A 57,351-nucleotide genomic window follows, 5' to 3' on the forward strand; every position below is an offset into this window, starting at 1 on the left:
AATCAGCATGTTTCGCGCTTCTGGCGCGATGGATTTTATGATTGGCGCCGTTCGTCCGTTGTTCGATTGGCTCAGCATACCGAGCGAGGTATTGCCGCTAGCGGTACTCAGGCCGTTGACGGGTGCAGGGTCGCTTGCTTTTACCGCAGACCTGATTCAAACCTATGGACCGGATTCGATGATTGGCCGGATTGCGTCTACCATTCAAGGAAGCACGGATACGACGCTTTATGTGCTGACCGTTTATTTTGGCGCTATCGGCATTCGAAAAACGAAATATGCGCTTAAAGTGGGCTTGTTTTCCGATCTAATCGGTTTTTTGGCGGCAATTTTCATTTGCATGTACATATTCGGTTAACAGTGCTTGTGCTTTGCGCCTCATATCGTTATGATAAAGTTTGAGGTGAAAGTATTGGAACGTTTACAGAAAATATTAGCGCAAGCGGGCATCGCATCCCGAAGAAAATGCGAGGAAATGATTTTGGCCGGAGTGGTTGAAGTCAATGGCGAGAAAGTGACCGAGCTTGGTGTGAAAGCAGACCCTGCTGTTGATGTCATTCTCGTGAATGGCAAGCCGATCCGAAATGAGAAAAAAGTGTATGTGATGCTGAATAAGCCAAAGGGCGTTATTACGAGTGCGAGCGATCCGCAAGGCCGCAAAATCGTCTCTGACTATTTGCCAGGCATCAGAGAGCGCGTGTATCCGGTAGGCCGCTTGGACTATGATACGGAAGGGCTGCTGCTGCTGACGAATGACGGCGAGTTCGCCAATCTTCTAACGCATCCGAGCCATCATGTACCGAAAACCTATTATGCGACAGTAAAAGGCGTGCCTCACGGAACGCTGCTGGATCAATTGAAGAAGGGCGTTAAGCTTGAAGACGGCATGACCGCTCCTGCTGAGGTTGAGTACCAGGATGTTAATACGGAAGAGAATACATCGACTGTCCGTATTACCATTTATGAAGGCCGCAATCGCCAGGTTAGACGGATGTTCGAAGCGATTAACCATCCTGTCGTTCGCTTGAGAAGGGTGAAGTTCGGCGAGCTGGGCTTGCATAATTTGGCAAGGGGGCAATTCCGCCATCTGACGCCTGTAGAAGTGAAGGAGCTGCGCGAAGCTGCTCGCAAGTCACATAAAGTTCATAAAAAGTAGACGGCGGCAGCGGCAATTGCCGCCAGCTTTTCGTTATAATGGAACTAACTATGTTGACACACTAACCGAAATGCAGGTGATGAAAGCCCTATGAAATCGTCACGCAAAATTATGCAAATCGTCATATTGTCAGCCGTGCTTATTATCGGAGGGTATGCGATTGGAACAACCTTGTTTGCTTCGGGCGAAAGCGGGGGCATTCCGAAGGTGGGCGGCACACCGCCGGAGTTTAAGCTTGTAGATTTGCAGGGCAACGTGCACCAGTTGTCCGATTATAAGGGCAAAGCGATCGTCGTTAATTTCTGGGGAACGTTCTGCCCGCCATGCGTGAAGGAAATGCCGGAATTCGAACGTCAATTTGCCAAATGGCAAAACGATGGCCTCGAAATTCTGGCTATTAATTTGAGTGAGGATACACTCACCGTCAACAATTTCGTCCGCCAGTTTGAGCTGAACTATCCGATATTGCGCGATGTTGACCGGAAGACGGAGCGGAAGTACGGACTAAGGTCGTATCCGACTACTTTTTTCGTTAAGCCGGATGGCACCATTATGGATATTACAGTTGGCGGAATGACAGAGGAATACATCGATGAGCGTATCGAGAAGCTGTTAACGTATTAGGAGGTTTCTTCCGTGTTATCTATACATAACACCAAGTGTGAATGCGGGCATCAGAACGCGGTTGGAACTGTGCTGTGCGAAAGCTGCGGCAAGCCGCTTATGGAGGACCAGCAGCAAAGTGAGCCGCTGGAAATGCGTTATGACGGCATTGCCCGGCGGTCGCAGAAAAAAAACCAAAATCCGATCGACCGGATTTGGAGTTTTTTTTCTTCCGTCAAAATTGCGATTTATTTGATCGTACTGACGTTTCTCGGCGCTTCTCTCGGAACGATTTACCCGCAGGAAAACACGTTTATTAACAATTTTGATATTGCCGCTTATTATGAAAGTACATACGGCACCCCAGGGAAAATTTATCATATGCTGGGGTTGTCGCACACGTATGAGTCCTGGTGGTTCATTACGCTGCTTGTAATGATCGGAACGTCGCTCGTCATTTGCAGCCTGGACCGGATATTGCCGCTATATCGGGCACTGAGCAAGCAGCAAATTCGCAAGCATCTCCAGTTCATCAATCGGCAGAAGACGGTTTATTCCGCAAAAGTGGACGAGCCTGCCGAAGCATGGGTGGAGCAGTTTGCAGCTCAGCTAAAGCGGAAGCGCTACCGCGTTCATATGGACGGTTCAGCGCTGCTGGCGGAGAAAAACCGATTTAGTAGATGGGGGCCTTATATTAATCATATCGGCCTTATTTTGTTTCTGCTCTCGATACTCGCCCGCAGCTTGCCAGGCTGGCAAATGGACAGTTATATTTCCGTTGCTGACGGCGCGACCGTACCGATTGAAGGCACCAACTATTTTGTCAAAAATGAAAAGTTTACCGTTGATTTTTATACGGATGACGAGCTTCCGCCAGAGCTGAAGGGACAAGCTAGGGCGAAGCTCTATGAAACGGCGGCTGTCCTTTATACGTGTACAAGCGGCTGCGAGGCTGGCGAGACGCCGGTGCTGGAGGAAGTAGCCAAACATGATATTATCGTCAACAGCCCGCTGAAGTATAAGGGCTTGAAGCTTTATCAGTTTGACTTCGACCTGACGCCCAAGCTGATCAGCGTCAAGCCGATGCTGATCAACAAAGAGACCGGCGAGAAATACGGGCCGTTTGAGCTGATGATGAAGGATGCGGAGCTAAATTATGAGCTGGGTCCTTACAAGATGCGGCTGATCGCCAATTACATGGATTTTGCAGTTGGCGAGAACGGCGAACCGACGACGCTTGGACGTGAGCCGAATGCGCCAGCATTCGTCTTTCTGATTACCGGGCCGGGACTGCCTGAAGCGGGGCAGCCTTACATGTATTTCCCGATGCAGAAGGACAAGGAGAAGTTTGGGCAAGATCAAATTAATGGCGCTTTAGCAAGCAAGTTTGAGATTAAGGTCGACGGAATGCAAAATGTCAACTTCTCAGAAGCTTCTACTTCGCTTAACGTTCGTGTGGACAAGGCGTTGAACTTCGTCTGGGTCGGCGCAGCTATTTCAATGATTGGCCTATTGATGGGCTCCTATTGGCAGCATCGCAGAATTTGGCTGCGCATTGACGATGGCCAGCTGTCGCTTGGCGCACACACGAATAAAAACTGGTACGGCATGCGGGCGGATGTGGCGGGCGCGCTTCAAAAAATTGGCGTGGCCGTAGATCCAAAGTCGCTAGATAACGGAGGGAATAACGCGTGAGTTTAGTTGATTTGAGCAGTGATGCTTTTATAGCCGCTTTTTTTCTGTATTGCTTTGCCTTTTTATTTTATGTCATTGCGATTGCGGGGAAAAAGTGGAGCAACCGCGATCCGTTTCAGCATGAGAAGCGCTGGGGACGCATCGCGTTTATAACCTCAAGCTTGGGGCTTGCCGCCCATCTGACCTTCTTCTTCACACGATGGGCAGGAAGCGGTCAAATTCCAACGAGTAATATGTACGAATTTATGACCTTCCTCGGCATGGCGATTATGATTGCTTTTACGATCATATATGCGATTTATCGTAAGGCGCTGCTGGGCATGTTCTCCCTGCCGCTAACGGTTATTATTGTGGCCTATGCTTCGGTTTTTCCACAAGAGGTTCAGCCGCTTATTCCAGCGCTTAACTCGATTTGGCTTAAAGTGCATGTCACGACAGCTGCGCTCGGCGAAGCCTTTTTTGCCGTCGGTTTTGCTGCAGGGCTTATGTATTTGCTGCGGGTTGTTGATTTTAAAAGCGAGACGAAGGAAGCGCGGAGATCGCGTTTTTGGGTCGAATTTTCGCTATATACGATTATTATTATTATTGGTTTTCTCGTTGCGGTATTTGGTTTCCGCTCCGCTGGTTATGAAGCACAGTTCTCGCAAGAGCTGTCGACAATCGACTCTAAAGGGATTGAGTCGTCTAAAGTCGAAACGGTTGATTATACGCTGCCTCCAATTGTGAAGCCTTATAACAGCCAGGTCGTCCATGCTGACAGCTTCCTCGGCATGACGGATACGAAGCTTGAGGCACCATCATGGATGAACGGCGTTAATGCCGGCCGCAAGCTCAATACGGTTATTTGGTCGATTATAGCCGGAACAATTTTGTATGGCTTGCTTCGCCTCGTATTCCGCAAGCCGCTTGGCGCAGTCATTCATCCAGTCATGGAGGGTGTTGACCCGGATGATCTGGATGAAATCAGCTATCGCGCCATTGCGATAGGCTTTCCAATTTTCACGCTCGGTGCGCTCATCTTTGCCATGATATGGGCCAATATTGCATGGGGCCGATTTTGGGGATGGGACCCGAAGGAAGTTTGGGCGCTTATTTCCTGGCTTTACTACAGTGCTTATTTGCATTTCAGATTGTCGCGCGGTTGGCAGGGCCTGCGGTCCTCTTGGCTCGCGGTCATCGGCTTCGTCGTTATTTTGTTTACGCTCATTGGCGTAAATCTGGTAATAGCGGGCCTTCATTCTTACGCGGGAACGAATTAATCGCGATTGGGAAAGGGGTTAATGAATATGTCCAATTTCGCCAGCCGAATTTTGGTTGTTGACGATGAAGAACGGATTCGCCGTTTGCTCAAAATGTATTTGGAAAAGGAAGGCTACGTCATTGATGAAGCGGAAGATGGGGAATCTGCGCTACAGATGGCTACGGCTACGGACTATGCGCTGATTTTGCTCGACGTGATGCTCCCGGGAATTGACGGCGTGGAAATGTGCTCCCGTCTTCGTCAAGTGAAAGCGACGCCTGTCATTATGCTGACGGCGAAAGGCGAGGAAATGAATCGCGTGCAAGGATTTGAAGTAGGTGCTGACGATTATGTGGTTAAGCCATTCAGCCCGCGCGAGGTCATTTATCGGGTGAAGGCGATCTTGCGCCGCTCCTCGGCTACTGCTTTTTTGACGAAGGAAGTCAATTCCAGCAACAATATCGTATTCCCGCATTTGGTCATAGAGCATGATGCCCACCGCGTAACAGCGGCAGGCCAGGAAGTGAGCTTGACGCCAAAGGAATATGAGCTGCTGCATTATTTGGCTGTTTCGCCGGATAAAGTGTTTTCCCGTGAGGAATTGCTTAAGGATGTATGGAATTATGAGTTTTTCGGTGATCTCCGCACCGTTGATACGCATGTCAAGCGTCTGCGCGAGAAGCTGAACAAAGTGTCGGGCGACGCAGCTGCCATGATTACGACGGTATGGGGCGTCGGCTACAAGCTTGAGGTGCCAAAGTAATGAACTGGAGGAAGTACTCTCCTTTTCTGCTGTGGCATAGCGTCGTTGGCAAGCTGTGGGTAACGATTATTTTGCTCGTGGCTGTCGTTCTTCTGACGCTTGGCGTATTTCTCGTGCCCTATATCGGTTATTTGTTTGAAAAAGATGCCAGCCATGAAGTGATGCTGCTGTTCGTCATCGTAGCAGTTATCGGTTTTCTGATGTCGACCTTCTTTGCTTTTTTTCTATCGCGTAAAATCCAGCAGCCGCTGCTTGAGCTGAAGGAAGCCGCGGATTCGATTTCGCAAGGAAATTATCAGATGCGGGTGAAGATCCGCTCCAATGATGAAATTGGCGAACTGGCGAATACGTTCAACAATATGACTGAGCAGGTCGACAAGCTGATTCATGATCTTAATCATGAGAAGGAACATTTGTCGAGCATATTGCGCAGCATGGGGGATGGCGTTATTACGTTTGATGCTGAGGGCGAAATTATTTTGACCAATCCGCCAGGGCATCTGCTAATAAACCGCTGGGCTGATCTGGATCAGGAGTGGGGAGATGCTTTCTACGATAGTACGAAGCCTTATTGCTCGGTTCCTGGGCCGCTGCTTGATATATTTGAGAAGGTCATGGATGAAGGCCGCGACGTTACAAATAAAGTATACGTGCACAACAGCATGTGGTCGGTCGTTATGGCTCCACTAATGCTGGATGGCGTTGCCCGCGGAGCGGTCGCGGTCATTCGGAACGTGACGGAGGAGCATAAGCTGGAGAAGCTGCGGCGTGACTTTGTAGCAAATGTTTCCCATGAGATTAGAACGCCGCTTTCGATGATGCAAGGCTATAGCGAAGCGCTGCTAGACGATATTGTCGCTTCCCCAGAGGAGCGCAAGGAGCTTGTGCAGGTCATTTATGATGAATCGCTGCGCATGGGCAGGCTGGTCAATGATTTTCTGGATATGGCGCGGATGGAAGCCGGGCATGTGGAGCTGAATTTGCGGCAGTTCGATTTGCAGCAAATAATCAGGCGTGTGCATCGCAAATTCCAGGTATTTGCCAAGGAGCGGGAAGTCATGTTCAAGACCGAGCTGCCTGATTTGCCGCTGCTGCTGCTTGGGGCGGATGAAGACCGGCTGGAACAGGTGCTGACGAATTTGCTCGATAATGCGCTGCGGCATACGCCGCTTGGCAAATCTGTGACGATTGCAGCAAGCCCGATGACGATTAACCATACCGATTATATCCAAATGCAAATTAAAGACGAGGGACAAGGCATTCCTAGCGAGGACTTGCCGTATATCTTTGAGCGCTTTTACAAAGCAGACAAATCGCGCAAGCGCGGCACCTCTGTAGGAACAGGCCTCGGTCTTGCGATCGTCAAAAACATCATCACCCAGCATAATGGACAAATAGAAGTAGACAGCATACTCGGCAAAGGGACAACCTTTACGCTGCTGCTGCCTGTCGAAACAAAGCATTAGCTGTCAAGGCGCTCCGCTAGGAGCGCTATTTTTTGTTGAAAAGAAGCATTAAATCTTGTTGCTCGTGAAACATTTGAATAAATGGAATAGAGTTGTCATTGGGCCTGAGACGCTCAATCTCGTCGATATCGGAGCCTTAGCTATAACTATCACTCCAAGACATCTATGGCTGTAAAAGCCGATTAGAAGGTGTATAGCAGCCTGCTGTCAGGTAAAGAGCATGGAACAGGAGTAGGGGAGAATAGTGCAGAATATAGCAAGCCCAGCGGCAAACAAAAACCCCGAAGTGTCAACAACGACCACTCCGGGGTTTTTCGCAAGGACAGAAGTCCGTATTAGATTTTGATTTCTTTTGCAGTGTTCAGCTCAGTCAAGTTCGTTAGCTGCTCAAGAACCTCTTTAGGCGTTCCTTTGTCAACACGCAATACCATAATCGCGGAGCCGCCCTCTAGCTGACGACCAACCTGCATCGTTGCAATGTTCACGTCATTCGTTCCAAGCAACGTACCTACGCGGCCGATAATACCAGGCTTATCGTTATGCGAGATCAGGATTAGATTGCCTTCTGGCGTAACATCGACAGGGAAATTGTCAATTTGAACGATACGCGGGCCATAACCAGTAAGCAGCGTTCCGGCAACAGTGCGATCTTCCTTCTTCGTGCGCAGCGATACGGTTACGAGATTTGTAAAGTCTTTTGAAATATGCGATTTTTGAACGACGATGTTTACATCGCGCTCTTTAGCAAGGTGCATCGAGTTGACGACATTCACTTGCTCAGTACCAAGGTGGTGGGACAGAATGCCTTTGACAACGTAGCGAGTCAGTGGCTGAGTATCTACTTCTGCAAGATCACCGGAGTAACCGACAACGATTTCTTGTACCGGACCGTCGGTCATTTGGGAAATAAAGCTGCCCAGCTTCTCGCCAAGAATGAAATACGGTTGAAGCTTGCTTTGCAGGCCAGCCGGAATTGGCGGCATATTAACCGCATTGCTGAACGGCTCATCGCGCAAAATGTGCAGCACTTGCTCCGAAACGTCGATCGCAACGTTTTCTTGCGCTTCAACTGTCGATGCGCCAAGGTGAGGCGTTACGATAATTTTCGGATGCTTCAGGAACGGGTGGTCCTCAGCTGGAGGCTCAACTTCAAATACGTCGAACGCTGCTCCAGCAACGATGCCATTATCGATCGCATCAACCAGAGCAATTTCATCAATGATGCCGCCGCGAGCGCAGTTCACGATGCGCATGCCGGGCTTCATAACAGCAAATTGGTCTTTGCCAATCATATGATGAGTCTCAGGTGTAAGCGGAGTATGAACCGTCATGAAATCTGCATTGCGGACAATTTCTTCAACCGATGCAAGCTTGATGCCAAGCTTCTCAGCACGCTCTTCCGTCATAAACGGATCATAGCCAAGAATGTCCATTCCAAAAGCTTTCGCACGTTTGGCCACTTCGCTGCCGATACGGCCCATGCCAAGAACGCCTAGTACTTTGTTGCGAAGCTCTACGCCAAGGAAGGATTTGCGATCCCAAACGCCATTGACCGTTTTCATGTAAGCTTGAGGAATATGGCGGGCTACAGCCATCATCATGGCGAAAGTATGCTCGCAAGTTGTAATCGTATTGCCGTCTGGAGCGTTAATAACGATAATTCCGCGCTGCGTTGCAGCGTCCAGATCGATGTTGTCTACGCCAACGCCTGCGCGTCCAACGACTTTAAGAAGCTTGCCGGCTTCCATAATGCGTGCTGTTACACGCGTTTGGCTGCGAACGAGCAGAGCGTCGTATTCGCCAATAATGGCTACGAGCTCGTCCTCGCTTAAACCTGGTTTTTTATCGACAATGATATCTTCCGCGTCTACAAGCTGTTGGATGCCCAGATCGCTGATGGGATCGGATACTAGCACTTTAAACATAAGTAGATTGCCCCCTAAAATTTTTGCGAATGTTAAAATCATTTCGTAAGCTACATCAGGTGTGATACTAAAATAAAAACCGCCCTTGCACACATGCGCATGCGAGGCGAGAGTTTCATATAGTCAAACGGCTCCTCGATTCATGTCGAATGAAAGAAAGGATAGCCTTTATCATTTTAAAGCATTAACATGGACAATTGCAATCCTCAAACTTGATCAAATGTGAAATTTTTTGATATGATTCATGCATTGCCTGCTTAAATAGATAAAGGGGAGAGACGAGACATGAATAATTGGGAAGAGATCGAAGCGGATGTTTTTTTGCAGCTTTTGGAGAAAGGAAATATAGAGGCAGGGCAAGTCATTGACGTTCGGGAGTCGTTTGAATGGGACTATTATCATCTAGAGCAATCTACGCTTATACCGATGAATACGATTCCTCATCACTTGGGACAATTAGCGGATGACAAGCCGCTTTATATCGTATGCGCACATGGCGTACGCAGCGCTAATGTTTGCGGATATTTAGAAAAGCAGGGCTATGGCAGCCTCCACAATGTAACCGGAGGAATGGCGGCCATAGCCCTGCTTCAAGGGTTTCAATACGACTAGCACAAGCAGTCTTTTAAGATGAGGTATTAGTGAAGAAAGGCAGCAGCGGCAGCACTTCCTTGCTGTACATTTGCTCGAAGCCGCTGCTATAGTCGCCATTGCGTACGGCGGCTGTATTCATCAGCAGCTCAGCAATGGCAGCGATGGAGCGGATTTTCATTTTGCTTGCTTGCCCCGTCTTAATAAATTCATCGATCCGGATAACCAGATCCTGCGGATAGAAGTTCGTTAATTGCTTATGCGACAACAAATGGTCAGCCATCAATTTGTTTTTCACAATAAGGGGCAGCTTGTTCCATTTACTGATTTCCAAAATATTCGGGAACTTGTATTCGTTAGGAATGTCGCTGTTTACGGTAGCCGCCCATTTCATCATCGCGCTGTAATACGATTGCTGCGAGGAAAGGGATTGCTTCACAGCTGCCTGGTAAATGGAATCGTCATTAACGGCTGCGATGAGCTTCGCAGAATTGAGCGTCTTCGCTTTGTTCGCCGCTCTGTTTGACGTTTGCTCAAACAATTCAAGGCTTTTAATAACACTCGTCTGTGCTTCGCCGAGCAGTGGCGATTGCTGCATATTGAAGGAAGCGACCTCGCCTGCTTTTTTCTTGGCTAGCTTGGACAAATCCTTAAATATGGCGTTGCCATCGGCTGAATCATCCTGCTCCAGTTTTTTCAAAGCATTGAACCATTCGTTTTGGAATTCACGGTAGGGCAGAAATACAGTATGATAGTAGGAGACAAGATCTTGCTGCTGATACGGAGTCGGCTTGGATTTAGCCTCACTGTTTAACTGTTTCATTTCGTAGCTGGTTTTAGTTTGCTCACTGCCGTACTGTACTCCATAGAAAAATGCGCCGACTGCGCAAACCAGCATAAAAATAAAACCAATGCTGTAAAACATGGCGGAACGGGTTAGCTGCTTTTCCATAACAAAACTCCCTTTTATGTATGTATTCATTATTGCTCTCTTTTGCTGCCTGTGCGTACAGGTGAATTTACATCAAAAATACGAACCTCCAGGACGGGCGGGAAGTTATGAAAAAATTCGACATCCGTAAAATTCGAGTGCGCAAGGTGACCGTTGACGAGCTTGACGATCGCATGCTGCTCATTAATTTGTACATGACGCAAGCACTTACTTTTATTATCGGCTTGATATGGGTTTTATTTCAGCGTCAGAGCATAATTCATTTATTTCATTTTCCAAAAGAGCTTGCCGTCGTATGGTTTGGACTAGGATTAGCGGCGGTTGTACTCATAGTAGATTTGTCCATTTCCCGCTTTGTGCCTGATGAAGCAGCCGATGATGGCGGCGTAAATGACCGGATTTTCCGTGAACGCCCGATTTGGCATATTATCGTATTGTCGTTCGTTGTCTCGGTATGCGAGGAGCTGCTTTTCAGGGGCGCTTTGCAGCACGCTTTCGGGCCATATTGGACAAGCATCATCTTTGCAGCCATTCATGTCCGGTATTTAAAGCATTGGATTCCAACTGGACTTGTGTTTTCCATCAGCTACGGCTTAGGATGGATTTATATACAAACCGGCAGCTTATGGGCCCCAATTCTTGCACACTTTGCGATAGATATGATTATGGGCTTTATTATCAGATTCAGGAGGGAACCGAAAGGGCAATTATGAGCAGGGTACAAAAATTCGGGAAAGCCACGCGCAAAGGGCCGTCGCCCGAGAAAACGGAAGCTCCCCGAATCGATGAAGAGGGAAGGGAGATCCTTCCCCCAAGACGGAAAAAGTTCCCTTCGGGCGCTAGCAAAGTAACGAGATGGTATTATAATGTATTGTTTTTTCTCTTTTTGAGTTTGGTCGCAGGACTGTTCTGGTACGGATTGAAATATGCGAATTAAGCTAACGGAGCACTTGGCTGTCCCAAGCTTCTAATTCGCGAGGCCCGTATCAATTGCAGCCGGATCGATGAAGCCATAGCCCTTGTCTTCAAGCTGCATCAGCAGCTTGTCAAGCGCTTCAGCGGTCCAGGCCAGCTCATGCATTAAAATGTTGGCGCCCGGGTGCAGCTGTTCCAGCACACTCGCGACAACTTTGTCAGGATCTCCGGGAGATTTCTGTTCCCAATCAAGCGAACCATTGGACCACGTCATGTACAGCATGCCGTGGTTTTTGACGATTTCTTTAACGCTATCGTTGCCGGAGCCATAAGGGGGCCGGAAAAACGTTGGCGCTTCGCCGGTTAGCTTCATGACGCTATCCTGAACATCAGCAACCTGCTGCTCTACTTTGGCGGCGGATTCTTTTTTCAAATTGATGTGGTCCCAGGAGTGGTTGCCGATCGTCTGTCCGCGCTCATGAATGAGCGTCAGCAAATCAGGGTTCGCTTTAACCCGGTAGCCGTTTACGAAAAAGATCGCCTTAGCCTTATGCTTGTCCAGCGTATCAAGCAGGCTGGTCAGCACCTCCTTGTTGTGCGGGCCATCATCAAAGGTCAGCAGCACAACTTTATCCGTCGTTTCTTTATCAAGCGGTTTGAAACGGTATACGCTGTCCATTTTGTACAGCTTGGCAGCCGGTGCCTTGCTTGGCGACGGCGTTGCTTCTTCTGATGGCGTTGGCTCCTCTTGCTGAAGGGCAGGAGAAGCGGCAGTCGGCTGCTCGGCTGCTTGGCTTTCCTGTGCCGAAGCACTTTCCTGCGGCAGATTGCTGCCAGACGGAACGCTTTGCTGGCTGCAAGCGGCAGCAACCAATGCAGCTCCCAAAAGAACAGCAAGCGATGCGGTCATTCGTTTAAACATAATGAACCTCCATTAATGTTGTAGTTGTCAATGGGTATTATTGTAGCATAATCAATCATGCTGTGTTTTGCAGGCCGCAGGATTTCCTTTATTAAGCAGGATAAATAAGAGGAGGCTAGCCACAATAAAGGGTGAAATCGAATATTGTTTGGGGATTTTTTAGGGCCCTAAATCAAGGAGGTTTTGTCCTACTATGAGGCTAAGAGGATTTCTTCTCGGAGGGCTTGCCGGGGCAGCCGCTGCTCTGTATGTTGCCCGCAAGCGTCCAGGTACAGCTGCACTTGCAGCTGGCGTGCTGGCGAGCGCTTGTTCAACGATTGGCCACAAGGCGATGTCCTTGTGGAATGACGATTGGACGAAAAAGGCTGTAAACAAGGGCCCAAAGCGTACAGACGATACCGCCGGAAAATTCGGAGACGGCTGGGTTCAGATTGAAGCAATGATGAACAGTGATCCAGAGCTGAAACAGCAAGCCGAAGAGATCATGGCGGAATCGTCGAACAAGACACATTAACCAACAGTTTCTGGAAGGAATCGTTTGAACGAGGCACTGAAAAAGTGCAGATTCGAACGATTCTTTTTGCCTATTTTAGGTGCAATCCGAGTTTGAACATGATAAAGTAGTTACATAGTTTGATTTGACCATTTTGGTCACATCTTCTTATAAATTTCATACGCTGTTACAACAGATGCTGCAGAGGAGGATCCTGTCATGAAGATCGAACGACTTAGTCAGGACAAGATAAAAATATTTCTGACGTTCGACGACCTGCTGGAACGAGGGATCCAGAAGGACGACATGTGGCGCGAAATTCCAAAGGTGCACGAACTATTCAGTGAAATGATGGATCAAGCATACAGTGAACTTGGATTCGATGCCAGCGGACCGTTAGCGGTCGAAGTGTTTGCCCTGCCGGCCCAAGGTATGGTCGTGATTGTCACTCGCGGCAAAATGAACGGAAGCTCGGAAGAGAGAACGTCCGATGATGATGACGCAGATGACGAAATTTACGAAATGGAAGTGACGCTTGAGCAAAGCGATATCGTCATGTATTCCTTTCGGGATTTCGAGGATGTTATACAGGTTTGCAGACAGCTGCAAGCCGCTGCCCTGACAGAAGATGGGCGCCTGTATGCTTACAATAATAAATATATACTGGCGCTGGAACCGGCTTTGATTGAAACGTCCCGCCACAATGCCGTTATTGCCCTGCTGGCAGAATACGGCGAAGCCACATCGGTCACTTATGCGATGCTGGAGGAATACGGGAAAGTAATCATGCCTTCCGAGGCTGTGAAAGAAATATGCACTCATTTTTTCAACTAGGCAATGCTTAAGCGAAGAGGGCGCAATGAACGGAGCATCTGCAGGAGCTGTTAAGCCTGCTGGTGCTCTTCTTCTTTTTATGTAATCGTACAAGCGCTGGTCGACACCAAAGTTAGGGAAACGGCAATGGCGCGAGGTGTTGCCATTATAATAATTGGTATATCCGATGTGTCTGTAGCGTTGTATAATAAAGAGGAACTTGACATCTCTGATTGGTTGGACAAGCAGGATTAGCTGGGCAGTAGGACACAGAATCTTGGTCTACACTGAACGGATGCATAATAATGAGGGCTATTACAGGGATGATGTAGAAATAGATAGGCTGCCTTCCGCTATCGAGGGTGGTTGCAGCAGGCACGGCATGGGGGGGGTGAAGAACGGCGATGATGTGGATCTCTGTCTTGACAGCAGCTGTGGCACCAGGAATAGCACTGCTGACTTATTTATATTTAAAGGACAAATACGATACGGAGCCTATTCATATGGTCGTCCGGATGTTCTTGCTGGGCGTGCTGATCGTGCTGCCGATTATGGTTGTGCAGCGCGGCTTGCAGCTTTGGTGGGGCGATAATCCAGTCGTTTTTTCTTTTATTCAATCGGCTGGCGTAGAGGAATTTATGAAATGGTTCGTTCTTTATCATTTTATTTACAATCATACGGAGTTTGACGAACCTTACGACGGCATCGTGTACGCCGGTTCCATATCGCTAGGATTTGCGACGCTCGAAAATGTGATGTATGCCTTTCTGGTTCCCGCGTCGTTCGGCTCGCTCGTTATGAGGGCGCTGCTTCCCGTATCGGGACATGCCCTCTTCGGCATTATGATGGGCTATTACGTAGGCAAAGCGAAGTTCGAGAGCAATGGCAAAAAACGCAGAAATTATATTATCGTATCGTTTCTGCTGCCGATTATGCTGCACGGCAGCTATGACTGGATTATGATTACGATGCGTTCCAGCTGGATCTGGTTCATCATTCCGTTCATGGCAGTGTTATGGGTCGTTGGCCTCCGAAAAATGCAGCGGGCCAACTCGCGATCGCCATTTCGTTTTTTGAAGCGGGATGAAGAGGTTAAATTGTAAGGCAGCCGTCCATACTGAAAGCTAGAGAATATTTTTCGATAAGCTGGAGGTAGGGATGGAAGCAGTCAGAGTGAAAGTAACCATTCGCTGCAATGTGTGTGGCGAGAAGTTCGTTTTGCGGGGCAAGCGCGAAGGCAGCGGCGTAGATACTGGTTTTAAGCAGTGCATTTGCAACAACATCGACGATCTTGATATTGAAGAACATAGTTTTTAAACAAATTGAATGCATAAAGCTCCTTTCAGCAAACCAAACTAACACCAGGTTTGCACAAGAAAGGAGCTTTTTGTATGGTTTATAAACGGATAAGCGCGGTGCTGTTCCCAATTGCGGCTATTTTGCTCGTAGGTTCGCTCTATTGGGGCTATCAGGAGCATCAGGAGAAAAACGCTGTATTGATGAAGGCGGAAAATCAGTATCAACGGGCGTTCCATAATTTAACTTACCATGTGGATAAGCTGCATCAGCAGCTTGGCAATACGTTAGCCGTCAATTCCACCTCGCAAGCGTATCACCGAAAAGGGCTCGTTAACGTATGGCGGCTCACAAGCGAGGCGCAGAACGAAATTAGCCAGCTGCCGCTGTCGATGCTTCCATTTGACAAGGCGGAGGAGTTTTTGTCGCGCATTTCCAATTTTGCCTATAAAACGTCCGTTCGCGATTTGACGAAGCAGCCGCTGTCTGAGGATGAATTCAAAACCCTCAAAACGCTGTACGCCAACTCCAAGGATATTTCAAAAGATTTGCAGGGCATGCAGGAAAAAGTGCTCTCGAATCATTTGCGCTGGATGGACGTTGAGCTTTCATTGGCTGCGAAGGAAGCCAAGGGCGACCAGACGATTGTCGATGGCTTCAAAGGTGTCGATAAGAAGGTAAGCAGCTATCCGGAAATTAACTGGGGTCCTTCGGTTTCAAGCATGTACGAGAAGCGCCCAATCAGCATGTTGAGCGGTAAAGCTGTTACGCCAGAGGAAATTAAGCAGCGCGCTGCCAAGTTTGCCGGCAAAAAAGGCGATGGCAAAGAAATTCGCGTTGCTGAAAATGGCAAAGGCACGGAATATGCCTCGTATTCCGCAGTGTTGTCCGAGCATAAGTCGGGCAGTACGATCCATATGGATTTTTCGCAAAAGGGCGGCCAACTGATCGCTTATATGGATCCCCGTGAAATTGGAGAGAAGCAGCTGGATATTGAGCAGGCGCGGTCTGCGGCTGAAAAGTTTTTGAATGAGCATGGCTTTGACGGCATGAAGGCGGTCAGCTATGACGCTTATGATAATGCAGGAACGTTCGGCTTCGTCGGCAACCAGGACGATGTACTGATTTATCCAGACAAGCTGACGGTCAAGGTTGCGCTTGATAATGGAGATATAGCGGCGCTGCAAGCGAATGAATATGTGTTCGAGCATCATAAGCGGACGCTGCCGAAGGCAGGCATCTCCAAAGCAGACGCGCGCAAGGCGCTGAACCCGGATATGAAAGTGTCCAAAGAGCAGATGGCGCTGATCAAAAATGATGACGGCAATGAAGTGCTGTGCTATGAATATACGGGCCGGATCAATGATAGCGATTACCGCATTTACATTAATGCAGACAGCGGTATGGAAGAATCGATTGAAGTGCTGTCTTCGCTTGACAAAGTGGCAAGTTCCGGTAAATAACCATATGGCTCCTCTCTATATGTCGTGTTATAATGACAGCATTATAGGGGGGAGCCAACTTGTTGCCGAAAATTAATCAAATGTTATTTTTCCAAATTGCTTCTTCTGATGAAGCAGAAGCTGCCATCGAGTACAAGGCGCGTATTGCCGAGGTGCTGGATGAAGGTTTTTTGATTGAGAACCCAATAAATAGCCAAAATGGCAGAATGAAAAGAATGTTTTTGGGAGACGAGCTTTCGGTCTATTTTGTATCGGAGGACGGAATCAAGCATTTCTTTAATTCCCACGTTCTTGGTTTCCGGGAAGACGTCGTCAAGCTGGTCAAAATTCGGAAGCCGGACCTTGACCAGATTACAAAGGTGCAGCGGCGCAATTTTCTGCGGGTAGCTGCAGAGCTTGAAATCGCAGTAAAAACGCCGGATCAGGTCCGCTTCGTGGCGCTTACAGATGATGTTGGAGGCGGCGGAATCTCGTTCATTTGCGATGGGAAATGGCCGATTTCCCAAGGTCAGGTGCTGGAGTGCTGGCTGCTTGTTCCTTATAAAAATGGGTCCATAGAGCATGCATCCTTCAATGCGGAAATCGTGCGGGTCGTAAAGCTTGAAACGGGGCGCAATCAGGCGATGATTAAATTTGCCGGCATTAATGATTCAGACCGCCAGCGGATTATTCGCTATTGCTTTGAGCGCCAGCTGGAATTCCGCAACCGCTGAATAGCTGGGCCGCCCTCTAGGCATGCTATCCTTTAACAGGGATAGAAGGGAATGATTGCATGGCTCGCGCGTCTGGGCAAAGCCGGAAACGGCAGGAGGGACAAGCTTCTGGCCAGTCTTTTTCAGTTTCGTTTGATAAAATAGGAAAAGGGCTCGGCATCGTGGCTGCCGCGCTGCTTATCGCATGTTTGCTTGCGCAAACAGCGCTGCAAAGCAGCACGGTCAGACACTTGCTGTCGGGAGCCGAGCGCATGGAAGGAACCCGTCTGCAAGGACAGGTTTCTTCATAATGCGTTCAAATGCCTAAAAGCAAGGTGGAGGGTGTTTTTGCATCCGCTCGTATAGTGTGGTATAATTTTCACGTCCGCAGGCAAAGCCTGCTTTTTTATTGAGAGGTTAGCGTCGCATCTGTCACGGTGTATCAAGCCAGCCATCTCGACATAAGGGGGGTTGACTTTTAGTGATGCAGCAAGACGGTGACGGCGAGCGGATCAACATTGCTATCGATGGACCTGCTGGGGCAGGGAAAAGCACAGTAGCGCGTAAAGTTGCCGAACAATTAGGATATGTATACATTGATACAGGTGCTATGTATCGAGCCGTGACCTATAGTTCGCAGCAGGCGGGCATTAAGCCGCAGGAAGCTGGCAAGCTTGCTGACCATGTGACGCATCTGGACATTAAGCTGCAGGCAGGCGACAATGGACAGACTGTATTTTTGAATGGGGAAAATGTCACCGAACAAATCCGTTCACGCGATGTGACGCTGAATGTGTCTCATTATGCGGCGAATGAAGCGGTCAGACAATTTCTTGGCGCAGCGCAGCGCAGGCTGGCTGAGGAGAAAGGTGTTGTAATGGATGGCAGGGACATCGGTTCCCATGTGCTTCCGAACGCTGAGTTGAAGGTTTTTTTAACAGCATCCGTTGAGGAGCGTGCGCTTCGCAGGTACAAGGAGCTAGCCGGCAAGCAGCCGGTGACGCTGGAACAGCTTGCAGAAGAAATTTCGCAGCGTGACCAACTGGATGAACAGCGGGAAATTTCACCGCTCGTCCGCGCTGAAGACGCAATCCTGCTGGACAGCACGGCGATGTCGATTGAAGAGGTCGCTCAGGCTATTGTCAAATTAAGCAGAACCAAATTGGCGGGGGCGAAGTAAACTATGTTATACCTGTTGTTCCGATTTCTTCTCCGCGTGCTTTATATATGCCTATTCCGTCTTGAAGCCAAAGGGCTTGAGAATATACCTGCTGACGGGCCGGTCATCTTATGCGCCAATCACGTCAGCAATTTTGACCCGCCTACGGTCGGTGTCAAAGTTCCACGGAAAGTCCATTATATGGCGAAAGCGGAATTGTTTAAAATTCCGGTTTTCGGACCGCTCATTCGGGCATTTGGAGCTTTTCCAGTTAAGCGCGGAGGCGTAAGCAAAGAGGCGATCAAATCAGCGATTACCCTGCTGAAGGAAGGCAATGTAATGGGTATTTTCCCGGAAGGCTCTCGCCGCAATCAAGGCGGGGAAGCGAAGAAGGGGGCGGCAATGATTGCGCTTCGCAGCAATGCGGTTGTTATACCTGTGGCAATTGTGGGTAATTATTCCTTGTTTCGCAAAGTAACGGTTTATTATGGCAAGCCGGTTGATCTTACCGCATTTATTGATGATTCTTCACCGGATAAGCTGGACCGTCTGACGGATGCGATAATGAAGGATGTTCGCGCTCTTATTGCAGCGAACAAACAAACATAGCTGTTTTAAATGCTGCTTAATGTTTCACTTTAGAACGTTGGCGGATTTAAATAAATTTGTAAGTTGAAAAGTTGTTGGATGAATTGAGGAGGTTATTTCAATGTCAGAAGAAACCAATGTGCAAGAGTCCGCAGTAGCGGAAAATCAAGAGGCTATGGATAATTTCGTATCCTTGAAAAAAGGGGATACAGTTAAAGGTTCGATCGTCAAAATCGAAGATAACCAAGCTTACGTAAGCCTTGGATATAAATATGACGGTGTTATCCCGATTCGCGAACTGTCCGCAGTTCAATTGGATAATGCAAACGATGCCGTACAAGTAGGCCAAGAAGTTGAGCTTAAAGTTATCAGCATTGATGACGAGAAAGAAAAGCTTGTTCTTTCCAAGAAAAGCGTAGATGGCGAGCGCGCATGGGATTCGCTGCAAGCTCGTTTCGAGAGCGGCGAAGTATTTGAAGTTGTCGTAGCTGACGTTGTAAAAGGCGGCCTTGTCGCTGATGTTGGCGTACGCGGCTTTATCCCGGCTTCGATGGTTGAGCGTCATTTTGTAGAAGATTTCAGCGACTACAAAGGCCGCACACTTCGCGTAAAAGTGAAAGAAATCGACCAAGAGAACGGCAAAGTCATTTTGTCTGCGAAAGAAGTATTGGACGCAGAATTTGAAGGCAACAAACAAAAATTGATCGCGGCTCTTGAGCCAGGCCAGCAGCTTGAAGGTACTGTTCAACGTTTGACGCCATTTGGCGCATTCATTGATATCGGCGGCGTTGATGGTCTCGTTCACGTTTCCGAGCTTTCATGGCAGCACGTTGCTCATCCTAAAGATGTAGTAGCTGAAGGTCAAGCGGTAACGGTTAAAGTTCTTAAAGTTGATCCGGCTGCTGGTAAAATCAGCCTGAGCATGAAAGCTGCTCAACCAGGTCCTTGGGAAACAGCTGGAAGCCAATTCAACATTGGCGATATCGTAACAGGTACAGTTCGTCGCCTCGTTACTTTCGGCGCATTTGTTGAAATTGCTCCAGGCGTTGAAGGTTTGGTACACATTTCCCAAATCGCTCACCGCCATATTGCGACTCCTTTCGAGGTATTGCAAGAAGGGCAAGAAGTTCAAGCGAAAGTTCTTGACTTCAACCCTGCTGAAAAACGCGTTAGCCTGAGCATCAAGGAAACAGAAGAAGCTCCTGAGCAACCGCAAAAGCCAGAAAGACAACAACGCGAGCGCGCTCCTAAACAAGAGGAACTGAACAATCCTAATGTTAGCTTGAACAGCCAAAGCATGAGCTACTCGCTGGCTGAGCGTTTCGGCGACAAACTGAATAAATTGAAATAATACGTTATTGCGTTTTACAGCGGGCATTGACGTATATATGTTCGCGCAAAAGGCCAAGCAGCTGCTTGGCCTTTTGCATTTTAACATTTCAGAATATAGCCTGGCAGCCTTCTCGAAAAGGTGGAATAAAATGACGATACATAATCAATTAGAGCGTATCAAGCGGAAGCTAAAGGACGCGGCAAAGGTGGATGCAAGCTATCAGCTATTTGGAGCTAACAGTCATCAATATCGTTTGCATGAACCGCTTGGATTAGAGGAGCTCCGCGAATTTGAGCAAAAACACGGCATTGCTTTGCCTGCGGAATATGCCGCTTTTTTGACGAATATTGGCAATGGGGGAGCTGGGCCTTATTACGGTCTTCACCCTCTAGGGGAAAAACAGTCCATTGAGCTTGAGCGACTGGATAAGCCGTCTACTATACGTCCTGAATTGACCAAGGAGCAATGGAAAGCTGATTACCCTGCGCTGCATGATGATAGCAATATAAGTGACGAGCAGTATGAAGAAGCGCAGGCGAAAGCTTTTCAAGGCTTGCTGAACATTGGGGAGCAGGGCTGCACGTATGAGACAATGTTAATGATAACAGGCGAGCATCACGGGAAGGTCGTTTATATCGATCTCGACTACCAAAAACCATTCGTTACCTTTGAAGCCAATTTTCTGGACTGGTACGAGCGTTGGCTCGATGAAATCATTGCTGGCTATGAAACCAGCTGGTTCGGTATGCGGCGTGGCGGAGATGAGCGGGAACTCATCGAGCTCTATCAATCTACATTAGATGAGTCTGTAAAGCTTGAGGCATTAAACGGAATGTTCAAGCTGAAAAATATAACGGCTGAGACGATTGTTTTTCTGATCTCGCAATATGAAAGCTCTTCAAACGAAGTACGCCAATTATGTCTGCAAATTTTGGCCAAGAAAAATTTTGCCGAGGCCGAGAGGCTCATTCGTGAAGAATTAACGAGCAGCAGTGCTGAAAATCGGTTGCATGCCATCCAGGCTATTCACTGGTATATGCCCAAAGGGGATCAGCAATTTAATGAAGAGCTCATAAGCATGCTACCAGCGGTGGCAGATGCTGAAACGTTTCAGTTCATCTGCTACATTCTTCATGCGGCGGAAGTTGAAATGCTGCCTATGCTGCTGCCTTTTTTCACTTATCCGGATGTGGAAATTCGAGTTCATGCTGTTTACCAGGCAGGCCAATCTAGCAAAAAAGGGATGTATGCAAGCGAACTTATCCAGAGGCTCGACGATTCAGAAGTACGAGTACAGCATATTGCTCTACAGGCACTGACAGGGATAATAGATCCCGCGCTTTTGCCTATTTATGAGCGTTTGCTGGAGCAGCACCAGACAGATAAAGACTATATCCGCTCCAACGTGCTTCGGAGACTGGAGGAGTTTCAGTTCAAATCCAAAAAGCAAATGGATAAGGTGCTGTCATCTTCTTTGGTACAGGTTAGAGCATTGTTAGGCAAACATTTGTAAGGAGTACGTGAATAAGGTAAAGAAAAGGTTGTTCCTTATGTTTCATAATGAGGAATAGCCTCTTTTTTTTGGCGCATAATAGCTTCACGTGGGGTGATTTGGCTGTGAACGAAGGATATTTGTCGTTCTGGATTATGATTATGGCATTCATATTAATGACGACTGGCTGGGCGGAATATGTCGGAGCAGGGCGCTCAAGGCTAATCGTTGCCGTTTTATGTCTATTTGCCCAGCCGTTTCATTATCTTGTACCTATTTATGGGGCGGCCGTTGAGATTTATGCGAGCATAATAATTGTGGCAGCCGCTGTTTGCTGGTCGTTTCGCAGAGGGGCGGACGGAGAATCGAGGCGCTATCTGCTGTTGTGTGCTTGCTTGACTGGTATTATTTTGGGTGCCATCCAAAAGCTTTACCGGCTTGATCCGGTGTTTTTTTGGCTTGACCCTGCTTGGGATGGAGGGCTGCTAGGCGGATTGCTTGCAGCTGCTTTTTCAGTGAAGCCGGGCCATCAATTTGGTATTTTGCTGCTGGCGGTTGCTATGGCCGAATTGGCGAATGGGCTTTTATCAAGTGGCACTTACATGGCTCGCATTGGCTCCTTAGCTTGGTGGGACAGCTTTTGGCTCGCTTTTGCCTGTGCGAGGCTCATCAGTATAGCTTTCCACTTGCTCCGAGCTTCTTACAGCAAGGTGGCGGGAGAGGAAGCGGCTTGGAGAAATAAAGGAGGGAGCTCCCCAAAATGAGCCATTATTTAATTGCCAATAAGCATTTGCTTGGCGTATTGCTTGGAATGGCATTCGGTATTATTGCGAGGCTGCTAATGCTAAAAACCGATTATCGCCAATATCCGACTTATCCTCATGGCCGAATTATCCATATTTCGTTAGGCGTTATCGCAGCGGCACTCGGTGCAGTAGCCGTTCCTGCTCTATATAGCAAAGACTATACGGCTATTACCTTTTTATCACTAGCAGCACAGCAATTTCGGGATGTCAGAAAAATGGAGCGCGAGACGCTGACGAAAATCGACAGCTTGGAGCTCGTCAGCCGCGGAGCGACTTATATCGAGGGCATCGCTATGGTGTTTGAAGGGCGCAATTACCTCGTCATCATGTCCTCGCTGCTTACCAGCCTTTTTGCGGTAATGGTCAATCTTTGGGTCGGCCTGCTGGCAGGAGGCATATCGCTGCTGATCGTCCATCATTTTCGTTCGGGCAAAACGCTGTCCCATATTATTTCGGCGGAAACAGCGGAAGTGCGTGTGGATGGGCCAGATCTGCTCGTTGGCGACATTTATATTATGAATGTGGGGCTTAAGTCAAATCAGGATATCATTCGCGAGCGCGGAATGGGTTTTATATTGACGCCACTCAACGCGAACAGCAAGGTTACGATGGGCAATTTGGGCCAGCGCCAAGCGATTTTGTACGATTTGGCTACGATGCTGGGCGTTTACCGGGATGATGGCGAACCGGCCTTAATTCCAATGGCGAAGCTCGATATGAAGGACGGCAGGCTTGCCGTATTTATGCTTCCGCAGGACAGGGACAAGAGCAAGGCGCTCAAGGTGATCGGACGCGTTCCGATTCTCGAATCGGCTGTGCGCATGCCTACAGAAGCGAAAGTCAATAAGCAGGAGGGCTGAACATGGCGAATATTGTTGCAGTAGTTTCGAGCAACCGGGATGTCGCAGGAGGCGGTGCACCGATCTTTTTTGCAGACAATGAACAGGAACTGGAGCAGACAGCTTTTTTGCTGGAGAAGATTTTGAATGCCAATGCCCATAATCTAAAAAATGGCGTCATTATCCTCGTTAATCACCTTTAACATGAAAAGTTAGCCAAGGCGGCTGTTTTTTGCTATGATGGTAAGCGTGAGAATTACTGAAGGAGTGAATCGATAACTATGGCAAGACCTGTTATCGCCATCGTCGGGCGCCCGAATGTGGGTAAGTCTACCATATTTAATCGGATAGTCGGCGACAGGCTGGCAATTGTAGAAGATAAGCCGGGGGTTACGAGGGATCGGCTGTACGGCACCGGAGAATGGAATGGCATAGCCTTTAATATTGTAGATACAGGCGGCATTGAAATTGATGGTGAAGATGAAATTATGAAATCGGTTCGGATGCAAGCCGAGCTGGCAATTGAAGAGGCAGATGTCATTATTTTTATGGCAGATGCGAAAGCGGGCCTCACCCATTCGGATGAGGAAGTGGGACAAATGCTGTTTCGCTCCCGCAAGCCTATCGTACTCGCAATTAACAAGGTGGACAATGCGGGACGTATGGACGAGGTATACGAGTTTTATGGCTTAGGCTTTGGCGAACCGATTGCCATTTCCGGCTCCCACGGCATGGGCATTGGCGATTTGCTGGATGCTGCCGTATCGAAGCTGCCAGAAATTGAAGATGTTGAATACGAGGAAGATGTTATTCGCGTTGCATTGATTGGACGTCCTAACGTAGGCAAATCCTCGCTTGTAAATGCGCTGCTTGGCGAAGAACGCGTGATCGTCAGCAATGTAGCAGGTACAACTCGCGATGCGATTGATACGCCTTTCGAGCGCGATGGACAGAAGTACGTGCTGATCGACACGGCTGGTATGCGCAAGCGCGGCAAAGTGTACGAATCCACGGAAAAATACAGCGTTATGCGTGCGATGAAAGCGATTGAACGCGCTGACGTTGCCCTCATCTTAATTAATGGCGAGGAAGGCATTATCGAGCAGGACAAGCATATTGCAGGCTATGCGCACGAAGCGGGCAAAGCGTCTATTTTTGTCGTCAACAAATGGGATGTCGTCGAGAAGGACGAGAAAACGATGCAAGCTTTCTCCCAGACGATTCGCGACCACTTCCTGTTTATGTCGTATGCGCCGATCGTTTATTTATCCGCGCTTACGAAGTCCCGTTTGCATAAGCTGCTGCCTGTCGTGAATCACGTTTCGGAGCAGCATGCTTTGCGCATTCAGACGCATTTGCTGAATGATATTGTTGGAGATGCGGTTGCTTACAACCCGCCGCCGACCGACAAAGGCAAACGTCTCAAAATCAACTATGTGACTCAAGTGGCGACAAAACCGCCGACGATTGTCATTTTCGTCAATGAGCCAGAGATGATGCATTTCTCATATGAGCGTTATTTGGAAAATAAAATACGGGCAGCGTTTAATTTCGAAGGCACGCCGCTACGGTTATTTACACGTCGCAAGTCAGACGAGGATTAGGGGAGAAGAGGCGTGCTGTACTCAGCCATTGCAGTTATTATCAGTTATTTATTAGGTTCCGTTTCATTCAGCATCGTCATCGCGAAATGGCTCAAAGGCATTGACATTCGCGAGCATGGCAGCGGCAATGCCGGGGCGACGAATACGATTCGCGTGCTTGGTAAAGGGCCGGGTATTACGGTCTTTTTGCTGGATATTGCAAAAGGGGTAGCAGCTGTACTGTTGGGAGAGTGGCTCAGCGGAGGCGACGCGGCAAGCTGGACGCCTGCTTTATGCGGCCTTGCAGCCATTATTGGCCATAACTGGCCAATTTGGTTTCGTTTTAAAGGCGGCAAGGGCATCGCGACAACCGTTGGCGTCATTGCAACGCTTGCTTTCTTGCCAGCGCTGCTTGCGGGTATCGTCGCTATACTTGCTATTGCGATTACGCGCTTCGTATCGCTTGGTTCCTTGCTGTTCGCAGCATTGACGCCGATCTTTATCGCTTTGCTTACTTACTCTTTGCCGCTGCTTTGCGCGAGCCTTGTATTATGCGTTTTCGCGTTTGTTCGTCACAAGGCGAATATTGTGAAGCTGCTGAAGGGAACGGAGAACAAGCTTGGCGCAAAGAAAGGAATGTGAGTCCAATATGGCAAAAGCAAAGACCGAACAAGCGCGCCGCGCTGCGGTGCTTGTAGCGGGAAGCTGGGGAACAGCGCTTGCTTCCGTTTTGGCTCGCAACGGCTATGAGGTGCTGTTGTGGACGCGTAATGCGGAGCAGGCTAGCGGCATCAATGAAAGCCGCATGAATGCTAAATATTTGCCGGGCGTAACGCTTCCGGAAGGGCTTAAGGCAACGACCGACTTGAAGGAAGCGCTCAGCGGAGCGGAGCTTGCCCTATTCGTTGCTCCATCCGGCGCCATGCGGGAAGTGGCGAAGCAGGCTGCTCCTTTTCTTGCAGCTAAGACGCTTTGCGTCCATGCGACGAAAGGCTTTGAAGCCGATACGCTGAAGCGGATGACGACGGTGCTTTCCGAAGAGCTAGGCCGTACAACTGAGCAAATTGTGGTGCTGTCTGGCCCGAGCCATGCGGAGGAAGTCATAAAACGCCAGCCTACAACCGTTGTTGTCGCTTCGGCGGACATGAAAGCTGCCGAGCAAGCACAGGATGCTTTCATGAGCTCTGATTTTCGCGTCTATACGAATCCGGATGTCGTGGGCGTCGAAGTAGCTGGCGCGATTAAAAATATTATCGCACTCGGTGCTGGCTTGTCCGACGGGCTCGGCTTCGGCGATAACGCCAAAGCGGCGCTGCTGACGCGAGGCCTTGCAGAGATTGGACGCCTGGGCGCCGCCATGGGCGCCAATCCGCTCACCTTCGCTGGGCTTGCCGGCGTCGGCGATCTGGTCGTTACTTGTACGAGCCAGCACAGCCGCAACTGGCGTGCGGGGCATATGCTGGCGGATGGTACGCCGCTTGGCGAGGTGCTCACCAAGATGGGCATGGTCGTTGAAGGCGTGCGTACGACGCGTGCTGCGTTTGAGCTGGCGAAGCGCTATGAGGTTGAAATGCCGATTACCGCGCAATTGTATAAGGTGCTGTTTGAGGAGTTTTCGCCAAAAGCAGCCGTTGAGCATCTTATGGGCCGGTTAAAAACCCATGAGATTGAAAGCATCGGCTAAGACAGGCGCCTACACCAAACGATTTCCTTGCTCATATGATATCCCATCGGAGCTGAAGCTTAAGAGCAACGAGCTGAAGCGATTGCGATGGGAGGTTAGTGCATGGGAAAAAATATTTCAAAAGACGTGCTCGGCGCAATCAATAAAAAAACGGGCAAAAATATTTCCGAAAACTCGGTCAAGAAGCTGGCCAGCGGTGTAACGGATTCGACAATGCAGAACGAAGCCGAACTACGCAAGCTGATCAAGCAAGTGGCAGAGATGGCGAAGGTGCCTGTTGCGGAATCGACTATAAACGATATTGTCAAAGCCGTTAAGGCGACCGGCATGAATATGGGCAGCATGGAATCGCTTGTCAAAATGATGATCAAGAAGTAACAAATCCTTATATTTGGGCAAAAGCGCAAAGCTTTGCTGCAGCGGAGCGATTCCGCAGCGGCAATTTTGCGCCTTTTGTCCTTTTTTGCAGTCAATGATATAATATGGGTTGCATTTATTACATTGGTGAAGAGTGGGAGAAGAGTCGACTATGGATGCTATGATGAAAATGTGGGTTTCGCTGATCGGCATCGGCTTAATGGCCATTTCGGCGGTTATCATTACATTTGCCCGGATTAAGACGAAGGGGATCGTCAAATTTATTTTATCGCTGATTGCTTTTGTTTTGCTGGTCATTGGTTTTATTTGCGGAGTTATTTCCATTATTTAACGGTTGGAAGAGGGGCATACATACATCCAGATAGAGAAGGGGACGGTTGCGTTTATGATTGAGCTTACGGGGAGAACGAAAACGGCGATTGTAGAAGCGGAGGACGGGCTGTCGCTGCTGGATTTGGCCATGAAGCATAATGTGGACTTTGCTTTCTCTTGCACGCGGGGCACCTGCGCCCGTTGTCGCTGTCAAGTAATCGAAGGGGCTAGCGGGCTTGAGGGGATAACGGATCAGGAATGGGATCGTATGGACCCGGAGGAGTTTGAAGAAGGCTATCGCCTTGCTTGCCAAGCGATTGTAAAGTCGGTTGATGTGACCATTAAAGCGGTTAACAAGCCTTATTTTTAAAATATAAGCATTTATAAGTTTCACCCTTATAATCAGTTTATATTTCACCTGGGCCGTAATACGCCTCGTCATTTGTTGCTTTAACGGGTAGTTGGAGTTGATGGAGTAGAGTGCGCCGCCATTATTTTTGATAAAGGAAGTGCAAGTGATGAGCATTAGAGGACAAATTGAGCAAGCGCTAACCTCCATTGCCCAGCTGACAGCCGAAAGCGGTGCTCCTTGGATCGTTGGGGGCAGCGCAGGGCTTATGCTGAGAGGCGCGGCGCTGAACAGCGAACCTAGAGATTTGGATTTATACACCGATGAGGCTGACGTCGCTCGTCTTCATGCCTTGCTGCAGCCTTTTTCCACAGATATGCCTGTATTGGATGAGACGGGTATTTACCGTTCCAGGCTGAGCCACTATCTCATCGAAGGGGTACCCGTTGAGCTTGTAGGCGGATTTATTGTGCGAGCACACGACAGCTGCTACGAGACGCAGGTGCGTTCGCTGCTGCTGCCTTACGCAGAGCATATAAAGGTTGGCAGAGGCGGCTCTGCACCCGCAGCGACCGTGTCTGTTGTGCCACTGGCCCATGAGCTATGGTTTAATGTGCTTCGTGACCGTCCAGATCGTTATGAGCTGATTATTGAAGCGTATTGCGAGGATGAAGCCCGCCATAAACCAGCGCTGGAGCAATTGGAAAGCTGCAATCAGCTCAGTGCGGCGCTGAAAGCGGAAGTGCGCCGCTGGATTGCGGAGCAGCGGGTAGGGCAGCTGATATGAGCGCCGAGGTGACGTTTCTGCCTGCTGGCAAAACCATTAAGGTGCGCCCTGGCACAACGCTGCTGGACGCTGCAAGACAAGCGGGTATTGCGGTAAGAACGCGCTGCGATGGCAATGCCGCTTGCTTTATGTGCAAAATGGAAGTAAAGCCAGGCAGCGAGCTGATGCCGATCGGTGATGTGGAGCGGCGCAAGCTTGCAGGCATGGAAGACGGCATAAGGCTGTCTTGCCAGGCGCGCGTGAAAGGCAAGGTACAGGCCGAAATTCCGATGGACCCGCTGCGAGCAGCGGTGCTTAGGCAGCTGGCAAAACAGGCCGAGGAAGATGATAAGCTATGGTAAGGCTGGAGAGATAGGGGGAAGCGTAAAAATGTTTAATTTCGTGCTTGCGCATCCAGTTAGCCGCGGGCTATGGGCGCGGAGGGCAGCGCTGCTGGCAACTGCCGCCGTGCTGCTGGCGTTAACCGGATGCATGTATCCGAATGATCGCCTGTCGCAAAATCAAGGCGCTCCGAAAGAGGCGGTCCGCAATGTACAGGCCGCGATTGATGAGTATAAGGCAGATACGGGTGTACTGCCAATTAAGAATAGCACGCCTGAAACGCCGCTATATGAGAAGTTCATCCTTGATTTCGTTCCGCTGCAAGGAAAAGGGTATTTGGGTGACATTCCGTCCGCGGCGTTTGAGAAGGGCGGCAATTATTATTTTTTAATTACGGATGAAGAAACAGATCCTAAAGTTCGATTGATGGATTTGCGCATTTATCAGCAGATTAACGATATTTCGAGCTGGGTGCAGGCCTATTCCACTGCTAATGCGGGCAAGCTGCCGAAGGGCGACGAGGCTTACCCGGGCTTTTATTATGTGGATTACAATTTGCTTGGCAAAAAAGCGCCTGCGATTGTCAGCAGCTACTCAGGCTTGACGATAGCGGCAATGCTGGACGAGAAAGGCCAGATTTACGCGGATTATGGCCCTGATCTCATGCAGGCGATCCAGAAGGAAGGCGAAACGTCCTTCGCAGCCGATTTCGACCTGCGCAGGCTGTTGGTCGAGCGGGATGTATTTGTCCCAGTAAAGGCTCCTGTCTATAATTGGGTGGACGGGCAGCCGCAGGCGGTATCGTAAATCTCATATCATTTGATGTTTATAGGCTATGATTTTGGCATCCTCCATGCTTGATTCCACGAGAATCGGTTTGGAGGATTTTTTGCTGTTTTGGCATACTGCAGCGGCATTTCTCATATAACTCAATCTTGGAAGGGCAAGAACGTGAGATAAGCTTTAAAAGATTTCATAACAATCGTCATAATCGGAGAGCTGGAACAATAGGATATTACTAGTCCTAAAAGCTGTACGAGTTGCGTCGCTGGCCTGCCCTCTTGTCCGGTGGAAGGCGGCGAACCGGGAAATCAATTGGGAGGGGATATTCAGTGGAGAAAGTAGACATTTTCAAGGACATAGCCGAACGTACCGGTGGGGATATTTACCTCGGTGTTGTAGGGGCTGTCCGGACGGGCAAATCAACGTTCATCAAGCGGTTCATGGAAACGGTGGTGCTCCCTAACATTACGAGTGAGGCTGATCGTGTACGAGCCGTAGACGAGCTGCCGCAAAGCGCCGCGGGCAAAACCATCATGACAACCGAGCCGAAATTTGTGCCAAACCAAGCGGTGCAATTGAAAGTAGCCGAAGGGCTGGAAGTAAATATACGGCTGGTCGATTGCGTCGGCTATGCGGTAGAAGGGGCGAAAGGCTATGAGGATGAAAATGGGCCGCGGATGATTACAACGCCGTGGTTCGATGATCCGATTCCTTTCCAGGAAGCAGCGGAAATCGGCACGCGCAAAGTCATCCAGGAGCATTCTACATTAGGCGTAGTCGTAACGACTGATGGTTCTATCGCAGAAATCCCGCGCAGCTCCTATGTAGAGGCCGAGGAGCGGGTCATCAGCGAGCTGAAGGAAGTAGGCAAGCCGTTTGTGCTGATTATTAACTCGACGCGTCCACGCAGCGAGGAAGCGCTGCAGCTGCGCTCCGAGCTTCAAACGAAATATGATATTCCGGTCATTACGCTCAGCGTAGCAACGATGGGGGAAGAGGAAGTTATTTCGGTACTGCGCGAAGTGCTTTACGAGTTCCCTGTTCATGAAGTTAATGTGAATCTGCCAAGCTGGGTAATGGTACTTAATGAAAATCACTGGCTGCGCAGCAACTATGAAAACTCGGTCCGCGATACGGTAAAGGATATTCGCCGTTTGCGGGATGTGGACCGGGTAGTCGCGCAGTTTATGGATTACGACTTTATCGCCCGGGCAGGACTCAGCGGCATGAACATGGGGCAGGGCGTAGCCGAGATCGACCTGTATGCGCCGGATGAGCTGTATGACCGGATTTTGATGGAAGTGGTCGGCGTAGAAATTCGCGGCAAAGATCATTTGCTGCAGCTAATGCAGGAATTTTCCCATGCGAAGCGGGAATATGACCGATTTGCCGAGGCGCTGGAAATGGTCAAGGCGACGGGCTACGGCATTGCAGCTCCGACGCTTGCAGAGATGGCGCTCGAGGAGCCGGAGCTCATTCGCCAAGGCTCAAGATTCGGCGTAAGGCTGAAAGCAACAGCTCCGTCTATCCATATGATCCGCGTCGATGTGGAATCGGAATTTGCGCCGATAATAGGCTCGGAGAAGCAGACCGAAGAGCTCGTACGTTATTTGATGCAGGATTTCGAGAGCGATCCCATCAAAATTTGGGAGTCCGACATTTTTGGTCGCTCGCTGCATTCGCTCGTAAGAGAAGGCATTCAGGGCAAAATTGCGATGATGCCGGACAACGCACGTTACAAGCTTCAGGAAACGCTGGGCCGGATTATTAACGAGGGTTCCGGTGGCCTGATCGCCATAATTTTGTAAAGCATTCGGACATAGTTGAAAACAGCCGCTGCTGAAAAGTCCTGACGGGCTTTCAAGCAGCGGCTTTTCTGCATTTGCGGCGGTTTGTGCTCAGGCAATTGCAGCTATTAAAATGAGGTTGCAATTTTTGAAAAGCGTTACTATAATGACAATTGTTGCGTCAAACGATTTTTTTCGACAATATACTAAATTCCGATTGACATAGTGGGATAAAATGATATGATTGCAAAGAAGCAATATACTGATGATAGAGACATGAGATGGGGAGAGGGAAAGAACATGAAACAATGGGGTAAGCTTTCGTTAACAATTTTTCTAGCTGCGGTACTGCTGGTAATATCGGCTTGCGGAGCGGCAAAAAACAATGCGCCTGCAGGCGAAGCATCGGCCTCGCCGACAGCATCAGCTGAAGCTACAGCAGACAATGCAGCTGGCGGAAGCAGCGATTTGGCAGCATTAAAGGGTAAAAAACTTGCGCTTGTTATGCAATTTAATACAGGAACTTTTTCATCGCAATATGTTGAAGGGGTGAAGGAGCAAGCTCAAAAATTTGGCGGAGAAGTAACGGTTTTCGCATCTGACAATGATTTGGCGAAAATGTCCTCTAACCTTGATGCAGCAATCAACCAAGGGTTTGACGGCATTTTGATTGACCATGGACAAGCTGCGGCACTCGAAGCGGGAATTAAAAGAGCGAAGGAGCAAGGCATTTCTGTTGTCGTATTCGATGCAGATGTGAAAGTGGATGGCGTGCCTGTATTGCAGCAGGATGACCAGAAAATGGCTGAAATTACGCTTGAGCAGCTCGCTAAAGATGCTGGCAGCAAAGGCAATATCGTTAAAGTATGGGTAGCAGGTTTTGCGCCAATGGAGCGCCGCCAAGTGGCCTATAAACAGTTCCAAGAGAAATATCCTGACATTAAAGAAATTGCCGCTTTTGGCAATGCCAACAACCCGGCGCTTGATACGCAATCGCAGATGGAAGCCATTTTGCGCCAATACCCGAACAAAGGCGATATTACAGCAGTATGGGCGGCTTGGGATGAGTTTGCAAAAGGCGCTTCCCGTGCTATTCAGCAAGCTGGCCGTACAGAAATTAAAGTTTACGGCATCGATATGAGCGATGAGGATCTGCAAATGATTCAAGACAAAACGAGCCCTTGGGTCGCTTCTGCAGCTGTTGATCCTAAAGATATCGGCCGCGTACAAGTTCGTATTTTGTACAAAGAATTCAAAGGCGATGCAAATGAGCCGGTAGTCGTTCTGGAGCCGGTATACGTTCACCGTGATGCGCTGCCAGAAGAGAAAGTCAGCACTACACAACTTTCCGAGCATGTAGAAGGCTGGGGAAGCAGCACACAAGGTTATGAGGATTGGATGAAAGATTTGGAAGCTTTGAAATAAGGGCTTGCCCTAAGCAATAGGCACATGCAGGGATGGAGAGATGCAAACGATGAGTGCAAACAAACAATTGCAAATGAAGGGAATCCGGAAAGCTTTTTCCGGCATTCCCGCTCTCCGGAATGTTGATTTTATCTTGCAAAGCGGTGAGGTCCATGCGCTGCTTGGCGCCAATGGCGCGGGCAAAAGCACGCTGATGAAAATTTTATCAGGGGCCTACAGCCAGGATGAAGGAACCATTGTAATCGATGGACAGCAAGCTCATATCAGTTCGCCAGGGGATGCCAAGTCATTGGGCATCCATTGTGTTTATCAGGAGGTTGATACCGCACTGGTTGCACAGCTTAGCGTAGTGGAGAATGTCATGCTGGATCGCATTTCGGCGAAAGGAAGCAAGGCGTGGCTGAACTGGGGCAAGCTGGAGAAGGAGGCAGAGGAAACTCTGGCTCGTTTAGGTGCGCGTATTCCCGTTCGGAGGAAGGCAGGAGAGCTGACGCTTGCGGAGAAACAGCTCGTATTAATTGCGCGCTTGCTGACCGAGAAAGCCAAATATGTCATTTTTGATGAACCGACCGCCCCTTTAAGTTTGGAAGAAGCGGAGCGGTTATTCCGTGTTATAGCCCAGCTTAAGTCAGAAGGTATCGGCATCGTATTCATTTCCCACCGCTTGCCGGAAATATTCCAAATTTGCGATCGTGTAACCGTTATGCGTGATGGAGAGAGGATCGTTACCGAGGCTGCTGCCGCCATGACGATGCAGGACGTCGTCCACGCCATGCTCGGAAGAGTGTTCGAGGAGGAGTATCCGAAGCTGGATGCGGCAATTGGGAAGCCGCTCCTGAACGTAAGCGGCATTCAGCGGGGACATCAGGTTAAGGATGTCAGCTTTGATGTGAAGAGCGGTGAAATCGTTGCGATAGTCGGCCTTGTAGGAGCGGGAAAAACAGAGCTTTCCCGGCTGCTGTTCGGTGCAGACAAAGCGGATGGCGGTACGGTAAGCGTAAATGGACAAGCCGTCAATCTGGCTTCGCCAGCGGATGCGTTCAAAGGCGGGCTAGTGCTTGTGCCGGAGGAGCGCCGCAAGCAGGGAATTTTGGTAGAGGAATCGGTTAAAAACAATCTCAGCTTGCCGATTTTGGGCGTGCTATCCAAGCTCGGCTTTTTATCAGGGAAGCGCGAGACGAATAATGCTGAAGCTGTAATTGGGCGGCTTGGCGTCAAAACCTCCTCGCCGGAGCAGAAGGTCGCGCATTTAAGCGGGGGGAACCAGCAGAAGGTGTCCATTGGCAAATGGCTGCCTACCGGCGCAAGCGTATATTTGTTTGATGAGCCGACAAAAGGTGTAGACATTGGCGCCAAAAGCGATATTTTCAAAATAATCGGTACGCTCGCAACCCAAGGAAAAGCTATTGTATATTTGACCTGTGAATTTGCCGAGGCAATCGGGATTGCCGACCGGATTATGGTCATGTGCGACGGGAAGCTCGTCAAGCAGTTTGGACGCGGTGAAGCGACGCAGGAGAAGCTGATGCTATATGCCAGCGGTGGAAAGGATGAAACGGTGTAATGGAGAAGTTTTCAAGCTTTTTATTTAAATATGGCTCGCTCATCGTTATTGCAATTGTCATTTTGTTTTTCTCATTATGGGATGAGCATTTTTTCACTTATGCCAATCTTTCTGATATTTTGCGTTCGATTTCCATTGTGACCTTTGTTGCGATTGGCGTAACCTTCTCGCTGACGGTAGACGGCTTTGATTTGTCGGTAGGCTCGACGGTGTCGCTGACGACGGTTGTAACCGCCGCTATGATGGTGTGGTTTGAGCAGCCGCTTATTGTTGTGCTTATCGTGGCGATCGCGATCGGAGTCTTGGTAGGGCTGCTTAACGCGCTGCTCATCGTGCGCATCCGGATTCCGGATTTGCTCGCTACGCTTGCTGTGATGTACATTGTTGCCGGCATTCACAAAACGTATACAAAGGGCTACTCGATCTACAACAATATGCCGATGCCTGACGGCTCGACGGCGCCAGGCGTTTTCAACAGCTCGTTCCTATGGCTGGGGCAAGGCAAAATCGGCCAAATTCCGGTACCTGTTATTTTGATGGTCATCGCTGTTATAGTCGTCCATCTGTTTTTCAAATACAGCAAATGGGGACGTCAAATGCAAACGACAGGCGGCAATGAAGAAGCGGCCCGCTTGTCCGGCATCCGCGTTCGCCGCATTCGTACAGCCGCCTATGTGGCTTCAGGGGTCTTTGCTGCGATTGGCGGGGTATTGTTTGCCGCACGTGTTGGAACCGGGCAAATTGACGCTGGAGCGCCTATGATGATGGAGGCCGTAGCGGCCGTATTTGTAGGCTATTCCGTGTTTGGCGCGGGCAAGCCGAATGTGATCGGTACTTTTTTTGGCGCGCTGCTGATCGGGGTGCTATTGAACGGTTTGACGATGATGAAGGTGCAGTATTATTCCAATGATATTATTAAAGGTGTCGTGCTTGTTTTGGCGCTCGCCGTTACGTTCATTCATCTGAATAAACGCCGAAATGGCTAGCTGATTTTAATGAGAATCGTGAAAAAATGCTGAAACACGCTGAAATACTTGAAATTGCTAAACGGCTGTATTACTATAGGTTTGGTAAATGCATAGAAAACTATGGCATGTATATTTTTAGGTAATTCCGTTAATAAGAGGGATAAGATGACTCTTCATTTGCCTAATAGGGAGGTGAAACGAATGAATAAAACGGATTTGATCAACAAGGTTGCTGAATTATCCGATCTGTCCAAGAAAGATGCGACTAAAGCAGTTGATGCTGTATTTGATGCCATTTCTGATGCGCTTCAAGGCGGCGACAAAGTCCAACTTGTTGGCTTTGGCAACTTCGAGGTTCGCGAGCGTCAAGCTCGTAAAGGACGCAATCCGCAAACCGGTTTGGAAATTGATATTCCGGCTAGCAAAATCCCGGCTTTCAAGCCAGGCAAATCGCTTAAGGATCTCGTATCCAACTAACAGCAGCATTCGTTAAATCGGCGTCCGGACGTTAGCGTTCGGGCGCTTTTTAAATAGATAAGCGTTTATAAGTGTGACACTTATAAACGACCTGTCTATCAGAGAGGAAAGACAAGGGGGATGGAAAATGGAGCCGACAAACAGCGATTTTATCGTCATTAAGGCGAAGGATCAAGGGGTACAGGTTATCGGGCTGACCCGCGGGCAAGATACGAAGTTTCATCACACCGAAAAGCTGGATCGCAACGAAGTGCTGATCGTACAATTCACGGACCATACTTCAGCCATTAAGGTGCGGGGAAAAGCGGTCATCATGACGAAGCATGGCCAAATAGAGACCGACCAATAGCGACCTGCCGCTCCCTTCTGCCTTGATGCAGGGCGGGAGTTTTTTTATGGCGGAAGCAGCCGCTCCAGGCATAGGCGGAACCAAATGTTTGTACAATGGGTATGAGGACATATTCGTGCGTACACACTTGGTATAAAAGGGCGTAAACGAGCTTTTGCCACAAAGATGGCAAAGCCGTTTACGCTTGAAATATAAGAATGAGTGAGGCATGTCGCTCATCATAATGCTTATATTTCTTCGCGAAACGAGCTTTTGCCACAAAGATGGCAAAGCCGTTTACGCTTGAAATATAAGAATGAGTGAGGCATGTCGCTCATCATAATGCTTATATTTCTTCGCGAAACGAGCTTTTGCCACAAAGATGGCAAAGCCGTTTACGCTTGAAATATAAGAATGAATGAGGCATGTCGCTCATCATAATGCTTATATTTCTTCGCGAAACGAGCTTTTGCCACAAAGATGGCAAAGCCGTTTACGCTTGAAAGGGGCGGTAATATTGCGTATGGCTAGGCCTTATTTGCTGTCGCTGGTTTTTGTGCTTGCTGTAATGGCGGGACTTTCCCTGCTGCCGGATATGCGAAAATCCGAGACGGGGACGGAAGTGGCTGTATTTCGGCCTGCTGCAACAAGGCTGACGAACAGCAATCTTGTTGATATGCTGATTGGCTTGCAGCTGGCTACGCCTATTTTACGGGTGGAGTGGGAAAATTCACTGCTTACGGTGGAGTTTAAAGTGAACGCAGCAAAAGGGCTGCCAGTCGAATGGACTCGCGATGTAGAGCAATTGCTGCGGCTTTCTTTTGTGAAGATGGAAAATGTGAACCGGGTGCTCATCCGCTACGCTGTGCCAGCAGATAAGGCCGCTTTGCCGAGCAATGCCGGCAAAGCAAGGGAAGGGCAAGCTGGGCTTGCAGACAGCTCAGTGAAATCACAGCTGCTGCTTGCGGCGGATATTCGGCGCACAGACAGCTGGCTTGCAAGCCTTGGGGAGCTTGGCAGCGCTGATCCGCTGCATGATGAAATATGGCGGGAGAGGCTGCGCTTGAGCAACACATCGGAGTGGACGAAATGGTATGGGCCGGTGCCTACTTATTCTACTAGACCTGCTGCGGAGTAAAGGTTAATGGGCTGCTCCGCCTTTCTGCTTGAAAAAATGCCAATCCTGTGGGCAGCTTCATATGCGTCTTACATAAAGTTGTGCTATAATAGTTTAGATTATTGAGCGGCAATATCTGCTTCTCTGTTCGGAGGCTTACCCCATGAAACCGTATCGTGTACCACAATTAGCGAAGAAGTACGTCGATTATGACATGATTCAAAACCATACGCAGCTTCCTGCTTTTCCCGATTCGCGTCTGCACCTGCTTCAAGCATTCCTTAGCGAAACCCGCTCCTATGCCGAGAAGGCCGAGCTATTTGCGCTCGTGCTGTCTTTATTGCAGCTAGGGCTGGATACGCATGATGAAATTGATGTAGAGGATGGAAGCCGCTCGGAGCGCGAAATGCGTTCAAGGCAGCTCAAGGTGCTAGCTGGCGATTATTTCAGCGGCCGATTCTATCAACTGCTCGCACAAGCAGGCGAAATAGCAATGATAGCCAAGATCAGCCAGGCGGTATGCGAAGTCAACGGGCTGAAAATAACCCTTTATTTACGTATGCAGCAGGCTGTCATGCAGGCTGACGATTATTTGAGCAGCATGGTGCAGCTGAAAAGCGGATTGTTTCTTGCCTTTCAGGATTTGCTGGAAGGTGCGGCGGCCCTTTATTGGACGGAGCTGCTCCACGCTTTAAGCCGCTGCGAGATTGTGCTGGAGGAGCTTGCGCGCAGCAAGGTGCCGGCACGTTTTCACCAGAGCTGGGCTTACTGGCATGCGCTGCAGGTAGGTACGCTGGAAGAGCAGCAAACGCTGGAAGGCCAGCAGATTGAGGCTGGTTTCATTAGCGGCCTTTATAACAAATATGATATTCATGCCAAGCTTGCTGCGCTGCTGCAGCAGGCTGTGGAAGATGTCCGGATGATTGCGGCCAAGCTGGAATCAGACAAGCTGGTTCAGGAGCTGCAGCATATTACGGATGCAGTGCTTTACAAGATTGCGGGATTTGCTCCCGCTCTCAACGAGACGAGGTGACCTTAGACGAATGGATGCAAACTCCAAGGGGCATGTGCACGCTGTATTTGAGAACATTGCTCCCAAATATGATTTAATGAATGACCTGCTAAGCTTTCGGCGTCATAAGGCATGGCGGAAATTCACCATGCGCAAAATGAATGTACAGCGTGGTCAGACTGCGCTCGACTTGTGCTGCGGCACCTGTGACTGGACCATATCGCTAGCCCAGGCCAGCGAGAGCGGGGCAATCAGTGGCCTTGATTTCAGCCAAAATATGCTGAATGTCGGCCACGAGAAAGTGAAGCAGCTGTCGCTTGACAAGCAAATTACGCTCGTGCAGGGCAATGCGATGCAATTGCCTTATGAGGATAATTCGTTTGATTATGTAACGATTGGCTTCGGCCTGCGCAACGTACCCGATTATTTGCAGGTGCTTAAGGAAATGCACCGCGTTGTGAAGCCGGGTGGACAGGTTGTGTGCTTGGAGCTTTCCAAGCCGGGCTGGCAGCCATTCAAGGCCTTATATTATTTATATTTTGAACGGATTTTGCCAATGATCGGCAAGCTGGTAGCCAAGCGATTCCAAGAATACAAATGGCTGCCGGACTCATTAAAGCTTTTTCCTGACCTAAAGCAGCTGTCCGCATTGTTTGAAGAAGCAGGGCTCGAGCAGGTAAAAGGCTACCCGCTGACTGGAGGCATTGCTGCGCTGCATATAGGCATAAAGGAGAAGAAGCCAACATGATTCGCAAAATACGCATTATTCTTGAAATGATTAAATTTGAGCATACGATATTTGCGCTTCCCTTCGCCTTTATGGGAGCGATTCTGGGCGCTGTTGTTATGGAGCAGCGTCTTCCTTCTTGGGCGGAAATCGGCTGGGTTACATTAGCCATGGTTGGCGCGCGAAGCGCTGCGATGTGCCTCAATCGACTCATTGATGCGGCGATCGATCTGCGCAACCCCCGCACTAGCAACCGCGCCATTCCGGCAGGCTTGCTGAAGTCAGCGGAGGTGCTTTTGTTTACGATTGTATCTTTCGTCCTATTGTTCATTGCTGCGGCCAATCTGGCCCCGCTTGCGATGAAGCTGCTTCCAATTGCTGTCGTATTACTGGTGCTCTACTCTTATACGAAGCGTTTCACTTGGTTGTGCCATGTTTTTCTCGGTTTGACGATCGGGCTGTCGCCGCTTGGCGGCTGGGTAGCTGTTACGGGCGGATTTAACACGGCAGCATGGGTTTTCTATGTGACGATTGCGCTGTGGATTGCCGGTTTCGATATCGTTTATGCAACGCAGGATTACGAGTTTGACCGCAAGGAAGGCCTAAACTCCATTCCTGCCCGGTTTGGCGTAGCGAAGGCGCTGTGGATTGCCCGCAGTTTCCATATGGTGACGGCAGTCGGTTTTATTACGCTATTTATTTTGACAAATTTGAGCTGGGTTTATTTGCTCGGAACGCTGCTTGCCATCGTTATGCTGTTCTATCAGCACTGGCTGGTGCGTCCAAACGATCTTTCCCGCGTTCAGCTTTCGTTTTTCGGAATGAATGGCACATTAAGCGTCGTTCTGTTTTTGTTTGCCATTGTTGATTTGATGGTATTGCACAAATGGTAGGGGGCGGAACTGCTGGCGCGGCAGGCAGATGGGTTGTCGGCATTACCGGGGCGAGCGGCTCCATCTACGGCATTCGGCTGGCAGAGGAACTGCTTAGAACCGGTTTTGACGTCCATCTCGTGGTGACCGAGGCTGGCTGGCGAGTGCTTAAGGAAGAGCTGGGCTGGATGACGAGCCGCAGACAAGCTGCTGTCGAGCTGCATTTTGCAGAGGCAGTACAGGCGAAGCGGCTTGTTTTGCATCCGAATTCAGATATTGGGGCAACCATTGCCAGCGGCTCTTTCCGGGTACAGGGAATGGTCGTTGCGCCATGCTCCATGGGGACGCTCGCTTCCATCGCTCACGGCATATCCGATGATTTGCTCTCGAGGGCAGCAGACGTAATGCTGAAGGAAGGACGCAAGCTGCTGCTGCTGCCTCGGGAGACACCTCTGCATGCGATTCATCTGGAAAACATGCTGAAGCTTGCAAAAATGGGCGTAACGATCGTTCCAGCTATGCCGGCCTTTTATTATAAGCCGCAATCGATGGAAGACATGATTGATTTTCTGGTTGGCAAATTATTAGACTGCATGGGAATTGAGCATGCTTTGTTTACAAGATGGGGGGATGGGCCTGATGCTGACTAAAGACAGCTTGCCCCTAATGATTGGAGAAATTGATTACGCAAATGCATGGCCGCTCTTTGTCGGCCTTGATCAGCGTCTTGACGCTTCTGAGCTGGGGCTGTGCTCCCGCATTCCCGCAGAGCTTAACCGAAAGCTGCGCGAAGGAGAGCTTCAGGCTTCGGCTGTCTCATCCTATGCTTACGGCTTAAATAGCAAAGACTATTTGCTGCTGCCGGAGCTGTGCGTAGGATCGGAGGGCCGGGTTAATTCGGTTCTGCTGTTCCTTAAGCAGCCGATCGAGCAAGTGCGTCCACAGCGAATTGCGGTAACATCCGCTTCAGCCACTTCTGTCAATTTGCTCAAAATTGTGATGAAGCTTTATTACGATCTTGATGCGGAATATATCGCTGCTGAACCGATGCTTGATCAGATGCTTGAGAACGCGGATGGGGCGCTTATCATTGGCGACCCAGCTATTCATGCCTCGTGGAGAAGTGAAGAACTGCACATCATCGATCTTGGCGAGCTATGGCATCGCTGGACGGGCCTTGGCATGACCTTTGCGGTTGTGGCGGTTCATAAGGAGGCGGCAGCTGCCTTTCCTCGAGAAATTCATGAGCTGCATCAGGCGATGCTTGCGACTAAGCGCCACAATCTTGCCGACTTGTCACCGCTTGTGGACAAGGCCTGCGAGGAGCTTGGCGGCGAACGCGCGTATTGGCTGGACTATTTTACATGTCTGCAATATGATTTCGGACAGAAGCTGCGCGAGGGACTGGCGCTGTATTTCCGTTATGCGACACAATTAGGTCTGCTGGACCATGAGGTTCAGCTGGCGTTCTACGAAGACAATTCTGCCGAATAGGTGAAAGAATGAAACTATTAGATATGTACGCAAAATTAAAAGGCGATATAACGCAAATAGAGAAGGAGCTTGAACGCAGCGTCACTTTCGAGCATAAGCTGCTCAGCGAGGCATCCCTTCATCTGCTCAAGGCAGGCGGCAAAAGGCTGCGTCCTGTTTTTGTGCTGCTTGCCGGCAAGTTTGGGCGCTACAATCTGGAGGTCATGAAAAAAATCGCCGTGCCTCTTGAACTGATCCATATGGCCTCGCTTGTCCATGACGATGTGATAGATGACGCTGCGACCAGACGCGGCCAGCCAACGGTCAAGGCTAAATGGGATAATCGGGTTGCGATGTATACCGGAGATTATATTTTCGGAAGAGCGCTCGTTATCGCTACTGAACTGGGCAACCCGCAAATTCATCAGGTGCTGTCCAAAGCAATTGTGCAAATGGGCATTGGCGAAATGGAGCAAATCCGTTATTTTTTCAATACGGACCAAACCATCCGCCATTATTTGCTGCGCATCAGGCGCAAAACCGCATTGCTCATTGCAGTAAGCTGCCAGCTTGGAGCGATTGCAGCAGATGGGGACAGAGAGACGGCAAACCGGCTTTATGAATATGGCTACAATGTGGGAATGGCGTTTCAAATCCGCGACGATTTGCTTGATTTGTTCGGAACCGAGAAGCAGATCGGCAAGCCGCCAGGCTCTGACATTAGACAGGGCAATATTACATTGCCTGTTATTTTGGCTTTGCAGGATGAGGCGACCCGCGAGCGGCTGCTTGTGGAAATCGCCCGTATTCGCGAGCATAATGGCAATGTGGATACGCGAGAAGCGATCGATTTGATCAAAAATAGCAAAGGCATTCATGTCGCTGAGCAGCTCGCTGCAAAGTATGTAGAGAAAGCGCTCGCTGCCTTGAAGGATTTGCCATCCCTTCCGGCGAAGAAGAACTTATCCGATATCGCACATTTTGTCGGCAAACGCAATTATTAATCAAGATGCGAAAAGGAGCTGCTACTAGTGGAAAGAACTTTTTTGATGATTAAGCCTGACGGTGTTCAACGTGGCCTCATTGGAGAAATTATGTCTCGCTTTGAGCGTAAAGGGCTTCAATTGGTTGCAGCCAAGTTTATGACCGTGAGCAACGAGCTGGCACAAAAGCATTACGAGGAGCATGAAGGCAAGCCTTTTTATGAGCCGCTTCTGGATTTTATTACGTCTGGCCCCGTATTTGCGATGGTGTGGCAAGGCGATAACGTCATTGCGCTAACCCGCGCTTTAATTGGCAAGACGAATGCAGTGGATGCGCTTCCAGGCACCATTCGCTCTGATTTTGCTGTACATACGAATTATAATTTGATTCATGGCTCCGATTCTCCCGAAAATGCCGTGCGGGAAATTTCCATTTTCTTCACTCCTGAACAGCTTGTGGAATACGAACAAACGATGCAGCGCTGGGTTTAGCCAGCTGCAATACAAACGGAGGCTGAAGGCTTAATGACGGACGATCGGGATTTTGCAACGTTTATCCAGAAGATGAGAGATAAGACCAACATTGATTTATCGCAATATAAGGAAGCGCAAATGAAACGCAGGCTCACGACGCTGCGCATGAAGCATGGATTCCAGACATTCGATGAATACTGGAGAAAGCTGGAGAATGACCGTACTTTGATGAATGAATTTCTCGACCGGATGACGATTAACGTCTCGGAGTTTTGGCGTAACCCGAACCGGTGGGAAGTGCTGAAAAATCAGTTTTTTCCGGAAATGCTGAAAAATAACAGCCGATTGAAAATTTGGAGCGCAGCGTGTTCGACGGGCGAGGAGCCTTATACGCTGGCGATGATTTTGACGGAGATTGGTGCCATTGGCAAATCGTCGATTTTGGCGACGGATCTTGATAATATCGTGCTGCAAAAGGCGCAGGAAGGCATTTATTTAGAGCGTTCGCTTAAGGATGTGCCGCCAGCGTTCCGTCAAAAATATTTTGCTCCAGATCATGGAGCTTTTGCCGTCTCGAACGATTTGAAAAAATCGATCCAATTCAAGCAGCAAAATATGCTTCATGATACGTTTGACAGCGGATTCGACCTCATTGTTTGCCGCAATGTTATGATTTATTTTACCGAGGATGCGAAGCGCATTTTGTACCACAAGTTTGCAAAAGCTTTGAAGCCGGGCGGCATTTTGTTCGTCGGCAGCACGGAGCAGATTTTTTCGCCAGCCCAGTATGGCTTTGATACGGCGGATACGTTCTTTTACAGAAAAACGAGCAATTAATGTATATCGGCTTCCTTGTTCTCCTATACTAGTGGTAGTCAACACCATTTGGAGGCGGAACGAAAGATGGATAAACGCAAAGTGATTCAAGCCTATAAGCTTGGCATTATATCGATTCAAGAGTGCGCGCAGATTTTGGGACTGGACAGCGGGCAATTGCCTGGATTATTGAAAGCCCAGCAATTCGCTTCCGACTATGCGGATTCGCAGAGCAAGCGCACGGTGAATAGCTAAGGGATGGCCCATAGAAGGTCATCGTTTGAAAAAAAGCAGGATCAGGCGCCATACCAGGCTACTGATCCTGCTTTTTTTACATCTAGGCAAGGATATAATTTTTCCATCCTTTCTCTATATGTCTCGGACTGAAACGCGCCGCTAAAGGACGGCGACAGCCGTTTACGCTTGAGATAAAAAAGCGGTTTGGGCGCGGATTGGCGGTGCGCATTTCTTGTCAAACCCGCAAGGCTGTACTATAATGAGCAAAGATGTTTAGGGTAGCTGATGATAGCATGCGCCTAATAATCAGCCAAATGCGCACGCTTGCAGCGCTCCAGGCCATATTAGGTTGTTTGCGTTGAAGGAGGAGCTTTAGGTTGAGTTTACGTTATTTGACAGCGGGGGAAACACATGGTCCCCAATTGACCGCCATTATTGAGGGTCTTCCTAGTAATTTAACTATTGATTTTGAGGAGATTAATTTTCAGCTTCACCGTCGCCAGAAAGGCCATGGCCGCGGTCGTCGCATGCAAATTGAGAAGGATACGGCGAACATTGTCGGTGGCGTTCGTCATGGTCGGACGACTGGCGCTCCTGTAGCGCTAATTGTTGAGAACAATGACTGGAAGCATTGGACGAGCGTAATGAACATCGCCCCGATTGAAGGCGGAGATGAAGAGAAGCGCCGGGTACACCGTCCGCGTCCTGGACATGCGGATTTGAACGGCGGCTTGAAATATAATTTGAAGGATCTTCGCAACGTACTGGAGCGTTCCAGTGCCCGCGAGACAGCAGCACGCGTAGCGGTTGGCGCGGTTGCACGCCAGCTTCTTGCTGAATTCGGCATTAAAGTGGGCGGACAGGTTATCCGTATTGGCGAAATCGAAGCGCCGGCGAACCAATTGCCGCTGGATGAGCTTATTCGCATTACGGAAGAATCGCCTGTACGCGTCGTTGATAAAGAAACGGAAGAGAAGATGACCGCTTACATTGACCAAATTAAAGCCGAAGGCGATTCCATCGGCGGCGTGGTCGAGTGCATTATTGAAGGCGTGCCAATTGGGCTTGGAAGCCATGTGCAATGGGACCGCAAGCTGGATGCGCGCATCGCGGGCGCTGTCGTTTCCATTAATGCCTTCAAAGGCTGTGAAATTGGCATCGGCTTTGAAGCAGCGAAGCTGCGCGGCTCGCAGGTGCATGACGAGATTTTGTACACCGCGCAGGAAGGCTATACGAGAGCGACGAACCGTCTGGGCGGATTCGAGGGCGGTATGACCAATGGCGAGCAAATCGTCGTCCGCGGCGTAATGAAGCCGATTCCAACGCTTTACAAGCCGCTTCGCAGCGTGGACATTGACACGAAGGAGCCGTTCACGGCGCAAGTCGAACGTTCCGATAGCTGTGCAGTTCCGGCAGCGAGCGTAGTTATGGAGCATGTTGTCGCTTTTGAAGTAGCGAAAGCATTTCTTGAGAAGTTCGGCGGCGATTCCATTGAGGAAATCCGCTCGAACCTGAATCAATACCTTGAGCAAATAGGCAGGTACTAAGGAATGAGAGAGCTAACGGTTGATTTAGGCGAACGCTCTTATCCGATCTATATTGGGGAGGGTCTCCTGCAGGAGGCTCCCTCTTTTTTCGAAAAGCACGGCATTAGCAAAAAATCGCCGCTGCTAATCATCTCCGATGATAAAGTGGCGCCCCATTATTTGGAGCCGCTTGCAAACACGCTAAGCGCAGCGGGCTTCCAGCCGTCCACAGCAATCGTGCCGTCAGGTGAAAGCTCGAAGTCTTTGGCGATGCTGGAAGATTTGGTCACGCATGCGCTTAAAGCAGGGCTTGACCGCAAATCGGCGATCGTAGCTCTTGGCGGCGGCGTAGTTGGCGATTTGGCGGGTTTCGTAGCAGCGTCTTATATGCGTGGCGTAAAGTTCATTCAAATTCCGACGACAATTTTGGCGCATGACAGCAGCGTTGGCGGCAAAGTGGCTGTCAACCACCCGCTGGCGAAAAATATTATCGGCGCTTTCCATCAACCGGAAATGGTGCTGTATGATTTGAACACGCTTCAGACGCTTCCGCCGCGCGACGTTCGTTCAGGCTTGTCGGAAGTGGTCAAACACGGCTTTATCTGGGACGACGCTTTCGTGCAGTGGTGCGATGAAAACTCCGAGCGCCTGCTCGCGCTTGATCCAGAAGCACTCGGCTATGCCTTGTATAAGGGCTGCAGTGTAAAAGCGGCAGTCGTATCCAAGGATGAGCGGGAAAATGACCTGCGTGCGATTTTGAATTTGGGCCATACGATTGGTCATGCGCTGGAGGCTGTGGCTGGCTATGGCGAGCTGCTTCATGGCGAGGCGATTTCGATAGGCATGATTGGCTCGGCCAAGCTAGGACTGCGTTATGGAGCGCCTGAGGACGTCTATACAACAACGAAGCGAGTGCTTGCTAAATGCGGGCTTCCGGTGAAGCTGCCGGAGCACTTTGACGTGGACGCGATTATGGAAGCGATGATGCATGACAAAAAGTTCAGCGAAAGCACAATGATTTTCGTGGTTCCGACGGCGATCGGCGAAGTGGAAATCAAGAAAGATGTACCGGCGTCATGGGTTCGGGAAATCGTGGAGGAATTGAAACAGGAGGCCGAGTAATATGAGCGTTAGGGGAATTCGCGGGGCAATTACCGTTGATACAAACGAGAAAGAGCCTATTTTAAAAGCAACACTTGAAATGCTGCATGCGATTGTCGCAGACAATGACGTTCAGCCTGACGATATTTGCAGCGTATTTATTACGGTGACGAATGATTTGGATGATGCTTTTCCGGCTGTGGCTATTCGCCAAATGAGCGGTTGGGAGCTTGTTCCACTCATGTGCGCGCTGGAAGTGCCCGTTAAGGGAAGCCTTGCCCGCTGCATTAGGCTGATGGTTACCGTAAATACGGACAAAACGCAAGCCGAGATTAAACATGTGTACTTGGGAGGAGCCCAAGTGCTTCGTCCAGATTTAACGCAATCCTAATCTAATTGACGATCAGGCACAAGATGTTGTATATTGGATGAAGTAAATGAGACTAGTTGAGAAGCAAGTGAGCAGGTTTGAGTTGAAATTAGATGAGCAGAGCAGAGACGAGCATAGCCAAGTTGCGAATATAAAGTCTATAGAGCAGAGTGCGTGATGTTGAAATAAAGATGATGTATAAGTTTAGCACTTATAATCATATTCTATTTCGTTGCCGGAAGAGCCTATCCATCCTTTCAGATGGCGACAGCTGTGTTCCATTGCGTATGTTTGTACAAGATGCTGCTATAGGTTTATTTGTTGGCTAGCCTTTACTTTTTTGTCCTCATCTTAAATCAGCGCCCCTGCCTTGGCAGGGGCTTTTTATTTTGAATGTGACTACACATATCGAGAAGGGGGACGTAACGATGAATAGTGAATTACAGCAAGTGGTCAAGCTCTCTGAGGAATACAATCTCATTCCAATCGTTCGTTATATGATGGCGGATACGGAGACGCCGATTCGGCTGTTTCAGCATTTTGCCAAGGAAAAGCATGCATTTCTGCTTGAAAGTGTAGAGGGCGGCGTGAAATGGGCGCGGTATTCGTTCATTGGAACCGATCCGTTTATGATGCTGTACGGCAAAAACGGCGAAATGATTTTTGAGAAAAATGGTGAAAAAATCAGCTTCGACGATAAGCCGCTAAGCTTGCTGAAGGATCATCTTCGTTACTATCGCAGTCCGGCGATGTCCCATCTTCCACCATTTACGGGCGGGGCTATCGGGTTTTTCGGCTATGATTTGCTGCAATATTATGAGAAGCTCCCACCCCACCGGATAGATGATTTGGAAATGAATGATTTGCAGTTTATGTTCTGCGATCAAGTCATCGTCTTCGACCACTTCAAGCAGCAGCTGCAAATTATCGGCAATGTGCATGTGCCGAAGGAGACGACGCAGACGGGCATCGTTCAGTCTTACGGCGTCGAGGAGGCATACAACGCAGCAGTTGCCAAAATCGAAGCGACGGTCGAGCGCCTGCAGCAGCAGGTGAAGATTCCGGTGCCAATCGGTGCTGGCGTGCCGACTATGCCTGAGGTTGGCGATGTGCAGTCCAATTTGACGAAGGAGCAGTTCATCGCCAATGTCGACAAAGCGAAGGAGTACATTCGCGCCGGCGATATTTTCCAGGTGGTGCTGTCCCAGCGCTTCAGCATTGAGACGGATGTTGATCCGCTGCATGTGTACCGCGTACTTCGCACGATGAACCCTTCACCATACATGTATTATTTGAAAATGGGTGAAGAGGTAATTGTTGGAACGTCGCCGGAGGCGCTCGTTAAAGTAGATGGCAGCAAGGTGGAAACCCGTCCAATTGCCGGAACGCGCCCTCGCGGCAAAACGCCGGAGGAGGATCTTGCGCTGGAGCAGGATTTGCTGGCAGACGAGAAGGAGCGCGCGGAGCATCTGATGCTCGTTGACTTGGGCCGCAACGACATCGGCCGTGTATCCGAGTTCGGCTCGGTGAAATGCGATTCCTTTATGGAAATCGAACGTTATTCCCACGTTATGCATATCGTCTCGAATGTGACGGGCAAGCTGCGGGAGGACAAGGATTTTTACGATGCATTCCTCTCCTGTCTTCCTGCTGGAACCGTATCCGGCGCACCGAAGCTGCGGGCGATGGAAATTATTGCAGAGCTTGAAAATGAAGCTCGCGGCGCTTACGCTGGAGCGATTGGTTACTTAGGCTTCGGCGGTACGCTCGACACCTGCATCACGATTCGCACGATCATTTTCAAAAATGGCAAAGCCTACGTGCAGAGCGGGGCAGGCATCGTCTGGGATTCCGTTCCGGAAAGCGAATATACCGAAACGGTGAATAAAGCGAAAGCGCTGCTGACGGCCATTCGGGCCGCTGAGCAGCTGTTCGGCAAGCCTGGAGACGCTCGCGACCAGAGCTTCAATGCCATCAATAGCGATTATTACATCAAAGCAGGGGAGGGTTTCGTACAATGACAAGCAGCCTGACACCGATTACGATGCAAAGCGCGTTAACCAAATTAATCGGCAGCGAGCATTTGTCACGGGAAGAAGCCCGCTCCGTCATGGATATTATTATGAGCGGGGAAGCAACGCCGGTTCAAATTGCAGGCGTCGTGACCGCGCTGCGCATGAAAGGCGAGACGAAGGACGAAATTACAGGCTTTGCCCAGGCGATGCGGGCGCATTCGAGCCATGTGCAGACCGAGCAGGAAGGGCTGCTGGATACATGCGGCACAGGCGGCTCCGGCATTCATAAGTTCAATATTTCAACGTCGTCCGCGATTATTGCGGCTGCAGCTGGCATTCGCGTAGCCAAGCATGGCAATCGCGCAATGTCGGGCAAAGCGGGCAGCGCGGACGTGCTGGAGGCGCTGGGCGTCCAAATTACGCTGACACCTGAGCAGGCGGAGGAATGCTTGAAGCAAGTGGGCATCTGCTTCATGTTCGCGCAGCTGTACCATCCATCGCTTCGCCACGCTTCTGTTCCACGTAAAGAGCTGGGCATTCGGACGATTTTTAATATGCTGGGTCCATTGACTAACCCGGCAGGGGCAGATCGACAGCTGATCGGCTTGTATGATGCTAAGAAGACGGACACCGTTGCTTCGGTGCTGGGAGAGCTTGGCGTCAAGCGCGCGATGGTCGTCAGCAGCAATGACGGGCTGGATGAAATCAGCATTTCGGCAGCGACTAGAGTGTCGGAGCTTCTGAATGGCGAGGTTCGCACGTATGAAATTACGCCGGAGGAGCTAGGCTTGACCCGCTATCCGATTAGCGAGGTGCTGGGGGGCGATCCTGCGGCCAATGCGTCTATCATTCGCGGCATATTCAGCGGCGAGCAGCGCGGTGCTTATCGCGATATCGTGCTTGCGAATGCAGGAGCTTGCATTTATGTGGGCGGAGCTGCTGCGAGCTTGACAGATGGTGTTAAAATTGCGGCGGATATGATTGATTCCGGATTAGCCGAGCAAAAGCTGCTGGGCCTGATTCAAACGACAGGAGAGCTGACCCATGTTTTTGGATAAAATCGTAGTAACGAAGCGCGAAGAGGTAGAAGCGCTGTCCGCCACTTTCCAATTAGCGGAATATGAGCGGACGATTGCCGAGCTTGCTCCATGCCGCGGCTTTGAGCGTGCATTGACTGTGGGCCGCAAGCGCTCGGTTGGACTCATTGCCGAGGTGAAAAAAGCTTCGCCGTCTAAAGGGCTGATTCGCCCTGAATTTCATCCGGCGGAGCTGGCAGCTGCGTATGAGCAGGCCGGAGCGGATTGTATTTCCGTGCTGACGGACCAGCAATATTTTCAAGGGGCCAATGCGTATTTGACGCTCGTCAAGGATACGGTCGGCATTCCGCTGCTTCGCAAGGACTTCATTATTGATTACCGCCAAGTGTATGAGGCGAGAGTCATTGGCGCGGATGCGATTTTGCTCATTGCGGCGATATTGACTAAGCAGCAAATGGCGGAGCTGTATGATACGGCAACGGCGCTTGGCATGGATGTGCTGGTCGAGGTGCATAACCGCGAGGAGCTGGAGACGGTGCTAGAGCTGAATAAAGCGACGCTTATCGGGGTCAACAATCGCGATCTGAAAAGCTTTGTCACCGATTTGCGTACAACGGAGCAGTTGATCGGCTTGATGCCGCAAGGTGTGACCGTGATTAGCGAGAGCGGCATTGCTGGCCCGGCAGATATGGATTATTTGCAAGGCGTTGGCGCGCAGGGCGTTCTCATTGGCGAACATTTTATGCGCCAACCCGATGCTGGCCAGGCTATTATCGATTTGATGGGGCCGGTGAGCCGCTAGTGCAGACGCAGACGACTCCTCGGATCAAAATTTGCGGCCTCAAAACTGCTGAGACGATTCAGCAAATGGACGGGCTGCCGTTCCATGACATTGGATTTGTATTTGCACCTAGCAAGCGTCAAGTGCTGCCTGCGCAAGCAGCGGAGCTGATTGAGGCTGTACATGGCTTGAAGGCGGCAGAAGGGCTGCGTCCCCAAACCGTCGGCGTATTCGTGAACCCTACGCTTACGGAGCTTCGCGAGACGCTCGCTATCGCTTCGCTTGATGTGGTGCAGCTGCATGGCAGCGAAACGCCTGCTTTTTGCCAAGCGGTCCGCGAGCAATTTGCGGTGAAGGTGTGGAAGGTATTTTCTATACGAAATGAAACGGTTGTTCAGTCTGAGGAGGACACAGGCACGGGAGCTGACAAGGGTACTGCCGATCATGCTAATGTGAATGAGGCAGCAGTCCGCCTTGCTCCATTTAACGGAAAAATTGATGCTGTGCTGATCGACACGGCCGGGGGCGGAACGGGCAAAGCGTTCAACTGGCAAGTTATTGATGACTACCAGGCTGCGGCAGCGCAGCTGAATGTGCCGCTTTATGTAGCGGGCGGTCTGAACCCGGACAATGTACATGAATTGTTAGCTGCGCATGCTCCGAGTGGTCTTGATGTGTCCAGCGGAGTAGAGACGGACGGCGTTAAAGATATCGAGAAAATTAGATTATTCGTCAGAAAGGTGATGCAACGATGAACCGAGTACCGGATGAAAATGGTCGTTTCGGCAAGTTTGGCGGCCGTTATGTTCCCGAGACGTTGATGAACGCTCTGCTTGAGCTGGAGGAAGCGTACAACCGCCATTCCAAGGATGAATCATTTCAAGAGGAAATCCGCAATTTGCTGCATAAGTATTCGGGAAGACCTACCTCGCTCTATTATGCAGAACGCCTGAGCGAGCAGCTTGGCGGCGCTAAAATTTATTTGAAGCGCGAGGATTTAAACCATACAGGCGCCCACAAGATCAATAATACAATCGGTCAGGGCATTCTGGCGAAACGCATGGGCAAAACGAAAATTATTGCCGAAACCGGCGCAGGCCAGCACGGCGTTGCTTCGGCGACGATTGCAGCTTTGCTTGGACTGGAATGCAAAGTATTTATGGGCGAGGAAGATATGAAGCGCCAGCAGCTCAACGTATTCCGCATGCAGTTGCTTGGGGCGGAAGTTGTTCCCGTTCTTTCGGGAACGCGCACGCTTAAGGATGCCTGTAATGAAACGCTGCGCTACTGGGTTAGCCATGTAGACGATACGTATTATATTTTGGGTTCGGCGACAGGGCCGCATCCCTATCCGATGATCGTCCGCGATTTTCAGCGGATTATCGGCGACGAATCGCGCAAGCAAATTGTGGCAGAAGAAGGACGTCTGCCGGATTATGTAGTAGCAGCGGTTGGCGGCGGCAGCAATGCAATCGGTATTTTCTACCCGTTCATTGAAGATGCGGATGTGCGTTTGATTGGCGTAGAAGCAGCGGGACGTGGAGTAGAGACAGAGGAGCATGCGGCTACGATGACGAAAGGCCGTCATGGCGTATTCCAAGGCTCGCTGAGCTATGTGCTGCAGGATGATAACGGACAAGTGCTGCCTGCGCATTCGATTTCGGCTGGTCTCGACTATCCGGGCATTGGCCCTGAGCATTCCTATTTGAAGGATTCGGGCCGTGCGGAATATTTCCCGATTACCGATGACGAGGCGATGGATGCCTTGCAATTGCTGTCGCGGACAGAAGGCATCATTCCGGCGCTTGAGTCGGCACATGCGATTGCCCAGACGGTCAAGCTGGCTCCAACGCTTGCTAAAGATAAAATTATCGTTGTCAGCCTGTCGGGGCGCGGCGATAAAGATGTAGAGACGATTATGAGCAAGCTGGGAGGCGCAGTCGATGAATCTCATTGATACGGTATTTGCAAAGCTACGTGAGGAGAAGCGTACCGCGCTAATCCCTTTTTTGACAGTAGGCGATCCTGACTTGAAAACGTCGCTGGCGATTATTAAGCAGCTGGAGGAGTCCGGCGCCGATCTAATCGAGCTGGGCGTTCCTTATTCTGATCCGCTCGCCGATGGTCCCGTTATTCAACGGGCATCCGAGCGTGCTTTGAGAAGCAGCATTACGCTGCGCGACTGCATTGAAGCTGCGGCGCAAGCGCGCGAAGCTGGCGTGAAGCTGCCATTCATATTGTTTACTTATTTTAATCCGGTGCTCCAATTCGGTTTGGAAGCTTTTATGGAGCTGGTCAAAAATAAAGAAATCAGCGGTCTAATCATTCCCGACCTGCCCATCGAAGAGGATGCCGAGGTTCGCCAGCTGGCGGAAGCGGCAGGCATTCATCTCATTCCGCTCGTAGCTCCGACCTCCAAGGATCGCGTCGTGCGTATTTCGCAAAAAGCTAAAGGCTTCGTGTATTGCGTCTCCTCGCTGGGCGTAACGGGCGTGCGGGCAGAATTCCACAGCGGGATCGACGATTTCCTTGCTACCGTGCGGGAAGCGACCGATCTGCCGATCGCAGTTGGCTTCGGCATTTCGAGCCGTGAGCAAGTTGAGCGATTCTCGAAGCAATGCGACGGCGTTGTCGTTGGCAGCGCGATCGTACGCAAAATTGAAGAATCCATTCCGCTGCTCGAAGAGGAGAGCACTCGCGCAGAAGGCTTGAAGCAGATCGGCGAGTTTGTAGCCGCGCTGAAGGGCTAGGGCATATTTAACCCCTTATGGGAGGCATAGTTTAAGAGGTGCAGAATACGAGCGTATTCTGCACCTCTTTTTTTAAAATTTAGGAAAGGATATGCATGTTCTCCTCCTTTCTCTATACGTTTCGCCAAACCGATGGCGTCTAATAGAAAGGATGCCGCCAGAGGACGGCGAAAGCCGTTTACGCTTGTGTCATCTCAAAAATAAGATTGATTATACATAAATAATGACATATACTAGCATTAGACCGACCGACGGTCTATAGAGAGGAGCGACTAAGCGGACGATGCGTATACTGAAAGACCCGGAAGAACGCAAAAATGAAATTTTAGATACAGCAGAAATGCTTTTTTATACAAAGGGCTACAATAAAACGACAATCAATGACATCCTTCAGGAGATTGGCATTGCGAAGGGGACGTTTTATTATTACTTTAAGTCCAAAGAGGAAGTTATGGATGCGATCATTATGCGGATCGTCGCAGTGGATGTGGCCGCTGCAAGGGACATAGCCTCTAACCCGGAGCTGCCGACCTTGGTCAAATTATTTCAAATTTTGATGGCTCAGAAGCCTAAGCATGGTGACCGTAAGGAACAGCTGCTTGAGCAATTCCATCAGGTCGGCAATGCAGAAATGCATCAGAAAAGCCTCGTGCAGACAATTATTCACTTGACGCCAGTGTTAACAGCAGTCATTGAGCAAGGCATTGAGGAGCATATTTTTCAAACCGAATTTCCGCAGGAGACGGTGGAATTTTTAATCGTATCCTCCACTTTTCTGTTCGATGAAGGTTTATTCGAATGGCAGCCAGCGGAAATCATCCAGAAGGCGAAAGCTTTTATTCATGTGATGGAAACGACGCTAGGCGCGAAAAAAGGCAGCTTTGATTTTATTTTTGAAATGCTGACGAACGGGGAATGACCTGATTTATTGCCGAACCCGAGTCCCGCCTTGCAGGCGAGCTGTTAGCGTGCCCAGTATTCCGAAACCGCCAAATGGCGGGGGACAGTTGGATGCTGGCTTATTTTTTTGAACTTAATAGACTGACGGTCAGTCTATAAAATAAATCCATTTATTTTTGTTAAAGGGGAACTGGGAAATGATACAAAATAACGTAAAAAGGGTGCCGTTCACGCGAAGCTTTCAGCTGCTTATTTTAGGGCAAATGATTTCCATTCTGGGCAGCGCGCTGCTGCGCTTTGGGCTGTCGCTGTATGCGCTAGACCTTACAGGGCGTGCAGATATTTATGGGACTCTTTATGCGGTGTCCAGCATCCCGCTGCTGCTGTCGCCAATTGGCGGGGCCATCGCTGACCGCTTCAATCGCCGAAATTTAATCGTTTTATTCGATTTTGGAGGCGGCATCGTCGTTCTGGGCTTCATGCTCCTATTGGCAGCAGGCGACGCGCCCGTTGTTGTTATTGGTATTGTGATGGTGCTGCTTTCGCTGATCAGCGCAATGTACCAGCCTGCTGTGCAGGCGAGCATCCCGCAGCTGGTGCATAAGAGCCAGCTAGAGCAGGCCAATGGAATGGTGAATGGCATCGGCGCTTTGGCCCAAATGGCTGCCCCGGTGCTTGGCGGCATTTTGTATGGTGTTCTTGGCCTGCACACATTGATGATCGGAAGCGGTATCGCTTTTTTGCTGTCAGCTCTCATGCAGCTATTTATTAAAATCCCGTTTGTGAAACGCGAGCAGAAGGGAAATATCGTCGCAACGCTTGCAGCCGATATAAAAGCAGGAATGGCCTATGTAGTCCAGCGGCGCCCGATCTTGAAAGCGATGGTATTAGCGGCGCTGCTCAATTTTATTTTAACGCCGTTTTTCGTTGTAGGCGGGCCGATTATTTTGCGGGTTACGATGCAAAGCAGCGATACGCTTTACGGAGTTGGCATGGGCATAGTGGAATGCAGCACGATTTTGGGCGCACTGACGATTGGTTTTTTTGCGAAAAAAATGCAAATGAGCACCTTATACCGGTGGCTGCTCGTCATGGCCGCATGGCTGCTGCCGATGTCATTGTCGCTGACGCCATGGATGCTGGGGCTCGGCTATTATCCAGCTTATATGCTGTTTATGGCAAGCGTTGTTCCCATCGCGATGGCATTGACGATGATTTCAATTTTTGTGCTGACCCGGGTGCAAAAGCAGACACCTAATGAGCTGCTTGGCAAGGTGATGGCCATTATTATGGCGGTTGCCCAAATAGCGGCTCCTGTTGGGCAAATCGTATACGGCGAGCTGTTTGAAATGTTCAGCTTACAGGTGTATATTCCTGCCCTGCTTATGTTCGCAGCCCTGCTCTTGACAGCTTGGCTTACAAAGAGATTTTATCAAAATCAAATAGGGGAGGAAGAGCAAGATGCTAGGAACGATGTGGAGAAAAGATATCGCAAAGAATAAATTGATTACTGCCATTTTATTTTTATTTATTATGATTTCCTCGCTGCTCGTGGCAAGCAGTGCAAGCATGCTGCTGGAGCTGTTCCGTTCGGTGGATAATTGGTTTGAGAAAGCGGCCGTCCCCCATTTTGTCCAAATGCATGCCGGGGAAATCGACCAGCGGGAAATAGAGGCTTTTGCAAACGGCAGTAAGCTAGTGAAGGATCAGCAAACGGTCGAGATGATTTCTATTGAGCCAGCCCATGTTTATTTTGGCGAGAGCGGTGAGTCAGAGGCAGGCAGCGTCATGGAAATGAGCATTGTAAAGCAAAACAACGCGTTTGATTTTTTACTTGATTTAACCAATAACAGGCTGGATGTGCTTCCAGGCGAAATAGCGGTGCCGATTTATTTTAAGCAGCAGCAGAGGCTGGAAATCGGGGATACGATGCGGATTGCCAAGGGTTCCTTTAGCATGGCTTTTACGATAGCGGATTTTGTTAGGGATGCCCAGATGAATCCGTCTATTGTCAGCTCGAAGCGTTTCGTTGTGAGCGATTTGGATTGGGAGACGCTTAAGGGCCATTTTACTGATAAAGAATATTTGATCGAATTTCTGCTGCATGATGGGGAGCGAACTAGCGAATTTGAACAGCTTTATCAATCATCTGGGCTTCCCCACCAAGGACCCGCCATTACATCCGCCCAATTACGTTTATTGAATGCGCTGACCGACGGCGTTGCGGCCGTTGTTATTTTTTTAGCCAGCTTGCTGCTAATTGCGATTGCCTTTCTCTGCCTGCGGTTCACGATGCTTGCCGCGATGGAGGAGGATATTTATGAGATTGGCGTTCTGAAGGCGATTGGGATGGCTGGAGATCATATCCGCCGGCTTTATTTAATGAAATATCGGATGATCGCTTTGCTGGCTAGTTTGGCAGGGTATGTGCTGTCCCTCTTTACAGAGCGGGCTTTCATAGCGAATAGGAGCCTATTTATGGGCACAGCTGAAAAAAGTGCGCTAAGCTACATCGTCCCCTTGCTGGGAGCAGTCTGTATTTTTCTGCTAGTGATGTTGTTCTGCCGCTTCGTTTTGCGGAGATTTAAGCGAATATCGGCCGTTGAAGCTCTTCGTTCAGGCAGCACTTCGGCCAAAGGACGGATGTCAGGACTGTTGAAGCTCCATCGCAGCCGGGTTATCCCTGTCCATCTATTTGTCGGCATGCAGGATGTGTTGGTCCGGATTAGAACATTTGGTTTGCTGGGCCTCGTATTTACGCTTTGTTTCTTCCTCATCATTGTGCCGGCCAATTTTTTGAATACGTTGAAATCGCCTGATTTTATAACCTATATGGGAGCCGGGAGGAGCGATATTCAAATCGATATGCGGCAGACAAGCGACGCAGCGCAGCGGTACAACGAAATGCTTGCCTATATACAAAACGACTGCGATGTGGAAAAGTATTCGCCGCTCGTAACGAGCTCTTATAAGCTGCGCAGCGAGGATGGCATCTATGAAAATGTGAGCGTGCAAACGGGCGATTTTTCGCTGTTCCCGCTAGCCTATTTAAGCGGGGCTGCTCCTGTTCAAAATGATGAAATGGCTCTTTCTTACCTCCATGCGAAGGAGCGCGGCAAGCAGCTCGGCGACACGCTTACGCTTCTCGCAGCCGGGAAAGAACGAGAGCTGAAGATTTCGGGCATTTATCAGGATGTGACCAATGGCGGCAA

At 49.6% G+C, this 57,351-nt stretch carries 63 protein-coding genes (2 of these 63 only partly in view); 60 read left to right on the plus strand and 3 right to left on the minus strand.

The features are described 5' to 3' along the window. The 7 genes from BBD42_RS22125 to BBD42_RS22155 all read left to right on the plus strand — a co-directional run. On the plus strand, nt 1-358 hold the 3' portion of the coding sequence (locus tag BBD42_RS22125) for a spore maturation protein (RefSeq protein ID WP_056028883.1). 176 nt of this gene lie to the left of the window's left edge; the window shows 358 of its 534 coding nt (coding positions 177-534); its start codon lies off the left edge, out of view; the stop codon is at nt 356-358. A 54-nt stretch (nt 359-412) separates the two neighbouring features. Continuing rightward, on the plus strand, nt 413-1,156 hold the full coding sequence (locus tag BBD42_RS22130; protein WP_046231994.1) for a pseudouridine synthase: 744 nt from the start codon (nt 413-415) through the stop codon (nt 1,154-1,156). A 90-nt stretch (nt 1,157-1,246) separates the two neighbouring features. Further along, nucleotides 1,247-1,780, plus strand: coding sequence for a redoxin domain-containing protein (locus BBD42_RS22135; protein ID WP_099519907.1), 534 nt, complete (start codon nt 1,247-1,249; stop codon nt 1,778-1,780). A gap of 12 nt (nt 1,781-1,792) precedes the next feature. After that, nucleotides 1,793-3,454 (plus strand): cytochrome c biogenesis protein ResB, encoded by a 1,662-nt coding sequence (gene resB / locus BBD42_RS22140; protein ID WP_237163194.1) that lies wholly within the window; start codon nt 1,793-1,795, stop codon nt 3,452-3,454. Continuing rightward, a complete protein-coding gene (gene ccsA, locus BBD42_RS22145) occupies nt 3,451-4,713 on the plus strand; it encodes a cytochrome c biogenesis protein CcsA (protein WP_056028879.1) in 1,263 nt (420 codons plus the stop codon). The genes resB and ccsA overlap by 4 nt, the downstream gene beginning before the upstream one ends. Nucleotides 4,714-4,740: 27 nt before the next feature. Then, a complete protein-coding gene (locus BBD42_RS22150; protein WP_046231997.1) occupies nt 4,741-5,457 on the plus strand; it encodes a response regulator transcription factor in 717 nt (238 codons plus the stop codon). Beyond that, complete coding sequence (locus BBD42_RS22155; RefSeq protein ID WP_099519908.1) at nt 5,457-6,923, plus strand: ATP-binding protein; 1,467 nt, start codon at nt 5,457-5,459, stop codon at nt 6,921-6,923. Before BBD42_RS22150 ends, BBD42_RS22155 begins: the two co-directional genes overlap by 1 nt. 335 nt (nt 6,924-7,258) lie before the next feature. Here BBD42_RS22155 and serA read toward each other — a convergent pair whose 3' ends face one another. Then, on the minus strand, nt 7,259-8,848 hold the full coding sequence (gene serA, locus BBD42_RS22160; protein WP_099519909.1) for a phosphoglycerate dehydrogenase: 1,590 nt from the start codon (nt 8,846-8,848) through the stop codon (nt 7,259-7,261). Between the two features lie 285 nt (nt 8,849-9,133). On the opposite strand from serA, the gene BBD42_RS22165 reads away from it, so the two are divergent. Then, nucleotides 9,134-9,460, plus strand: coding sequence for a rhodanese-like domain-containing protein (locus BBD42_RS22165; RefSeq protein WP_099519910.1), 327 nt, complete (start codon nt 9,134-9,136; stop codon nt 9,458-9,460). A 13-nt stretch (nt 9,461-9,473) separates the two neighbouring features. On the opposite strand, the gene BBD42_RS22170 is transcribed toward BBD42_RS22165, so the two are convergent. Then, nucleotides 9,474-10,391 (minus strand): hypothetical protein, encoded by a 918-nt coding sequence (locus BBD42_RS22170; protein WP_099519911.1) that lies wholly within the window; start codon nt 10,389-10,391, stop codon nt 9,474-9,476. Nucleotides 10,392-10,498: 107 nt separating this feature from the next. Between BBD42_RS22170 and BBD42_RS22175 the strand changes: the two genes are divergently transcribed. Further along, nucleotides 10,499-11,104, plus strand: coding sequence for a CPBP family intramembrane glutamic endopeptidase (locus tag BBD42_RS22175; protein ID WP_056028870.1), 606 nt, complete (start codon nt 10,499-10,501; stop codon nt 11,102-11,104). 254 nt (nt 11,105-11,358) lie between these two features. Here BBD42_RS22175 and BBD42_RS22185 read toward each other — a convergent pair whose 3' ends face one another. Next, complete coding sequence (locus BBD42_RS22185; protein ID WP_099519912.1) at nt 11,359-12,228, minus strand: polysaccharide deacetylase family protein; 870 nt, start codon at nt 12,226-12,228, stop codon at nt 11,359-11,361. Nucleotides 12,229-12,421: 193 nt separating this feature from the next. On the opposite strand from BBD42_RS22185, the gene BBD42_RS22190 reads away from it, so the two are divergent. The 51 genes from BBD42_RS22190 to BBD42_RS22430 all read left to right on the plus strand — a co-directional run. Beyond that, nucleotides 12,422-12,742: a hypothetical protein gene (locus BBD42_RS22190; RefSeq protein ID WP_099519913.1), complete on the plus strand. Its 321-nt coding sequence runs from the start codon at nt 12,422-12,424 to the stop codon at nt 12,740-12,742. Between the two features lie 198 nt (nt 12,743-12,940). Then, nucleotides 12,941-13,555 carry a genetic competence negative regulator gene (locus BBD42_RS22195; RefSeq protein WP_046232007.1) on the plus strand — a complete coding sequence of 205 codons (615 nt, stop codon included), beginning with the start codon at nt 12,941-12,943 and terminating at the stop codon, nt 13,553-13,555. Between the two features lie 383 nt (nt 13,556-13,938). Further along, complete coding sequence (prsW, locus tag BBD42_RS22200) at nt 13,939-14,637, plus strand: glutamic-type intramembrane protease PrsW (RefSeq protein WP_099519914.1); 699 nt, start codon at nt 13,939-13,941, stop codon at nt 14,635-14,637. 55 nt (nt 14,638-14,692) lie between these two features. Then, nucleotides 14,693-14,851: a hypothetical protein gene (locus BBD42_RS31855; protein ID WP_172455585.1), complete on the plus strand. Its 159-nt coding sequence runs from the start codon at nt 14,693-14,695 to the stop codon at nt 14,849-14,851. A gap of 74 nt (nt 14,852-14,925) precedes the next feature. Next, nucleotides 14,926-16,293, plus strand: a complete 1,368-nt coding sequence (gene ypeB / locus BBD42_RS22205) for a germination protein YpeB (RefSeq protein ID WP_099519915.1) — start codon at nt 14,926-14,928, stop codon at nt 16,291-16,293. A 59-nt stretch (nt 16,294-16,352) separates the two neighbouring features. Then, nucleotides 16,353-17,006, plus strand: a complete 654-nt coding sequence (locus BBD42_RS22210; protein ID WP_099519916.1) for a flagellar brake protein — start codon at nt 16,353-16,355, stop codon at nt 17,004-17,006. A gap of 59 nt (nt 17,007-17,065) precedes the next feature. After that, complete coding sequence (locus BBD42_RS22215; RefSeq protein ID WP_099519917.1) at nt 17,066-17,296, plus strand: hypothetical protein; 231 nt, start codon at nt 17,066-17,068, stop codon at nt 17,294-17,296. Between the two features lie 173 nt (nt 17,297-17,469). Further along, complete coding sequence (cmk, locus tag BBD42_RS22220) at nt 17,470-18,165, plus strand: (d)CMP kinase (protein ID WP_056028853.1); 696 nt, start codon at nt 17,470-17,472, stop codon at nt 18,163-18,165. 3 nt (nt 18,166-18,168) lie between these two features. Next, nucleotides 18,169-18,753, plus strand: coding sequence for a lysophospholipid acyltransferase family protein (locus tag BBD42_RS22225; protein ID WP_099519918.1), 585 nt, complete (start codon nt 18,169-18,171; stop codon nt 18,751-18,753). 100 nt (nt 18,754-18,853) lie between these two features. Continuing rightward, a complete protein-coding gene (gene rpsA / locus BBD42_RS22230) occupies nt 18,854-20,083 on the plus strand; it encodes a 30S ribosomal protein S1 (RefSeq protein WP_056028850.1) in 1,230 nt (409 codons plus the stop codon). A gap of 130 nt (nt 20,084-20,213) precedes the next feature. After that, nucleotides 20,214-21,578: an SMI1/KNR4 family protein gene (locus BBD42_RS22235; protein ID WP_099521751.1), complete on the plus strand. Its 1,365-nt coding sequence runs from the start codon at nt 20,214-20,216 to the stop codon at nt 21,576-21,578. A gap of 104 nt (nt 21,579-21,682) precedes the next feature. Next, on the plus strand, nt 21,683-22,321 hold the full coding sequence (locus BBD42_RS22240; RefSeq protein ID WP_150131587.1) for a YphA family membrane protein: 639 nt from the start codon (nt 21,683-21,685) through the stop codon (nt 22,319-22,321). Next, nucleotides 22,318-23,223, plus strand: a complete 906-nt coding sequence (locus BBD42_RS22245; RefSeq protein WP_099519920.1) for a YIEGIA family protein — start codon at nt 22,318-22,320, stop codon at nt 23,221-23,223. Before BBD42_RS22240 ends, BBD42_RS22245 begins: the two co-directional genes overlap by 4 nt. A 2-nt stretch (nt 23,224-23,225) precedes the next feature. Beyond that, nucleotides 23,226-23,405: a capping complex subunit for YIEGIA gene (locus BBD42_RS22250; RefSeq protein WP_056028844.1), complete on the plus strand. Its 180-nt coding sequence runs from the start codon at nt 23,226-23,228 to the stop codon at nt 23,403-23,405. A 78-nt stretch (nt 23,406-23,483) separates the two neighbouring features. Next, nucleotides 23,484-24,806, plus strand: a complete 1,323-nt coding sequence (gene der, locus BBD42_RS22255) for a ribosome biogenesis GTPase Der (RefSeq protein ID WP_056028842.1) — start codon at nt 23,484-23,486, stop codon at nt 24,804-24,806. A 12-nt stretch (nt 24,807-24,818) separates the two neighbouring features. Then, on the plus strand, nt 24,819-25,427 hold the full coding sequence (gene plsY / locus BBD42_RS22260) for a glycerol-3-phosphate 1-O-acyltransferase PlsY (protein WP_099519921.1): 609 nt from the start codon (nt 24,819-24,821) through the stop codon (nt 25,425-25,427). A 7-nt stretch (nt 25,428-25,434) separates the two neighbouring features. After that, nucleotides 25,435-26,469, plus strand: a complete 1,035-nt coding sequence (locus tag BBD42_RS22265) for an NAD(P)H-dependent glycerol-3-phosphate dehydrogenase (protein WP_099519922.1) — start codon at nt 25,435-25,437, stop codon at nt 26,467-26,469. A 102-nt stretch (nt 26,470-26,571) separates the two neighbouring features. Then, the gene (locus BBD42_RS22270) at nt 26,572-26,847 is read left to right on the plus strand and encodes a stage VI sporulation protein F (RefSeq protein WP_056028838.1); all 276 of its coding nucleotides are present in this window, start codon (nt 26,572-26,574) and stop codon (nt 26,845-26,847) included. A 151-nt stretch (nt 26,848-26,998) separates the two neighbouring features. Then, nucleotides 26,999-27,178, plus strand: coding sequence for a DUF2768 family protein (locus tag BBD42_RS22275; protein ID WP_056028836.1), 180 nt, complete (start codon nt 26,999-27,001; stop codon nt 27,176-27,178). A gap of 54 nt (nt 27,179-27,232) precedes the next feature. Further along, on the plus strand, nt 27,233-27,529 hold the full coding sequence (locus BBD42_RS22280) for a 2Fe-2S iron-sulfur cluster-binding protein (protein ID WP_046232022.1): 297 nt from the start codon (nt 27,233-27,235) through the stop codon (nt 27,527-27,529). Nucleotides 27,530-27,677: 148 nt separating this feature from the next. Further along, the gene (locus BBD42_RS22285; RefSeq protein ID WP_099519923.1) at nt 27,678-28,295 is read left to right on the plus strand and encodes a nucleotidyltransferase family protein; all 618 of its coding nucleotides are present in this window, start codon (nt 27,678-27,680) and stop codon (nt 28,293-28,295) included. Then, nucleotides 28,292-28,636: a 2Fe-2S iron-sulfur cluster-binding protein gene (locus tag BBD42_RS22290; RefSeq protein WP_099519924.1), complete on the plus strand. Its 345-nt coding sequence runs from the start codon at nt 28,292-28,294 to the stop codon at nt 28,634-28,636. The genes BBD42_RS22285 and BBD42_RS22290 overlap by 4 nt, the downstream gene beginning before the upstream one ends. Nucleotides 28,637-28,664: 28 nt before the next feature. Next, nucleotides 28,665-29,423 carry a hypothetical protein gene (locus BBD42_RS22295; RefSeq protein WP_099519925.1) on the plus strand — a complete coding sequence of 253 codons (759 nt, stop codon included), beginning with the start codon at nt 28,665-28,667 and terminating at the stop codon, nt 29,421-29,423. Between the two features lie 305 nt (nt 29,424-29,728). Next, nucleotides 29,729-31,207 carry a stage IV sporulation protein A gene (gene spoIVA, locus BBD42_RS22300; RefSeq protein ID WP_099519926.1) on the plus strand — a complete coding sequence of 493 codons (1,479 nt, stop codon included), beginning with the start codon at nt 29,729-29,731 and terminating at the stop codon, nt 31,205-31,207. A 279-nt stretch (nt 31,208-31,486) separates the two neighbouring features. Then, on the plus strand, nt 31,487-32,611 hold the full coding sequence (locus tag BBD42_RS22305; RefSeq protein WP_099519927.1) for a sugar ABC transporter substrate-binding protein: 1,125 nt from the start codon (nt 31,487-31,489) through the stop codon (nt 32,609-32,611). A gap of 49 nt (nt 32,612-32,660) precedes the next feature. Continuing rightward, the gene (locus BBD42_RS22310; protein WP_099519928.1) at nt 32,661-34,175 is read left to right on the plus strand and encodes a sugar ABC transporter ATP-binding protein; all 1,515 of its coding nucleotides are present in this window, start codon (nt 32,661-32,663) and stop codon (nt 34,173-34,175) included. Further along, nucleotides 34,175-35,161, plus strand: a complete 987-nt coding sequence (locus tag BBD42_RS22315; RefSeq protein ID WP_099519929.1) for an ABC transporter permease — start codon at nt 34,175-34,177, stop codon at nt 35,159-35,161. Before BBD42_RS22310 ends, BBD42_RS22315 begins: the two co-directional genes overlap by 1 nt. Before the next feature lie 183 nt (nt 35,162-35,344). Beyond that, nucleotides 35,345-35,620, plus strand: coding sequence for an HU family DNA-binding protein (locus BBD42_RS22320; protein ID WP_046232030.1), 276 nt, complete (start codon nt 35,345-35,347; stop codon nt 35,618-35,620). Between the two features lie 127 nt (nt 35,621-35,747). Then, nucleotides 35,748-35,969: a trp RNA-binding attenuation protein MtrB gene (gene mtrB / locus BBD42_RS22325; protein ID WP_046232031.1), complete on the plus strand. Its 222-nt coding sequence runs from the start codon at nt 35,748-35,750 to the stop codon at nt 35,967-35,969. Between the two features lie 496 nt (nt 35,970-36,465). After that, entirely contained in the window at nt 36,466-37,086 is a 621-nt protein-coding gene (locus BBD42_RS22330) for a hypothetical protein (RefSeq protein WP_150131588.1), read from the plus strand. Between the two features lie 142 nt (nt 37,087-37,228). Then, a complete protein-coding gene (locus BBD42_RS22335; RefSeq protein ID WP_099519931.1) occupies nt 37,229-38,098 on the plus strand; it encodes a heptaprenyl diphosphate synthase component 1 in 870 nt (289 codons plus the stop codon). Nucleotides 38,099-38,108: 10 nt separating this feature from the next. Next, nucleotides 38,109-38,825: a demethylmenaquinone methyltransferase gene (locus BBD42_RS22340; RefSeq protein ID WP_099519932.1), complete on the plus strand. Its 717-nt coding sequence runs from the start codon at nt 38,109-38,111 to the stop codon at nt 38,823-38,825. Next, on the plus strand, nt 38,822-39,697 hold the full coding sequence (locus BBD42_RS22345; protein WP_099519933.1) for a UbiA-like polyprenyltransferase: 876 nt from the start codon (nt 38,822-38,824) through the stop codon (nt 39,695-39,697). Before BBD42_RS22340 ends, BBD42_RS22345 begins: the two co-directional genes overlap by 4 nt. Then, nucleotides 39,691-40,326, plus strand: a complete 636-nt coding sequence (locus tag BBD42_RS22350; RefSeq protein ID WP_099519934.1) for a UbiX family flavin prenyltransferase — start codon at nt 39,691-39,693, stop codon at nt 40,324-40,326. Before BBD42_RS22345 ends, BBD42_RS22350 begins: the two co-directional genes overlap by 7 nt. Beyond that, nucleotides 40,316-41,170 carry a menaquinone biosynthesis protein gene (locus tag BBD42_RS22355; RefSeq protein WP_099519935.1) on the plus strand — a complete coding sequence of 285 codons (855 nt, stop codon included), beginning with the start codon at nt 40,316-40,318 and terminating at the stop codon, nt 41,168-41,170. Before BBD42_RS22350 ends, BBD42_RS22355 begins: the two co-directional genes overlap by 11 nt. Nucleotides 41,171-41,178: 8 nt before the next feature. After that, nucleotides 41,179-42,153 carry a polyprenyl synthetase family protein gene (locus tag BBD42_RS22360; protein WP_056028798.1) on the plus strand — a complete coding sequence of 325 codons (975 nt, stop codon included), beginning with the start codon at nt 41,179-41,181 and terminating at the stop codon, nt 42,151-42,153. A gap of 27 nt (nt 42,154-42,180) precedes the next feature. Then, nucleotides 42,181-42,624, plus strand: coding sequence for a nucleoside-diphosphate kinase (ndk, locus tag BBD42_RS22365; RefSeq protein WP_056028796.1), 444 nt, complete (start codon nt 42,181-42,183; stop codon nt 42,622-42,624). Between the two features lie 33 nt (nt 42,625-42,657). Next, complete coding sequence (locus BBD42_RS22370; protein WP_056028794.1) at nt 42,658-43,443, plus strand: CheR family methyltransferase; 786 nt, start codon at nt 42,658-42,660, stop codon at nt 43,441-43,443. 66 nt (nt 43,444-43,509) lie between these two features. Continuing rightward, entirely contained in the window at nt 43,510-43,677 is a 168-nt protein-coding gene (locus BBD42_RS31590) for a hypothetical protein (RefSeq protein ID WP_150131589.1), read from the plus strand. Between the two features lie 359 nt (nt 43,678-44,036). Beyond that, nucleotides 44,037-45,206 carry a chorismate synthase gene (aroC, locus tag BBD42_RS22375; RefSeq protein ID WP_056028792.1) on the plus strand — a complete coding sequence of 390 codons (1,170 nt, stop codon included), beginning with the start codon at nt 44,037-44,039 and terminating at the stop codon, nt 45,204-45,206. Nucleotides 45,207-45,209: 3 nt separating this feature from the next. Next, nucleotides 45,210-46,307, plus strand: coding sequence for a 3-dehydroquinate synthase (gene aroB / locus BBD42_RS22380; RefSeq protein WP_099519936.1), 1,098 nt, complete (start codon nt 45,210-45,212; stop codon nt 46,305-46,307). 1 nt (nt 46,308) lies between these two features. After that, on the plus strand, nt 46,309-46,677 hold the full coding sequence (aroH, locus tag BBD42_RS22385; protein ID WP_099519937.1) for a chorismate mutase: 369 nt from the start codon (nt 46,309-46,311) through the stop codon (nt 46,675-46,677). Between the two features lie 407 nt (nt 46,678-47,084). Continuing rightward, complete coding sequence (gene trpE, locus BBD42_RS22390; RefSeq protein ID WP_056028786.1) at nt 47,085-48,677, plus strand: anthranilate synthase component I; 1,593 nt, start codon at nt 47,085-47,087, stop codon at nt 48,675-48,677. Further along, nucleotides 48,674-49,729 carry an anthranilate phosphoribosyltransferase gene (gene trpD, locus BBD42_RS22395; RefSeq protein WP_099519938.1) on the plus strand — a complete coding sequence of 352 codons (1,056 nt, stop codon included), beginning with the start codon at nt 48,674-48,676 and terminating at the stop codon, nt 49,727-49,729. The genes trpE and trpD overlap by 4 nt, the downstream gene beginning before the upstream one ends. Further along, nucleotides 49,716-50,510: an indole-3-glycerol phosphate synthase TrpC gene (gene trpC / locus BBD42_RS22400; RefSeq protein WP_099519939.1), complete on the plus strand. Its 795-nt coding sequence runs from the start codon at nt 49,716-49,718 to the stop codon at nt 50,508-50,510. Before trpD ends, trpC begins: the two co-directional genes overlap by 14 nt. Then, on the plus strand, nt 50,510-51,244 hold the full coding sequence (locus BBD42_RS22405) for a phosphoribosylanthranilate isomerase (RefSeq protein WP_348272573.1): 735 nt from the start codon (nt 50,510-50,512) through the stop codon (nt 51,242-51,244). The genes trpC and BBD42_RS22405 overlap by 1 nt, the downstream gene beginning before the upstream one ends. Further along, entirely contained in the window at nt 51,241-52,446 is a 1,206-nt protein-coding gene (gene trpB, locus BBD42_RS22410) for a tryptophan synthase subunit beta (RefSeq protein ID WP_099519940.1), read from the plus strand. The genes BBD42_RS22405 and trpB overlap by 4 nt, the downstream gene beginning before the upstream one ends. Further along, nucleotides 52,433-53,239: a tryptophan synthase subunit alpha gene (gene trpA / locus BBD42_RS22415; RefSeq protein WP_099519941.1), complete on the plus strand. Its 807-nt coding sequence runs from the start codon at nt 52,433-52,435 to the stop codon at nt 53,237-53,239. Before trpB ends, trpA begins: the two co-directional genes overlap by 14 nt. A gap of 283 nt (nt 53,240-53,522) precedes the next feature. Then, nucleotides 53,523-54,158, plus strand: a complete 636-nt coding sequence (locus BBD42_RS22420; RefSeq protein WP_099519942.1) for a TetR/AcrR family transcriptional regulator — start codon at nt 53,523-53,525, stop codon at nt 54,156-54,158. 178 nt (nt 54,159-54,336) lie between these two features. Further along, nucleotides 54,337-55,641 carry an MFS transporter gene (locus BBD42_RS22425; protein WP_099519943.1) on the plus strand — a complete coding sequence of 435 codons (1,305 nt, stop codon included), beginning with the start codon at nt 54,337-54,339 and terminating at the stop codon, nt 55,639-55,641. Beyond that, nucleotides 55,601-57,351, plus strand: partial view of an ABC transporter permease gene (locus tag BBD42_RS22430; protein WP_237163195.1) — the 5' portion only. The gene runs 601 nt beyond the window's last position; only the first 1,751 of its 2,352 coding nucleotides appear in the window; the start codon lies at nt 55,601-55,603; its stop codon lies off the right edge, out of view. Before BBD42_RS22425 ends, BBD42_RS22430 begins: the two co-directional genes overlap by 41 nt.

Source organism: Paenibacillus sp. BIHB 4019 (genome assembly GCF_002741035.1).
Lineage (GTDB): Bacteria > Bacillota > Bacilli > Paenibacillales > Paenibacillaceae > Pristimantibacillus.

Coding starts and splice junctions, on each gene's coding strand:
- BBD42_RS22135 (WP_099519907.1), top strand. CDS start 1,247: ATGAAATCGTCACGCAAAATTATGCAAATCGTCATATTGTCAGCCGTG.
- BBD42_RS22150 (WP_046231997.1), top strand. CDS start 4,741: ATGTCCAATTTCGCCAGCCGAATTTTGGTTGTTGACGATGAAGAACGG.
- BBD42_RS22155 (WP_099519908.1), top strand. CDS start 5,457: ATGAACTGGAGGAAGTACTCTCCTTTTCTGCTGTGGCATAGCGTCGTT.
- serA (WP_099519909.1), bottom strand. CDS start 8,848: ATGTTTAAAGTGCTAGTATCCGATCCCATCAGCGATCTGGGCATCCAA.
- BBD42_RS22165 (WP_099519910.1), top strand. CDS start 9,134: ATGAATAATTGGGAAGAGATCGAAGCGGATGTTTTTTTGCAGCTTTTG.
- BBD42_RS22170 (WP_099519911.1), bottom strand. CDS start 10,391: ATGGAAAAGCAGCTAACCCGTTCCGCCATGTTTTACAGCATTGGTTTT.
- BBD42_RS22175 (WP_056028870.1), top strand. CDS start 10,499: ATGAAAAAATTCGACATCCGTAAAATTCGAGTGCGCAAGGTGACCGTT.
- BBD42_RS22185 (WP_099519912.1), bottom strand. CDS start 12,228: ATGTTTAAACGAATGACCGCATCGCTTGCTGTTCTTTTGGGAGCTGCA.
- BBD42_RS22190 (WP_099519913.1), top strand. CDS start 12,422: ATGAGGCTAAGAGGATTTCTTCTCGGAGGGCTTGCCGGGGCAGCCGCT.
- BBD42_RS22195 (WP_046232007.1), top strand. CDS start 12,941: ATGAAGATCGAACGACTTAGTCAGGACAAGATAAAAATATTTCTGACG.
- prsW (WP_099519914.1), top strand. CDS start 13,939: ATGATGTGGATCTCTGTCTTGACAGCAGCTGTGGCACCAGGAATAGCA.
- BBD42_RS31855 (WP_172455585.1), top strand. CDS start 14,693: ATGGAAGCAGTCAGAGTGAAAGTAACCATTCGCTGCAATGTGTGTGGC.
- ypeB (WP_099519915.1), top strand. CDS start 14,926: ATGGTTTATAAACGGATAAGCGCGGTGCTGTTCCCAATTGCGGCTATT.
- BBD42_RS22215 (WP_099519917.1), top strand. CDS start 17,066: ATGGCTCGCGCGTCTGGGCAAAGCCGGAAACGGCAGGAGGGACAAGCT.
- cmk (WP_056028853.1), top strand. CDS start 17,470: ATGCAGCAAGACGGTGACGGCGAGCGGATCAACATTGCTATCGATGGA.
- BBD42_RS22225 (WP_099519918.1), top strand. CDS start 18,169: ATGTTATACCTGTTGTTCCGATTTCTTCTCCGCGTGCTTTATATATGC.
- rpsA (WP_056028850.1), top strand. CDS start 18,854: ATGTCAGAAGAAACCAATGTGCAAGAGTCCGCAGTAGCGGAAAATCAA.
- BBD42_RS22235 (WP_099521751.1), top strand. CDS start 20,214: ATGACGATACATAATCAATTAGAGCGTATCAAGCGGAAGCTAAAGGAC.
- BBD42_RS22245 (WP_099519920.1), top strand. CDS start 22,318: ATGAGCCATTATTTAATTGCCAATAAGCATTTGCTTGGCGTATTGCTT.
- BBD42_RS22250 (WP_056028844.1), top strand. CDS start 23,226: ATGGCGAATATTGTTGCAGTAGTTTCGAGCAACCGGGATGTCGCAGGA.
- der (WP_056028842.1), top strand. CDS start 23,484: ATGGCAAGACCTGTTATCGCCATCGTCGGGCGCCCGAATGTGGGTAAG.
- BBD42_RS22265 (WP_099519922.1), top strand. CDS start 25,435: ATGGCAAAAGCAAAGACCGAACAAGCGCGCCGCGCTGCGGTGCTTGTA.
- BBD42_RS22270 (WP_056028838.1), top strand. CDS start 26,572: ATGGGAAAAAATATTTCAAAAGACGTGCTCGGCGCAATCAATAAAAAA.
- BBD42_RS22275 (WP_056028836.1), top strand. CDS start 26,999: ATGGATGCTATGATGAAAATGTGGGTTTCGCTGATCGGCATCGGCTTA.
- BBD42_RS22280 (WP_046232022.1), top strand. CDS start 27,233: ATGATTGAGCTTACGGGGAGAACGAAAACGGCGATTGTAGAAGCGGAG.
- BBD42_RS22285 (WP_099519923.1), top strand. CDS start 27,678: ATGAGCATTAGAGGACAAATTGAGCAAGCGCTAACCTCCATTGCCCAG.
- BBD42_RS22290 (WP_099519924.1), top strand. CDS start 28,292: ATGAGCGCCGAGGTGACGTTTCTGCCTGCTGGCAAAACCATTAAGGTG.
- BBD42_RS22295 (WP_099519925.1), top strand. CDS start 28,665: ATGTTTAATTTCGTGCTTGCGCATCCAGTTAGCCGCGGGCTATGGGCG.
- BBD42_RS22305 (WP_099519927.1), top strand. CDS start 31,487: ATGAAACAATGGGGTAAGCTTTCGTTAACAATTTTTCTAGCTGCGGTA.
- BBD42_RS22310 (WP_099519928.1), top strand. CDS start 32,661: ATGAGTGCAAACAAACAATTGCAAATGAAGGGAATCCGGAAAGCTTTT.
- BBD42_RS22315 (WP_099519929.1), top strand. CDS start 34,175: ATGGAGAAGTTTTCAAGCTTTTTATTTAAATATGGCTCGCTCATCGTT.
- BBD42_RS22320 (WP_046232030.1), top strand. CDS start 35,345: ATGAATAAAACGGATTTGATCAACAAGGTTGCTGAATTATCCGATCTG.
- mtrB (WP_046232031.1), top strand. CDS start 35,748: ATGGAGCCGACAAACAGCGATTTTATCGTCATTAAGGCGAAGGATCAA.
- BBD42_RS22335 (WP_099519931.1), top strand. CDS start 37,229: ATGAAACCGTATCGTGTACCACAATTAGCGAAGAAGTACGTCGATTAT.
- BBD42_RS22340 (WP_099519932.1), top strand. CDS start 38,109: ATGGATGCAAACTCCAAGGGGCATGTGCACGCTGTATTTGAGAACATT.
- BBD42_RS22345 (WP_099519933.1), top strand. CDS start 38,822: ATGATTCGCAAAATACGCATTATTCTTGAAATGATTAAATTTGAGCAT.
- BBD42_RS22350 (WP_099519934.1), top strand. CDS start 39,691: ATGGTAGGGGGCGGAACTGCTGGCGCGGCAGGCAGATGGGTTGTCGGC.
- BBD42_RS22355 (WP_099519935.1), top strand. CDS start 40,316: ATGCTGACTAAAGACAGCTTGCCCCTAATGATTGGAGAAATTGATTAC.
- BBD42_RS22360 (WP_056028798.1), top strand. CDS start 41,179: ATGAAACTATTAGATATGTACGCAAAATTAAAAGGCGATATAACGCAA.
- BBD42_RS22370 (WP_056028794.1), top strand. CDS start 42,658: ATGACGGACGATCGGGATTTTGCAACGTTTATCCAGAAGATGAGAGAT.
- BBD42_RS31590 (WP_150131589.1), top strand. CDS start 43,510: ATGGATAAACGCAAAGTGATTCAAGCCTATAAGCTTGGCATTATATCG.
- aroB (WP_099519936.1), top strand. CDS start 45,210: ATGAGAGAGCTAACGGTTGATTTAGGCGAACGCTCTTATCCGATCTAT.
- aroH (WP_099519937.1), top strand. CDS start 46,309: ATGAGCGTTAGGGGAATTCGCGGGGCAATTACCGTTGATACAAACGAG.
- trpE (WP_056028786.1), top strand. CDS start 47,085: ATGAATAGTGAATTACAGCAAGTGGTCAAGCTCTCTGAGGAATACAAT.
- trpD (WP_099519938.1), top strand. CDS start 48,674: ATGACAAGCAGCCTGACACCGATTACGATGCAAAGCGCGTTAACCAAA.
- trpC (WP_099519939.1), top strand. CDS start 49,716: ATGTTTTTGGATAAAATCGTAGTAACGAAGCGCGAAGAGGTAGAAGCG.
- trpB (WP_099519940.1), top strand. CDS start 51,241: ATGAACCGAGTACCGGATGAAAATGGTCGTTTCGGCAAGTTTGGCGGC.
- trpA (WP_099519941.1), top strand. CDS start 52,433: ATGAATCTCATTGATACGGTATTTGCAAAGCTACGTGAGGAGAAGCGT.
- BBD42_RS22420 (WP_099519942.1), top strand. CDS start 53,523: ATGCGTATACTGAAAGACCCGGAAGAACGCAAAAATGAAATTTTAGAT.
- BBD42_RS22425 (WP_099519943.1), top strand. CDS start 54,337: ATGATACAAAATAACGTAAAAAGGGTGCCGTTCACGCGAAGCTTTCAG.